General features: G+C 68.7%; 55 protein-coding genes and 1 pseudogene (2 of these 56 only partly in view). 31 read left to right on the forward strand and 25 right to left on the reverse strand.

The window, feature by feature from the left end; genetic code table 11:
• Positions 1-568, reverse strand: the beginning of a protein-coding gene (locus AVL48_RS04305; protein WP_061985021.1) for a DNA repair helicase XPB. 1,079 nt of this gene lie to the left of the window's left edge; only the first 568 of its 1,647 coding nucleotides appear in the window; the start codon lies at positions 566-568; the stop codon falls past the left edge of the window.
• A gap of 84 nt (positions 569-652) precedes the next feature.
• Here AVL48_RS04305 and AVL48_RS04310 point away from each other — a divergent pair, with 84 nt between their 5' ends.
• Entirely contained in the window at positions 653-1,291 is a 639-nt protein-coding gene (locus tag AVL48_RS04310; RefSeq protein ID WP_061985019.1) for an LppU/SCO3897 family protein, read from the forward strand.
• Positions 1,292-1,644: 353 nt separating this feature from the next.
• Here the strand turns inward: AVL48_RS04310 and AVL48_RS04315 are convergent, their stop codons facing one another.
• Entirely contained in the window at positions 1,645-2,592 is a 948-nt protein-coding gene (locus tag AVL48_RS04315) for an ABC transporter substrate-binding protein (RefSeq protein WP_061985222.1), read from the reverse strand.
• Between the two features lie 200 nt (positions 2,593-2,792).
• Between AVL48_RS04315 and AVL48_RS04320 the strand changes: the two genes are divergently transcribed.
• The 3 genes from AVL48_RS04320 (at position 2,793) to mdlC (ending at position 7,953) form a co-directional block, all read left to right on the forward strand.
• Positions 2,793-5,495, forward strand: a complete 2,703-nt coding sequence (locus tag AVL48_RS04320; protein ID WP_177242344.1) for a sensor histidine kinase — start codon at positions 2,793-2,795, stop codon at positions 5,493-5,495.
• Positions 5,496-5,602: 107 nt separating this feature from the next.
• The gene (locus AVL48_RS04325) at positions 5,603-6,280 is read left to right on the forward strand and encodes a copper homeostasis protein CutC (RefSeq protein ID WP_061985015.1); all 678 of its coding nucleotides are present in this window, start codon (positions 5,603-5,605) and stop codon (positions 6,278-6,280) included.
• Positions 6,281-6,369: 89 nt separating this feature from the next.
• Positions 6,370-7,953 carry a benzoylformate decarboxylase gene (mdlC, locus tag AVL48_RS04330; RefSeq protein ID WP_061985013.1) on the forward strand — a complete coding sequence of 528 codons (1,584 nt, stop codon included), beginning with the start codon at positions 6,370-6,372 and terminating at the stop codon, positions 7,951-7,953.
• Between the two features lie 149 nt (positions 7,954-8,102).
• On the opposite strand, the gene AVL48_RS04335 is transcribed toward mdlC, so the two are convergent.
• The 5 genes from AVL48_RS04335 to AVL48_RS04355 form a co-directional block, all read right to left on the reverse strand.
• Positions 8,103-8,972, reverse strand: coding sequence for an ABC transporter ATP-binding protein (locus tag AVL48_RS04335; protein WP_061985011.1), 870 nt, complete (start codon positions 8,970-8,972; stop codon positions 8,103-8,105).
• A gap of 21 nt (positions 8,973-8,993) precedes the next feature.
• A complete protein-coding gene (locus tag AVL48_RS04340; protein ID WP_061985009.1) occupies positions 8,994-9,827 on the reverse strand; it encodes an ABC transporter permease in 834 nt (277 codons plus the stop codon).
• Complete coding sequence (locus AVL48_RS04345) at positions 9,824-10,594, reverse strand: ABC transporter permease (protein WP_061985007.1); 771 nt, start codon at positions 10,592-10,594, stop codon at positions 9,824-9,826. Before AVL48_RS04345 ends, AVL48_RS04340 begins: the two co-directional genes overlap by 4 nt.
• Positions 10,595-10,602: 8 nt before the next feature.
• On the reverse strand, positions 10,603-11,547 hold the full coding sequence (locus tag AVL48_RS04350) for an ABC transporter substrate-binding protein (RefSeq protein WP_061985005.1): 945 nt from the start codon (positions 11,545-11,547) through the stop codon (positions 10,603-10,605).
• Between the two features lie 306 nt (positions 11,548-11,853).
• Entirely contained in the window at positions 11,854-12,810 is a 957-nt protein-coding gene (locus AVL48_RS04355) for an ABC transporter substrate-binding protein (protein ID WP_061985004.1), read from the reverse strand.
• A 707-nt stretch (positions 12,811-13,517) separates the two neighbouring features.
• On the opposite strand from AVL48_RS04355, the gene AVL48_RS04360 reads away from it, so the two are divergent.
• From AVL48_RS04360 to AVL48_RS04375, 4 genes are read left to right on the forward strand one after another with little or no spacing between them, the layout of a single operon-like run.
• Positions 13,518-16,634 carry a sensor histidine kinase gene (locus AVL48_RS04360; RefSeq protein ID WP_061985220.1) on the forward strand — a complete coding sequence of 1,039 codons (3,117 nt, stop codon included), beginning with the start codon at positions 13,518-13,520 and terminating at the stop codon, positions 16,632-16,634.
• 20 nt (positions 16,635-16,654) lie between these two features.
• Complete coding sequence (locus tag AVL48_RS04365) at positions 16,655-17,113, forward strand: roadblock/LC7 domain-containing protein (protein ID WP_085939650.1); 459 nt, start codon at positions 16,655-16,657, stop codon at positions 17,111-17,113.
• Positions 17,114-17,138: 25 nt separating this feature from the next.
• Positions 17,139-17,918, forward strand: a complete 780-nt coding sequence (locus AVL48_RS04370) for a DUF742 domain-containing protein (RefSeq protein WP_061985002.1) — start codon at positions 17,139-17,141, stop codon at positions 17,916-17,918.
• A complete protein-coding gene (locus AVL48_RS04375) occupies positions 17,899-18,507 on the forward strand; it encodes a GTP-binding protein (protein WP_061985000.1) in 609 nt (202 codons plus the stop codon). The genes AVL48_RS04370 and AVL48_RS04375 overlap by 20 nt, the downstream gene beginning before the upstream one ends.
• Here the strand turns inward: AVL48_RS04375 and AVL48_RS38885 are convergent.
• Entirely contained in the window at positions 18,480-18,965 is a 486-nt protein-coding gene (locus AVL48_RS38885; RefSeq protein ID WP_143104893.1) for a hypothetical protein, read from the reverse strand. The genes AVL48_RS04375 and AVL48_RS38885 overlap by 28 nt on opposite strands.
• Here AVL48_RS38885 and AVL48_RS04380 point away from each other — a divergent pair.
• Both AVL48_RS04380 and AVL48_RS04385 read left to right on the forward strand, forming a co-directional pair.
• On the forward strand, positions 18,956-19,378 hold the full coding sequence (locus tag AVL48_RS04380; protein ID WP_020631857.1) for a roadblock/LC7 domain-containing protein: 423 nt from the start codon (positions 18,956-18,958) through the stop codon (positions 19,376-19,378). The genes AVL48_RS38885 and AVL48_RS04380 overlap by 10 nt on opposite strands.
• A gap of 6 nt (positions 19,379-19,384) precedes the next feature.
• Positions 19,385-19,981, forward strand: a complete 597-nt coding sequence (locus AVL48_RS04385) for a DUF742 domain-containing protein (RefSeq protein WP_061984998.1) — start codon at positions 19,385-19,387, stop codon at positions 19,979-19,981.
• Between the two features lie 81 nt (positions 19,982-20,062).
• Here the strand turns inward: AVL48_RS04385 and AVL48_RS04390 are convergent, their stop codons facing one another.
• On the reverse strand, positions 20,063-22,306 hold the full coding sequence (locus tag AVL48_RS04390; RefSeq protein ID WP_061984996.1) for a helicase-associated domain-containing protein: 2,244 nt from the start codon (positions 22,304-22,306) through the stop codon (positions 20,063-20,065).
• 93 nt (positions 22,307-22,399) lie between these two features.
• Here AVL48_RS04390 and AVL48_RS04395 point away from each other — a divergent pair, with 93 nt between their 5' ends.
• The 5 genes and pseudogenes from AVL48_RS04395 to AVL48_RS40485 all read left to right on the forward strand — a co-directional run bounded on the left by AVL48_RS04395 (position 22,400) and on the right by AVL48_RS40485 (position 27,173).
• Entirely contained in the window at positions 22,400-22,582 is a 183-nt protein-coding gene (locus tag AVL48_RS04395) for a hypothetical protein (RefSeq protein ID WP_061984994.1), read from the forward strand.
• Positions 22,583-22,683: 101 nt separating this feature from the next.
• Positions 22,684-24,075: an NAD-dependent malic enzyme gene (locus AVL48_RS04400; protein ID WP_061984992.1), complete on the forward strand. Its 1,392-nt coding sequence runs from the start codon at positions 22,684-22,686 to the stop codon at positions 24,073-24,075.
• Positions 24,076-24,224: 149 nt separating this feature from the next.
• Positions 24,225-25,772: an alpha/beta hydrolase gene (locus tag AVL48_RS04405; RefSeq protein WP_061984990.1), complete on the forward strand. Its 1,548-nt coding sequence runs from the start codon at positions 24,225-24,227 to the stop codon at positions 25,770-25,772.
• Between the two features lie 17 nt (positions 25,773-25,789).
• Positions 25,790-26,260 (forward strand): cyclic pyranopterin monophosphate synthase MoaC, encoded by a 471-nt coding sequence (gene moaC, locus AVL48_RS04410; RefSeq protein WP_074038156.1) that lies wholly within the window; start codon positions 25,790-25,792, stop codon positions 26,258-26,260.
• Positions 26,257-27,173: pseudogene (locus AVL48_RS40485) on the forward strand (molybdenum cofactor biosynthesis protein MoaE). Before moaC ends, AVL48_RS40485 begins: the two are co-directional and overlap by 4 nt.
• 241 nt (positions 27,174-27,414) lie before the next feature.
• On the opposite strand, the gene AVL48_RS04425 reads toward AVL48_RS40485, so the two are convergent.
• The 4 genes from AVL48_RS04425 to moaA form a co-directional block, all read right to left on the reverse strand.
• A complete protein-coding gene (locus AVL48_RS04425; RefSeq protein WP_063054077.1) occupies positions 27,415-28,062 on the reverse strand; it encodes a LysM peptidoglycan-binding domain-containing protein in 648 nt (215 codons plus the stop codon).
• A 456-nt stretch (positions 28,063-28,518) separates the two neighbouring features.
• Positions 28,519-29,382, reverse strand: coding sequence for a phosphatidylinositol-specific phospholipase C/glycerophosphodiester phosphodiesterase family protein (locus AVL48_RS04430; protein ID WP_061984982.1), 864 nt, complete (start codon positions 29,380-29,382; stop codon positions 28,519-28,521).
• A gap of 125 nt (positions 29,383-29,507) precedes the next feature.
• Entirely contained in the window at positions 29,508-29,762 is a 255-nt protein-coding gene (locus tag AVL48_RS04435; RefSeq protein WP_061984980.1) for a MoaD/ThiS family protein, read from the reverse strand.
• A gap of 1 nt (position 29,763) precedes the next feature.
• Entirely contained in the window at positions 29,764-30,828 is a 1,065-nt protein-coding gene (moaA, locus tag AVL48_RS04440; protein WP_061984978.1) for a GTP 3',8-cyclase MoaA, read from the reverse strand.
• Positions 30,829-31,051: 223 nt separating this feature from the next.
• On the opposite strand from moaA, the gene AVL48_RS04445 reads away from it, so the two are divergent.
• From AVL48_RS04445 to AVL48_RS04470, 6 genes are all read left to right on the forward strand, one after another.
• Positions 31,052-31,456, forward strand: a complete 405-nt coding sequence (locus tag AVL48_RS04445) for a TOBE domain-containing protein (RefSeq protein WP_061984976.1) — start codon at positions 31,052-31,054, stop codon at positions 31,454-31,456.
• Positions 31,453-32,214, forward strand: coding sequence for a molybdate ABC transporter substrate-binding protein (gene modA / locus AVL48_RS04450; protein WP_061984974.1), 762 nt, complete (start codon positions 31,453-31,455; stop codon positions 32,212-32,214). Before AVL48_RS04445 ends, modA begins: the two co-directional genes overlap by 4 nt.
• A gap of 76 nt (positions 32,215-32,290) precedes the next feature.
• Positions 32,291-33,067 (forward strand): ABC transporter permease, encoded by a 777-nt coding sequence (locus AVL48_RS04455; protein ID WP_074038162.1) that lies wholly within the window; start codon positions 32,291-32,293, stop codon positions 33,065-33,067.
• Entirely contained in the window at positions 33,064-34,131 is a 1,068-nt protein-coding gene (locus tag AVL48_RS04460) for a sulfate/molybdate ABC transporter ATP-binding protein (protein WP_061984973.1), read from the forward strand. Before AVL48_RS04455 ends, AVL48_RS04460 begins: the two co-directional genes overlap by 4 nt.
• 9 nt (positions 34,132-34,140) lie before the next feature.
• Complete coding sequence (locus AVL48_RS04465) at positions 34,141-34,935, forward strand: HAD-IIA family hydrolase (protein WP_061984970.1); 795 nt, start codon at positions 34,141-34,143, stop codon at positions 34,933-34,935.
• A gap of 37 nt (positions 34,936-34,972) precedes the next feature.
• Complete coding sequence (locus tag AVL48_RS04470; protein WP_061984968.1) at positions 34,973-35,788, forward strand: metallophosphoesterase family protein; 816 nt, start codon at positions 34,973-34,975, stop codon at positions 35,786-35,788.
• Between the two features lie 4 nt (positions 35,789-35,792).
• Here the strand turns inward: AVL48_RS04470 and AVL48_RS04475 are convergent, their stop codons facing one another.
• On the reverse strand, positions 35,793-36,167 hold the full coding sequence (locus AVL48_RS04475) for a YccF domain-containing protein (protein ID WP_061984965.1): 375 nt from the start codon (positions 36,165-36,167) through the stop codon (positions 35,793-35,795).
• On the reverse strand, positions 36,167-36,928 hold the full coding sequence (locus AVL48_RS04480; RefSeq protein ID WP_061984963.1) for a PhzF family phenazine biosynthesis protein: 762 nt from the start codon (positions 36,926-36,928) through the stop codon (positions 36,167-36,169). Before AVL48_RS04480 ends, AVL48_RS04475 begins: the two co-directional genes overlap by 1 nt.
• A gap of 139 nt (positions 36,929-37,067) precedes the next feature.
• Here AVL48_RS04480 and AVL48_RS04485 point away from each other — a divergent pair, with 139 nt between their 5' ends.
• Complete coding sequence (locus tag AVL48_RS04485) at positions 37,068-38,726, forward strand: AMP-binding protein (RefSeq protein WP_061984961.1); 1,659 nt, start codon at positions 37,068-37,070, stop codon at positions 38,724-38,726.
• Between the two features lie 159 nt (positions 38,727-38,885).
• Positions 38,886-39,023, forward strand: a complete 138-nt coding sequence (locus AVL48_RS38890) for a hypothetical protein (RefSeq protein ID WP_156515757.1) — start codon at positions 38,886-38,888, stop codon at positions 39,021-39,023.
• A gap of 459 nt (positions 39,024-39,482) precedes the next feature.
• Here the strand turns inward: AVL48_RS38890 and AVL48_RS04490 are convergent, their stop codons facing one another.
• Together AVL48_RS04490 and AVL48_RS04495 are read right to left on the reverse strand one after the other, a co-directional pair.
• Positions 39,483-40,454 (reverse strand): R2-like ligand-binding oxidase, encoded by a 972-nt coding sequence (locus AVL48_RS04490; protein ID WP_061984959.1) that lies wholly within the window; start codon positions 40,452-40,454, stop codon positions 39,483-39,485.
• 16 nt (positions 40,455-40,470) lie between these two features.
• The gene (locus AVL48_RS04495; RefSeq protein ID WP_177242345.1) at positions 40,471-41,082 is read right to left on the reverse strand and encodes a TetR/AcrR family transcriptional regulator; all 612 of its coding nucleotides are present in this window, start codon (positions 41,080-41,082) and stop codon (positions 40,471-40,473) included.
• Positions 41,083-41,176: 94 nt separating this feature from the next.
• Between AVL48_RS04495 and AVL48_RS04500 the strand changes: the two genes are divergently transcribed.
• Complete coding sequence (locus AVL48_RS04500) at positions 41,177-41,830, forward strand: HAD family hydrolase (protein WP_061984957.1); 654 nt, start codon at positions 41,177-41,179, stop codon at positions 41,828-41,830.
• Here AVL48_RS04500 and AVL48_RS04505 read toward each other — a convergent pair.
• On the reverse strand, positions 41,766-42,011 hold the full coding sequence (locus AVL48_RS04505; RefSeq protein WP_063054078.1) for a hypothetical protein: 246 nt from the start codon (positions 42,009-42,011) through the stop codon (positions 41,766-41,768). The two genes, AVL48_RS04500 and AVL48_RS04505, sit on opposite strands and share 65 nt — an antisense overlap.
• Positions 42,012-42,143: 132 nt before the next feature.
• On the opposite strand from AVL48_RS04505, the gene AVL48_RS04510 reads away from it, so the two are divergent.
• Positions 42,144-42,530: a cold-shock protein gene (locus AVL48_RS04510; protein WP_016337551.1), complete on the forward strand. Its 387-nt coding sequence runs from the start codon at positions 42,144-42,146 to the stop codon at positions 42,528-42,530.
• A 173-nt stretch (positions 42,531-42,703) separates the two neighbouring features.
• Here the strand turns inward: AVL48_RS04510 and AVL48_RS04515 are convergent, their stop codons facing one another.
• The 3 genes from AVL48_RS04515 to AVL48_RS04525 are packed head-to-tail and all read right to left on the reverse strand — an operon-like array spanning position 42,704 to position 45,956.
• Positions 42,704-43,168 carry a DUF2771 family protein gene (locus AVL48_RS04515; protein ID WP_061985214.1) on the reverse strand — a complete coding sequence of 155 codons (465 nt, stop codon included), beginning with the start codon at positions 43,166-43,168 and terminating at the stop codon, positions 42,704-42,706.
• Positions 43,169-43,196: 28 nt separating this feature from the next.
• On the reverse strand, positions 43,197-45,134 hold the full coding sequence (locus tag AVL48_RS04520) for an MFS transporter (protein WP_061984953.1): 1,938 nt from the start codon (positions 45,132-45,134) through the stop codon (positions 43,197-43,199).
• Positions 45,135-45,185: 51 nt separating this feature from the next.
• Positions 45,186-45,956, reverse strand: coding sequence for a glutaminyl-peptide cyclotransferase (locus tag AVL48_RS04525; RefSeq protein WP_061984951.1), 771 nt, complete (start codon positions 45,954-45,956; stop codon positions 45,186-45,188).
• Between the two features lie 49 nt (positions 45,957-46,005).
• On the opposite strand from AVL48_RS04525, the gene AVL48_RS04530 reads away from it, so the two are divergent.
• Together AVL48_RS04530 and AVL48_RS04535 are read left to right on the forward strand one after the other, a co-directional pair.
• Complete coding sequence (locus AVL48_RS04530; protein ID WP_061984949.1) at positions 46,006-46,962, forward strand: DUF3027 domain-containing protein; 957 nt, start codon at positions 46,006-46,008, stop codon at positions 46,960-46,962.
• Positions 46,952-49,765, forward strand: a complete 2,814-nt coding sequence (locus AVL48_RS04535; RefSeq protein ID WP_061984947.1) for a sacsin N-terminal ATP-binding-like domain-containing protein — start codon at positions 46,952-46,954, stop codon at positions 49,763-49,765. The genes AVL48_RS04530 and AVL48_RS04535 overlap by 11 nt, the downstream gene beginning before the upstream one ends.
• 77 nt (positions 49,766-49,842) lie before the next feature.
• On the opposite strand, the gene AVL48_RS04540 is transcribed toward AVL48_RS04535, so the two are convergent.
• Positions 49,843-50,070, reverse strand: a complete 228-nt coding sequence (locus AVL48_RS04540; protein ID WP_061984945.1) for a DUF2530 domain-containing protein — start codon at positions 50,068-50,070, stop codon at positions 49,843-49,845.
• A gap of 80 nt (positions 50,071-50,150) precedes the next feature.
• Here AVL48_RS04540 and AVL48_RS04545 point away from each other — a divergent pair, with 80 nt between their 5' ends.
• The 4 genes from AVL48_RS04545 to AVL48_RS04560 all read left to right on the forward strand — a co-directional run bounded on the left by AVL48_RS04545 (position 50,151) and on the right by AVL48_RS04560 (position 53,911).
• Positions 50,151-51,608 carry an NCS2 family permease gene (locus tag AVL48_RS04545; RefSeq protein ID WP_061984943.1) on the forward strand — a complete coding sequence of 486 codons (1,458 nt, stop codon included), beginning with the start codon at positions 50,151-50,153 and terminating at the stop codon, positions 51,606-51,608.
• 67 nt (positions 51,609-51,675) lie between these two features.
• On the forward strand, positions 51,676-52,107 hold the full coding sequence (locus AVL48_RS04550; RefSeq protein ID WP_061984941.1) for a MarR family winged helix-turn-helix transcriptional regulator: 432 nt from the start codon (positions 51,676-51,678) through the stop codon (positions 52,105-52,107).
• Positions 52,108-52,217: 110 nt separating this feature from the next.
• Positions 52,218-53,477: an MFS transporter gene (locus AVL48_RS04555; RefSeq protein ID WP_061984939.1), complete on the forward strand. Its 1,260-nt coding sequence runs from the start codon at positions 52,218-52,220 to the stop codon at positions 53,475-53,477.
• Positions 53,474-53,911 carry a hypothetical protein gene (locus tag AVL48_RS04560; RefSeq protein ID WP_061984937.1) on the forward strand — a complete coding sequence of 146 codons (438 nt, stop codon included), beginning with the start codon at positions 53,474-53,476 and terminating at the stop codon, positions 53,909-53,911. The genes AVL48_RS04555 and AVL48_RS04560 overlap by 4 nt, the downstream gene beginning before the upstream one ends.
• Here the strand turns inward: AVL48_RS04560 and AVL48_RS04565 are convergent.
• The 3 genes from AVL48_RS04565 to AVL48_RS04575 form a co-directional block, all read right to left on the reverse strand.
• On the reverse strand, positions 53,908-54,921 hold the full coding sequence (locus AVL48_RS04565) for a hypothetical protein (RefSeq protein WP_061984936.1): 1,014 nt from the start codon (positions 54,919-54,921) through the stop codon (positions 53,908-53,910). The two genes, AVL48_RS04560 and AVL48_RS04565, sit on opposite strands and share 4 nt — an antisense overlap.
• Positions 54,922-55,099: 178 nt before the next feature.
• Positions 55,100-55,612 (reverse strand): hypothetical protein, encoded by a 513-nt coding sequence (locus tag AVL48_RS04570; RefSeq protein WP_244162405.1) that lies wholly within the window; start codon positions 55,610-55,612, stop codon positions 55,100-55,102.
• Positions 55,613-55,806: 194 nt separating this feature from the next.
• A protein-coding gene (locus AVL48_RS04575; protein WP_061984933.1) for an SDR family NAD(P)-dependent oxidoreductase crosses the window boundary here: on the reverse strand, positions 55,807-56,592 show its 3' portion. 54 nt of this gene lie beyond the right edge of the window; the window shows 786 of its 840 coding nt (coding positions 55-840); its start codon lies off the right edge, out of view; it ends in the stop codon at positions 55,807-55,809.

Raw genomic sequence — 56,592 nt, forward strand, 5'->3', positions numbered from 1 at the left:
CGGCCTTGCGCTGGTAGTCGCGCAGCTCCCAGTCGGCCTCGTCGAGTTCGATCGGGTGGGCCTCACCGTCGACGTAACCGGCGAGGTCCTCCGCGGGCCAGCCGACCTTCAGCAGTGCCTGCTTGAGCCGTCCGCGTTCGGACGGGTGGACGATGACGGTGTCCTCGTCGATCCGCGCGCCCAGCATCGGGCTGATCTTCTTGTGCCGGAGGATCTCCTCCAGCACCGCGCGGTCGATGGTCGACATGACCAGGCCGTGCGCCGGGTGGTTGGCGATCTGCAGCCGCCCGAACCGGCCCATCGTGTCCACGATGTCGATGAGCAGGGGCTGGGGCACGGGGAACCGCGAGTACGTCGTCAGCGCGTCGACGACCTGCTCGGCGTCGTGGCCGGCCGCACGGGCGTTCCACAACGCCAGCGGCGTGATCCGGTAGGTGTGGACGTGCTCGGGCGCGCGTTCCAGTTCGGCGAACGGCGCGATGGCGATCCGCGCGTCGTCGGCCTGGCTGTTGTCGACCTCGAGGAGCACGGTCTTGTCGGACTGGACGATCAGCGGGCCATCGGTCACCTTTCCTTTATACGTTCCGGCCACATTCGCCCCCGCCGCGGCACCGCTGGTGGAAGGATGCGGGACAGGTGACTGGAGGGGATCTTGACGAATACACCGACCGGCGGCGCGCCCGAATACGACCCGTTCACCGCGCCCGCCCTGCCGCAGGCGCCCTCGATGCCGGAGGTGGGGCCGCCGACGCCGTTCCCCAAGCCGCCACCGATCAGCGTCCTGGCGAAGGTCTCGATCGTGCTGGGCGTCGTCGCCGCGCTGGGCCTGGGGAGCCTGGCCGCATGGGGGATCTCACAGGCGGGCAGGTACTCCTCGGTGGAGGCGGGCAAATGCCTGTACCTGACCGACGAGGCCGGCGGCGCCCAGAGCTACACGACGGCCAGTTGCACATCGAGCCGTGCGACCTTCCGCATCGACGACGTCCGCACCGGCTCGTCCGAATGCCGCGGCTCGGACTATGTCCAGTTCGAGCTGTACGGCGGTTCTTCCAGCCGGAAGGCCGAAAAGACGCTCTGCCTGGCGCTGAACGTCGAGACCGGGGACTGCCTGCGCGACGTCGTGCACGAGACGCGGATCGCGAAGGTCCGCTGCACCGACATCACTGCCGAGGCGCGAGCGACCGTACTGAGTGGATCGTCGGCCGTCTGCATGTCGGAGGACACCGAGTTGCGCTACATCGGGCCGCCCGTGCGCACCGTTTGCCTGCGGCCGACCGGGGAGAACATCTAGCGCAGGGCCGCCTGCTGGTCGTGAGTGGCGATTCGGGTTAGAGCGAACCCTCTCTTAGGTACCTACTCGTCACCTGCGGTCTTGCTCGCGTGAAGTACATGGAGAAGTTCCGCTGGCGTCGCCGCCCATCTCACACCTTGATCAACGGAAGATCCGGGACACTCAACGTCCCTGATCTTCCGTTGATCAAGCTCATGCCGACCGGCAACCCGCACCAGCCCCGCACCAGCGGGTAACCAAAAACAAGTCTCCCAAAGAGTCCTCACGGCCAGGCGGCTACCGGGCTCACCCGCCGTAGGTACCTCGAACACCCTTGGTTAGATGCCGAATCGCCACTCACGACCACCAGGTCTCTAGCGCGGCACCATCGCCTGGACGTCGAGCCGCGCGCCGATCATCCCGGAGTTGTGCATCAGGTCGGCGACGCGTTGAAGCCGGATGCCGTTGAGGGAGACCGGGTACGTGCCGAGTGAGATCAGCGATGCCGTGGTCCGGTCGATGTCGGAGAACGTCGGCAGCGCGTCGCGGACGATGGCCGGGTCGGCCGCCCGAATCTGCGCTTCGCCGAGCACCTTTCGGAAGGCCGCGAGTGTGCGGGCGTTGGCCTGGCCGAAGCCGCCGGTCGAGACGTAGGACGACATCGGGAAGTCCAGTGTCGCGCCGCGCGCGCCGTCGGCGAGGATGCTCGCCCCGAGTTCCTTCTCGGCCCTGGTGATGTACGGCTCGACCATCCACGCGGCGTCCACGTCGCCGCTCTGCAGCGCCTGCGGCATCCGGTCGAACGCGTGCTGCTTGAACTGGATCCTGTTCACATCCACCCCCGCGGTGCCGAACACCGCGCGGGCGGCGAGCACGCCGACGTCGTCGAGCATGTTCACCGCGATTTTCGGCGACTTCTTTTGTGTCGGTTCGGTGTACTCGGAGCCGGGAAGTGTGACGAGCGCCATGGTGTTGCGGCCCGCGGTGTAGGCCTCGCCTTGCAATTGCAGTGCCGTCCCGGCCGCGGCGGCACGGAAGATGGAGACGTCGCTCGCGAACGCGATGTCGATCTCGCCCGCGGAAAGTTCGGTGATCGCCTGGTCGGCGGGGGTGTCGACGAGGGTCACGGAAAGACCGGCGGCGGTGAACTTCCCGCCGGCGACGGCGACCCTCAACGGTGCCGTGTCGATGGGGCTTCCGACGCCGACCCGCAGTTCGGTCCGTTCGAGCGGGGCGTCGGAAGTGCGGTCACCATGGGAAAACACTCCGCAACCGGCCAACGCCAGCAGAGCCCCTACCAGCGGAATCGCCAAGACGCGCATCATCGCCACCGCTCACCTACCGAGAGAATGTGCTCCTCCTTCTGGATCGTATGGTCCGGGCCCCATACGATCGCGTGCGGGAGACGCCGGACCGCGCGGCTTTCGATCGTTCTCGAACCTTGTTACTCTACAGTAGGTTCGGGCTCTCGTCCCCGATGTCAGCCATGGGAAAGGGTCCCGTGGTGGGAAAAGGAAACCAGGTGGCCCGTCGCGAAAAGCGTCCCCGTGGGGGCGACGCGGCGGAACGGCATCCCCGTGTCGGAGGACGCTGGCGGCTGCGGAACTGGCACCTGCGTACCAAACTCTTCGTGGTTCTGCTGATTCCCGCGCTCGCGGTGGTCGCCCTCGTCGGGCTCCGGGTCGATTCGGATCTGCGCGATGCCCGGCAGCTGGCCGAATTCGCCACCCGCGGCCGGGTCGACAGCACCGTCGCCGAAGCGGTGCATCAGCTTCAGCGCGAGCGTGACCTCACCGTCCGGTTCGTCGCGGGCGACCGCAAGGGCGACGTCTCCGAACTGACCGAGCAGCGCAAGCGTGTGGACGATGCCATCGGCACGTTCGATCGCACGCTCGGCGAGAGCAAGAGCAGGCTCGGCGACAAGGCCGCGACCAGTCTGCAACTCACCAGCGACCGGCTGCGGGTGCTCACCGGACTGCGGTTTTCCGCGGAACACTCCGCTTTTCCCGCCGACGCGGTCCTGCGCTCCTACAGCGAGCTGATCTCCGGCCTGCTCGACATCAGCGATTCCACCGCCGCCGACGTGTCCGATCCGGACCTCGGGAAGTTGCGCCTCGCGGGTAACGCGCTCGCGCGGATCAAAGACCAGATGTCGGTCAAACGCGCGATCATGGCGGCCGCGCTCGCCCAGGGCGGCCTCAACCGGGACCGGACGCGCGCCTTGCTCGGCGCGGAGGCCGAACTCGCCGCCGCGCGCAACGACTACCGCACTTTCGCCACCCCTGAGCAGCAACGGATGTACGACGACACGGTGATCGGCCTGATCGTCGACATCGGCAACGACATGGTGGAATCGGCGCTCATCCGCGCCGAGAACGACCAAGGGCTCGGCGGCCTGGACCCGAACCAGTGGGACACCGCCGCGACGTACACGGTCAATCTGGCTCACCAGGTGCAGCAGGCGGTGCTCGTCCAGTTGCAGGAACGCACGGACACCCTTGCGGCACAAGCGCGAACGTCCGCGATCTGGGACGGCGGCATCGTGCTCGCGGTGCTCGTCGTCGCCGGGGTGCTCTCGGTGATCATCGCGCGTTCGCTGTTGCGACCGCTGAGGATCCTGCGCCGCAGCGCGCTTCAGGTCGCCGAACATCAGTTGCCCGCGGCCGTCGAAGGCCTGCTCAGCGATCCCGAACCGCAGCCGGAGAACCTGCGGCGACGACTGGCCGTCGCACCGGTCCCGGTGTTCAGCCGCGAGGAACTCGGTCAGGTGGCGCGGGCGTTCGACGCGGTGCACGGCGAGGCCGTCCGGCTCGCCGGGGAACAGGCCATGCTGCGGGAGAACATCAACGCGATGTTCGTGAACCTGTCGCAACGGAGCCAGGATCTCGTCGAGCGGCAGCTTTCCGTGCTGGACCGCATGGAGGCCGACGAACAGGATCCCGACACCCTCGCCGGGCTCTTCGAACTCGACCACCTCGCGACGCGGATGCGGCGCAACAGCGAGAACCTGCTGGTGCTTTCCGGAACCGACGTCGTCCGTGAGGACAGCGGCGCGGTCGTCGCCGACGAGATCATCGGTGCCGCGCTGTCGGAGGTCGAGCACTACCAGCGCATCGAACTCGGTGCGGCACCGCGGATCGCGGTACGCGGCGAGGCCGTCAACGACCTCGTGCACGTGGTCTCCGAACTGCTGGAGAACGCGACCCGCTACTCGGATCAGAGCACGATGGTGCAGGTCGAGGGGCACATCACCGAACGTGGCGAATGGCAGATCGAGATCACCGACCACGGCGCCGGGATGCCGCAAGCGGAGATCGACCGGACCAACGCGCGGCTGGCGAATCCGCCGGACGTCGACGTCGAGGTTTCGCGGCGGATGGGCCTGTTCGTGGTCGCGACGCTGGCCGTCCGGCACCGCATCGACGTCCGGCTGCGGTCGGCCGACGGTGGCGGGATCACCGCGGTGGTCGTCGTTCCCGCCGGGCTCATCGTCGAAGCGCCGCAGCCCGCTCCGATGCCGGAACCACCGCCCGTCGCCGTGGTGCCCGAACCGGAAGCCGAACCACCGCTGGAAGTCCCGCCGCTGCCCGGGCCGGAGGAAAGCGCCGAGGAGTCGCGGTTCGCGCCCGTGCTGGACTCCGGGCCACCGCGGCGCGCGCCCGTCGTCGAACGCGAGAACACGCCGGAGTGGCCGTCGTCGGACGACGACGCGGGCAACCACCTCGAACTGGACTCGCCGACCGATCGGATGCCCAAGTACCAGAGCGTGCTTTCGCAGTGGTTCGACCACGGTGGTCCGCGCGAAGGGCCTTCGCCCGCCGAACCCGGCCCGCCGTCCGTGCCCTCGTTCGAGCCGGTGAAGGCGCCTGAAGAGGGCGCCGCCGTCGATGAACCCGCCCAGGATCCGGACGAGCCGACCGAGCCGACGCTGAAGCCGGTGACACCGAAGGAAAAGGCGCCCGAGCCTGCTCCGGAGCCCGAGCCTGAACCCGCTTGGCCGACGTCCGCCGAGCTGGAGCAGGAGGACGGTGCGGAGGACACCTGGCCGGTGCTGCCCACCGTCGTTCCCGAAGCGCGAACGCGGGACGACAGGCCGGAGAAGCCGCGAGGGGAGAGGCCGATACTCTCACTTTCCCCTGAAGCGGTCCGCGAACGGATGACCAGCCTGCAAGGCGGGTTCCGGCGCGGTCGCCACGCCCGGGGTGAAGACAACCCCTCGGCTTAAGCCCTGTTGGCGGAGCCGAGAGCTATCCGGAAAGTGACCACAAGTGTGAACCCGCCCTGGCCGGAGGCCCCGGGGTTCACCGGAGAACACAGCGAATTGGAAGGTCCATGAGTTCGAAAACCGGCCTGCTGGAAGTGATCGCGCTGACCGCGGCGGACGCGGAGCGCGCACAGGAGGGCGGGGCCGATCGCCTCGAGCTGGTCAGCGACATGGCCAGCGACGGACTTTCGCCGTCGGTCGAGACGCTGCGCGACGTGCTCGCCGCCACCGATCTCCCGGTGCGGGTCATGCTGCGCGACAACCTGTCCTTCGCCGCCGGCGACCTCGACGGGCTGCGCGCGGACACCGCACGGCTGATCGACGCGGGCGCGCGGGAGTTCGTCTTCGGTTTCCTGGACATGGACAGCGAGATCGACGTCGACGCCTGCGAGACGCTGGCCAAGGAGCTCGACGGTCTGCCGTGGACGTTCCACCGGGCCATCGACCGCGCACGGGATCCGTTGCGCGCCTACGACCAGCTGGTCGCGCTCGGCTGTGACACGGTGCTCGCGGCCGGGCATCCGCACGGGGTCGCGCACGGCCTTTCGGTACTGCAGCGGCTCGCCCGCCGGTCGGACGGCCCGCGGCTGCTGGTCGGTGGTGGTCTGCGGGCCCAGCAGGTGCATCTGCTGCGGGCGGGCGGGGTGCGTGAGTTCCACGTCGGCAGCGCGGTCCGGCCGGGCGGCTGGGAGTCCGATGTGGACGTCGTGGCGGTTCGCGAATGGGCGGCGCTGGTCAAGGACTGAACCGTGTGCACGCCGTCAGGTCCAGACCACATACGGTTACTTGAGGTTGCATCTTCAACTAATGGGATCGGACCGGCTAGCGTGGGGGCATGGCTATCCGCACCGTACGTGACGCGACCAGGGAACTGTTGCGTGAACTGGGCCTGACCACGGTCTTCGGCAATCCGGGGACGACAGAGATCGCCTTCCTCACGGATTGGCCGGACGACTTCACCTACGTCCTCGCGCTCCATGAGGCGTCCGTCGTCGCGATGGCCGACGGATACGCGCGCGCGTCACGACGACCGGTGCTGGTGAACCTGCATTCCGCGGGCGGGGTCGGCCACGCGCTGGGGCACGTCTTCACCGCCTACCGCAACAACGCCCCGCTGATCATCGTGGCGGGCCAGCAGACCCGGTCACTGCTGCCGGACGAACCGTTCCTCGGCGCCGTCGAGGCGACGAACTTCCCCAAGCCGTACGTCAAGTGGAGCTGCGAACCGGCCAGCGCCGAGGACGTCCCGGCGGCGCTGGCGCGGGCGTATCACCTGGCGACCCAGGCACCCATGGGTCCGGTGTTCGTCTCGGTGCCTGTCGACGACTGGGACGTCGAGACCACGAAGCCGATCATCTCGCGGCCGCGGATCCCCGGCTTCGCACCCGATCCGTCCGCTTTGGACGAACTGGTGTCCGCATTGGACGCCGCCGGGCGGCCGGCGATCGTGGTCGGCGCGGGTGTCGACGACGACGCCGCCGTACCGGACGTCGTCGAACTGGCCGAGAAGGTGGGCGCCGGGGTCTGGGCGTCGCCGATGGCCGCGCGCTGCTCCTTCCCTGAGGATCACCCGCAGTTCTTCGGTTTCCTGCAGCCGGAACGGAAAGCGGTCGCGAGCGCGCTGACCGAGCACGACCTCGTGGTCGTCATCGGCGCCCCGGCGTTCACCTATCACGTATACCGGGGCGAGTCGGAGATTTCGCTGCCGCCGCTGTTCCTGGTCAGCGACGACGATCAGATCCTGGCCAGGGCCGCGGTGGGCAACGGAATCCGCTCGACACCGAAGCTCGCGATCCGCGCGCTGCTGGACCGCGCCGCGCCGCGGGAAGCGCCGAAACCCCGTACCCGGCTGGAAAAGCCCGCCGCGGCCACGCCGATCGCGCCGGACTTCGCCTACGCCACGATCGCGGAAGTCCTGCCGGACAACGCGCTCGTCGTCGAAGAGACGCCGAGCCACCGCAACGAACTGCACGACCACCTGCCGATCACGGCCACCGACACGGGCTTCCTCACCGTCGCCAGCGGCACCCTGGGCTACGGTCTCCCGGCCGCGGTCGGCGCGGCGCTGGCCCGGCCGGACCGCAAGGTCGTCGCCATCCTCGGCGACGGGTCGAGCATGTACTGCGTCCAGGCACTGTGGACGGCGGCGCAGCACCACCTGCCGATCACGTTCGTGATCTTCGACAATTCGCAGTACGCCGCCGTGCGCATCCTCGGCGAGGCGGCAGGCGGGGAGAAGGTGCCGGGCGTCGACCTCGGCGGCATCGATTTCCCCGCGCTGGCGAAGAGCCTGGGCCTGCGGTCGTCGGTCGTCGAGCGCGCCGAGGACCTCAAGCCCACGCTGGAGGCCGCGCTGCCGGACGAGCGGCCGCATCTGGTGCACGTCCGCATCGACGCGAACCCGCGCAAGCTGTACTGACCCCCTCAAGCGCCATGAAGGACGCTTTCATTGCAAAATTTGCCATGAAAGCGTCCTTCATGGCAGCCGACAGGGCGAACACGTCGTGAAGGCCTCCTTCCCTACGCTCAAGGTAGGGAAGGAGGCCTTCACGGACTTCCGGGAACGCCTCAGCTCTTCGTGCGAGCCTCAGCCTCGGCCGAGTCGGCAGCGGCGTCCTGCTGCGCCAGTTCGTACTCGGCGGCGTCGGCCGCGGCCGTGACCGCCTCGGGAGCGCCACCGTGCAGCAGCCGCGCCACCTCACCGCGCAGGGTCACGAACTCGGCGGACTCGCGGGTGGTGATCTGGTTCCGCTCCGCGGGCAGCCCCACCGGCAGGTCCGCGACGATCGTGGCGGGCGACTTCGACAGCACCAGCACCCGGTCCGACAGGTAGACGCTCTCGTCGATGTCGTGCGTGACCACGAGAACCGTGCTCCCGTTCTCGCGCTGCACACGCCGGGTCAGGTCTTCGAGTTCGAACCGCGTCTGCGCGTCGACCGACGCGAACGGCTCGTCCATCAGCAGCAGGGCGGGCCGGCTCGCGAGTGCCCGGGCGATCGACACGCGCTGCTGCATACCGCCCGAGAGCTGCCACGGGAACTTCGAGCCGACGCCGGACAGGCCGACCGACTCCAGTGCCTCCTGCGCCCGCGTACGCCGCTCCGAGCGGCTCAAGTTACGCCACCGCAAGGGGAACTCGACGTTCTTCGCGACCGACAGCCAGGGGAACAGCGAGCGGCTGTAGTCCTGGAACACCACGGCCAGATCCTCCGGCACACCGGAGACGTCGTCGCCGTGCAGGCTGACCCGGCCGGACGTCGGCTTGACCAGCCCGGCGATGCAGCGCAGCAGCGTCGATTTGCCGCAGCCCGACGGGCCCACGATGCTCGCGAGCTGACCGGTTTCCACGGTGAAAGACAGGTCGTTGACCGCGACGTGCGCCTTTTCTCCCGCGCCGTACCGGTGGTTCAGCCCGGAGACTTCGAGCATGGTTGACATCTTGCTGACCCTTCGAAAGAGCTAGATACGGCCGTTGCGGGTGGGCTGCCAGCGAAGCACTCTCTGCTCCACCGCGAGGAAGGCCGCGTTGAACCCGAAGCCGAGCAGTCCCAGCAGGACCAGCCACGACCACATGAGCGGGAAGTCGAACGCCTGCTGGGCGTCCATCAGTGACCGGCCGATGCCGTTGTAGGAGCCGACCAGTTCCGAGATCACCATCAGCAGCAGGGAAATGGACAGGCTCAGCCGCAGACCCGCGAAGATCTTCGGCCCGGCGGCCGGCAGGACGACCGAGCGCACCCAGTACGACCGAGGGGTCCGGAACGACTTCGCGGTGTCGACCTTCACCTGGTCGACCGACCGCACGCCGTCCACGGTGTTGAGCAGCACCGGCCAGATCGCGCCGAAGATGATCGACCCGGTCTGCATCCCCGGCCCGAGTCCGAAAAGGACGATGAACACCGGGATCAACGCGGGCGGCGGCACCGAGCGGAAGAAGGCGAAAAGCGGGCCGACGTAGTCCATCCCGGTCTTGGAACGTCCTAACGCGACACCCAGTGCGACGCCGACGACGCCCGCGAGCAACCAGCCGCCGAGCGTCCGGCCGAGACTGGGCAGGACGTTGTCGAACACGGTGTCGGTCAGGAACAGCCGGGACGCCGGACCGCTGAACCACAGCTTCACCGAGGTGGCCACGATTTCGGACGGTGGCGGGAAGAACGGGCTCTCCGCGAGCCGGGTCGACAGCTCCCAGATCCCGAGCAGGGCGAAGAACAGCAGCCAGTTGCGGACCAGGATGCCGATGCCCCGGCCCACGCGCCTGCCGACGCGGCTGGACAGCGTGAGGGTCGTCACGAGACAGCCTCCCGATCGACCGTGCTCCAGCGGAAGACCCGCCTGCCGATCATTTCCAGCCCGCCGTTGATGAGGAAGCCGAGTACGCCGACCACCACGGTGCCGGCGAGCACGAGGTCGAACCTGGTCGAACCGGTACTGGCCTGCATGATGAAGTTGCCGATGCCGAGTTTGGCGCCCGCCAGGAACTCGGTGCTGACCACCGCGATCAGCGCGATGTTGGCGGACAGCCGGACACCGGTGAACACGAACGGCGCGGTATGCGGCAGCGCCACCGACGTCATTGTCCGGAACTTACCGGTACCGCAGGCTTTCGCGGTCTCCATCAGCACGGGGTCGATCTCGCCGAGCGCGTAGATCGTGTTGAACATGATCGGCCACAGCGAGGCGTACACGGCGAGCGTGATCTTCGCTTCGGGGCCGCCGCCGATCAGGAGGAGCACCAGCGGGATCAGCGCGACGGCGGGGATCGGCCGCAGGAACTCGATGATCACCGCGGTCGCGGTGCGCAGCCCGGGGACGCTGCCCAGCAGCAGCCCGGCGGGTACGGCGACGGCGACCGCGATGAGCAGGGCGATCGCCCACGCGAGGAACGTGGCGACCAGGTCGCGGATGAACTGCACCTCGCCGAACTGTTCGAAGATCGTCACGAGGACGACGGACGGCGGGGGGAGGAACTCTTTACGGACCAGGCCGGCCTGGACGATCACTTCCCAGATGAGGAAGAAACCGGCCAGACCGGCCAGGGCACGGAGAAGTCGTGGCACCTTTACCTTTATCCAGCTTGAGGGGCGAGCATCGGAGCGGCGTCGAGCTTGGCGGTGATCACGCCGGTCTGCAGCAGCAGGTCCGGCACGCGCTGCAGGCGACGGGGGTCCAGCGTGGCCCCGAACGTCGGCAGCGTGAGCAGGGACGCGGTTTCCGCGTCGACCTTGGCGTACTTGACGATCAGCGGCTCGATCTTGGAACGGTCGGCCGAATCACGCACGGCCTTGGCCAGCGCGCGCTGGAACGCCGCGAGGGTCTTCGGGTTCTTGTCCACGAAGGAGCCGAGGGCGCCGAAGCCCGCCAGGGGGAAGTCCTGGGTGGCCCCGGTCGCGATGTCGACGACCGGGGTCGCGCCGACGACCTTGGAGGCCTGGGTCAGGAACGGTTCGGGCAGGTAGCCCGCGTCGACCTGGCCCGCTCCGAGCGCGGCGGCGATGTTGGGCAGTGCCATCGGCACCCACTGGACCTTGCTGGTGTCGACGCCGTGGTCCTTCATCACCGACATGGTGAGCAGATGGGAGGCGGTGTTCTTGTCGGTGATCGCGATCTTCTTGCCCGCCAGGTCGTTGATCGTCTTGACCGGCGAGTTCGGGACGGTGACCACCGCGTTGCTTTTCGGGCTGGCCGACACGGAGTCGGCGACGAGCCGGATGTCGGCCGCGCCCTTGCTCTTCGCGACGAAGAACGGCATGTAGGTGGAGAAGGCGATGTCGACCTCGCCACCGATCATCTTGGTCATCGCCTGCTGGCCACTGGGCGCGTCGACCGCTTCGACCTCGAGACCCTCGGCCTTGAAGTAGCCGCCTTCCTGCGCCAGCCGCAGCGGCGCGAGGTCGACGACCGGCAGCAGGGCCACCTTGATCTTCGGCTTCTCCAGTGCGCCGTCGCCACCGGACGCTTTGGACGAATCATCGCCCCCGAGGGCACCGCAAGCGCCCAACGTGGCCAGCATGAGCGCGCTCAGGGCGACACCGATGGCACCCCGTCCTCCGCGTGCACCACTTCTGCTCATGGCGTTTCGAAACAAAGCCAGCTCCTCGGAAACAATGAATCACCGTTTGGGTTTTCATCCGTGTCTTGGCTTCGTTTCGCCAGGCACGCGGTCACCTTAGAGATTTGCCCACCCGCTCACAATGGGTGCCGTGAGCGGGTGATCATTTTAGGCCATTCGCCCTATTGCGTGATCACCCGCTTGGACATCGCTACTTTTAGTGATCGAATTCCGGGTGAAACGACAATTCGGAGTAACCGCGTGTCATCAACTGGTGGTCTGCGGCGCGATCATCGGCCCGACGTCGATCTTGGTCTGGATCGCGCCCATCTGCAGCAGCAGGTCCGGGACCCGCTGGATACGGCGGGGGTCCAAGGTGGACTGGAAGGTCAGCAGCGTGGTCAGCGCGGCGGTGTCCTGGTCGATCTTGGCGTACTTGACCAGCAGCGGCTCGATCTTCGAGCGGTCCGCCGCGTCGCGAGTGGCCTTCTGCATCGCGCGCTGGAAGGCGGCCACGGTCTTCGGGTTCTCCGACACGAACTTGCCGAGTGAGCCGTAGCCCGCGGTGGGGAAGTCCTGGGTGGCGCCGGTGGCGGTGTCCACCACCGGGACGGTGCCCGCCTGCTTCGCGGTCTGGGTGATGAACGGCTCGGTCAGGAAGCCGGCATCGATGTCACCGTTCTTGAGCGCGGTCCCGATGTTCGGCAGCGGGATCGGCACCCACTGGACCTTGCTGGCGTCGACGCCGTGGTCCTTCATGACCGATTTGGACAGCGTGTCGGACACGGTGTTCGGCGCGGTGATGCCGATCTTCTTGCCCGCCAGGTCGCTGACGCTCTTCACCGACGACGTCGGCAGCGTGACCAGCATCGTGCTCTTCGGACCCGCGGAAGAAGCGTCCGCGACCAGCTTGATGTCGGCGGTGCCCTTGCTCGCCGCGATGAAGAACGGCGTGTAGCTCGCGTACGCGATGTCGACCTCGCCGCCGATCAGCTTGGTCAGCGAGACCTGCCCCGTCGCGGCTTCGACGGCCTCCACATCGAGACCCTCGTTCTTGAAGTACCCGCCGTCCTGGGCGAGGCGCAGCGGGGCCAGGTCGATGGTCGACATCACGGCGACCTTGATCTTCGACTTCTCGAGGTTCCCCGAACCGCCGGAAGAGGAGGAATCGTCCCCACCGAGCAGGCCACAGCCGCTGATCGATACCGAAATGACGGCCGCCATCGCGAAGGCGAGTGTTCCACGCCTACCCCGGCTGACGCTCAAGGCGTTCTTCGAGCTTGCAGACCCAAGCAAGTGATGCTCCTGATCAAGGGAGGGACACGTGATGACGTGGCCAGATGCGGAATTCGGAAGGGACTCTTTGTCGAGTCACGGGCCCACTGTAGAGAACGGACACAGCGCTCACAATGGGTGGTCATCCGATGATCCCAAGTGGTAACGATCACCCGAACAGGTTCTTTGTCAGAAGTGAACACAACTGGGCGTGTTCGCTCAGTGGATCCTTTGCCAACTGAGTGGCTTTAGGTCAAGACCCGTACGGTGCTTCTCGCCGGTCTTGTCCGAAGGGTTACATCTGGGCCTGCCGTTCGCTACCCTCATGCACCGGTAGTGAGGTGTGGACCACTGATGTAGTGAAAGAGAGTGCCTTGGATGGCCGAACGCTCTGGACCTTTCCCGAGGTGCAAGGCACTCTGTGTCGAACACGGTGAACACGACCGTGCTTCACTGGTGCGTAGTCGCGCACTGGCGGGTTAGGCCGAAAAGACCAATGACGCCAGGCGGGATTTCGGCCAAGTGCACCTGACAGACTGCGTCAAAGACGACCCCCTCATTCGGAGGAACGAGCATCCCTGCCGGGCGGCAGGAGTGTGCGGGTAGTGGTTTCCGACAACCGACGCAGACAGCAGAACGGCCAGTTCGAGAACGGCATGTCCAAAATGGGCTTTCCCGGCCCGGATGAAGATGATGGTGGTGCGGCGGTGCCGAACGAAGACACCGCGGGGGTGGGAGGGGCCCCTGCGCGGGATACCGGAGACGGTCCTGGCGGGAAGGCCGGGTCGTTCCTGGGCCTGCGTAACTGGCGTCTGCGATCCAAGCTCGCGGCCGTCCTGATCATTCCGACGCTGACCGCGCTCGCGCTCGGCACGCTGCGCGTGATCGACGACAGCGGCGAGGCCACCCGGTTCCAGGACACGGCCGATCAGGTCGCGTTCGCCGACAAGATCACCCTCGTGGTGCACGAGCTGCAGAGCGAACGCGCGCTCGCCGTCGCCAAGATCGCCTCCGGCGAACCGTCGCGCCAGGCCGGTCTCGACGCGCAGATCGCCAAGGTCGACCGCGCCGTCGACGACCTGCGGGCTTCGGCGAACCAGATCAACCCGGACGATCAGGACACCAGGGATCGTTACGCGCGTGGTCTGCAGCGGCTCGACGCCCTGCGCCCGCTGCGCGGCGCGATGAGCACCTCGCTGCTGGGCGACACTCCGATCCTCATCGCCTACTCCGGCATCCTCGACTCGCTGGTCCAGCTCGGCCGTGAGGTGACCACCGCGGTGGCCAACCGCGACGTGCTCCGGCTCGGCACCACGGTGCAGGCCATCAGTGAGAGCAAGGAGTACATCGCCCGCGGTGACGCGGCGCTGCTGATCGCCTCCTTCCGCTCCGCGTTCCCCGGCGACCTGTTCGACCAGGCCCGTTCGGCGGTGGCCAGTGGTGACGCCTCGACCGCGGCCTTCCTCGCGAACGCCAGCCCCGAGCAGCGGCAGCTCTACTCGGACACCTTCTCCGGTCCCGAGGTCGACGACCGGCGCCGGATCACCACGATGGCGTTCGCGCTGCACCAGCAGAACGAGCCGCCCGCCATCGACAACGTGGCGCTCGGCAACGACAGTCGCGTCGCGCTCGACAAACTGCGCGCGGTCGAGACCAATCTGCTCGGCCAGCTGCGGGCACAGGCCGACGACCTGGCCTCCTCGGCGATCAACTCGGCCTGGATCGGCGGTGCGATCGTGCTGCTGGCCTTGATCGCGGCGCTCGCCCTGATGCTCGTCATCGCCCGCCTGATGCTGCGCCCGCTGCGGATCCTGCGGAAGACCGCGCTCGACGTCGCCTACACCCGATTGCCGGAAACCGTGCAAGCGATCCTGGACGACCCGGACCCGGTCAACGCCTCGAAGCGGTCGGTCGAACCGGTGCCGGTCACTTCGCGTGACGAGATCGGTGAAGTGGCGCGTTCGTTCGACGTCGTCCACGCGCAGGCCGTCAAGATGGCCGCCGAGCAGGCCCTCCTGCGCGAGAATGTCAACGGCATCTTCGTGAACCTGTCCCGCCGGTCGCAGCGCCTGGTGGAACGCCAGCTCGGCGTGATCGACCGGCTCGAAGCCGACGAGCAGGACCCGGACCACTTGGCCAGCCTGTTCGAACTCGACCACCTCGCCACGCGGCTGCGCCGCAACGGTGAAAGCCTCCTGGTGCTCTCGGGCGCCGGTCTCGCGAAGTCGGTGCCCAAGCCGGTGCCCGCCGCCGACGTCATCGGCGCCGCGGTTTCGGAGATCGAGCAGTACGCCCGGATCGAGATCGGCATCGTCCCCGACGTCGCCGTCCAGGGCCTGACGATCCACGACCTCGTGCACGTGCTCGCGGAACTGCTGGACAACGCCACCTACTTCTCCGAGCCGGAGACGAAGGTGACCGTCCGCGCGGTGATCACCCGCAAGAAGGCGCTCGCCATCCAGGTCACCGACCACGGTGTCGGCATGACCGAGGAGCGGCTCGCCGAGGTCAACCAGCGCCTCGCCGACCCGCCGGACCTGGACGTCTCGGTGACCAGGCGGATGGGCCTGTACGTGGTCGCGCGCCTGGCGCGCCGCCACGGCATCGAGGTCCGGCTCCGGGAGAACGAGGACATCGAAGGCGGCGTGATCGCGCGGGTCGTCGTGCCCGCCGAGCTGCTCACGCAGATGCGGCCCGGCTCCTCGCGGAACACCCCGCCGCCGTCGAACCGCTCGGAAACTTCGATGCCGTCGATGTCGGAGATGTCGACCTCGCTGCCCAGCATCCCGGCGTCCGACCGTGGTCTGGAGATGACTCCGCCACCGCCGTCGAAGCCGCCGGTCCACCAGCCGGTCGCGCAGCAGGGCGGGCTCGTCCCGCTCGACCAGCCGATCAGCCTCGACGACCTGGTCGCGGGCAAGAACGCGGCCGGACCGTTCCTCAGCCCCGCGATCCCCGCCGAGGACACCCCGGCGTGGCCGACGGCCGAGGACATTTCGCCGGCGAACGGCGACGGGGCCTCCAGTGGTACGGAGACCCAGTTCGCGTCGCTCGTGCTGCCCAAGCGGGAGCCGAGGTACGTGCCGGTGAACCCGGTCGAGTCGCCGCGGCAGCCGGAGGACCCTCCGGATTCGGGCAAGTCGGCGCTGGAGGACGACGTCCCCACCAGGCGGCTCCCGATCTACCAGTCGGTGCTCTCGCGCTGGTTCAGCGAAGGCGACGAAGCCGGGGAACCCGCGGGCTCGTCCCACGCCGAAGGCACCGAGACCGCCGAATCGGACGTGCCCGAGCAGGGCCGCCACGGCACCGACGAGGCCGCCGAGCCCGCCGCGGAGGCCGCCGGAGAGGCATTGCCCACTCGGACCCCGCAGAGTGTTCCGCCGGAGACGGTGCTCCAGGACAATGGCTGGCGGAGCGCGTCCGACGACGGCTGGCAGGCGGCGCAGGTCCTGTACGAAGACCGGAACGAGGAGATCACCCCGGCGGGCTTGCCGAAACGGGTGCCGAATCAGTACCTCGTCCCCGGCTCGATCGGCGGGGACGAGCCGAAGAAGGAAGACTCGTTCGCCGACAAGACCTCCGGAATGCCGGGAACGGGTGCGATCGCCCGCTCGGCGACGGCGGCCAGGAGCCGGATGGCAAGCTTCCAGAAGGGCTACACGTCGGGACGGCACGCGTTGAAGGAACGCCCGCTCGATGCGCTGGATGACAACGGCGTTCCGGTGACTGGCAGGGGTGCGGGTTCCCCTGCCGATGACAGCAGTAAGGAGTGAAAGTGACACGGGCGGGTGCGATGCAGCCGGGGGGACCGGCGCAGCCTGGCGGCCAGGCGCAGGGTAAAGGACACACGAGCAGCTTTGCCTGGCTGATCACGGATTTCGTGCACCGGGTCCCGGGCGCGGCGCATGCCGTGGTGGTGTCGGCGGACGGTTTGCTGCTGGCTTCTTCGAAGGGACTTCCCAAGGACAGGGCCGATCAACTCGCCGCTGTCGCGTCGGGGCTCACCAGCCTCGCGCGTGGCGCGGCCAAGGTGTTCGAAGGCGGCACGGTCGCGCAGACGGTGGTCGAGATGGCCAACGGCTTCCTCTTCCTGATGTCGGTGTCCGACGGTTCGTGTCTGGCGGTCCTCGGATCGCCGGAGAGTGACATCGGCCTGGTCGTCTACGAGATGACCCTGTTGGTGGAACGCGTGGGGCAACAGCTGACACCGGAGATGCGCGCGCAGCTGCAGGGCGCGTCGGTCCGCCGCTGAGCGACCGGGAACCGAGGAGAATGCCGTGGACGACGGGCGCTTGAGGGGCGATGGCCGGCTCGGTGACGACTTCTCCGGCGGGTGGTCGGAACGAGACGACGGCCGGGAGGACTGGACGTCCTTCCGGGACCGGGTCGATCGCGAATGGCGATCGCGGCGGGCACAGGGGTCGGACGAGGACCCCGTGTCCCCGGAGGAGGCCTCCCGCTGGCTGACCGATTCGAACGCGGGAGCCGGACCCGCCGATTTCAGTGTCACGGACTACCGGGAACGCCTGCTGGGCGGGCCCGGGGCCGAACTGTTCGGTGGTGGCAGCGGTCCGCTGTACGACTCGGGCGAGTTCGCCAAGTTCTCCTTCGACAAGGAGGAGGAGCGCCGGGCGGCGGCCGCCGACCCGCTTTCCGCGGCCTTGCCGCAGCAAGCGCAGAACGAGTACGTCGACGAGCCGTACACCACCGACGTCGAATCCTCCGGCCTGGTCCGGCCGTACTTCCGCACGCGGGGACGGACCAAGCCGACGTACGACCTTGCCATCGAGGCGTTGATCTCGACCAGTGAACAGGGACGCGTGCTCGACCGGGTGCGCGTACCCGAACACCGGTCGATCTGCGACCTTTGCCTGGACACCCGGTCCGTCGCCGAAGTCGCGGCGCTGTTGCGCCTGCCGCTCGGCGTGGTCCGGGTGCTGATCGGAGACGTGGCCGGCCTCGGCCTGGTCCTGGTGCACACCGCCAGCCAGAACGTGGGTGACCGGCCCAGTATCGAGTTCATGGAGAGGGTGCTCAGTGGGCTTCGGAGAATTTGACTCCGACGCGAATGCGCCGCAGGTGGCCGGGCCGACTTCGTCGGCCAAGATCGTGGTCGCTGGCGGATTCGGATCGGGGAAGACCACACTGGTCGGGGCGGTTTCGGAGATCGATCCGCTGACCACCGAGGCCATGATGACCGAGGCCAGTACCGGCGTCGACGACAATTCGGCCACCCCGAACAAGTCGACGACGACCGTGGCCATGGACTTCGGCCGGATTTCGCTGGACTCGGATCTGGTGCTGTACGTGTTCGGTACGCCGGGCCAGCACCGGTTCTGGTTCATGTGGGACGACCTGGCGGTCGGTGCCATCGGCGCCGTCGTGCTGGTCGACACGCGGAGGCTCGCCGACGCGTTCCCGTCGATCGACTTCTTCGAGAACCGGAAGCTGCCGTACGTCGTGGCGATCAACTGCTTCGACCGGCTGCTGCACCACCAGATCGAAGACGTCCGGCACGCGCTGACGATCTCGCCGTCCGTGCCGATCATGGCCTGTGACGCTCGGGAACGTGAGTCCGCCAAGCAGGTGTTGATCTCGGTCGTGCAGCACGCCATCGCTTACGATTCGGCGTTGCGCGCCGGATAGGCGGGACGAACAAGAGTGCGTGCGGGGTAGAAAACAGACGAAAGCCCGGAGCGGATGCGGCCGTTGGAGTGAACTCCGCAGGCTTCACCCGCTTCGGGGATCGACGCCACCCGCCGGATAGAACCCGGGGCGATCCCTCCGGCCGATCCGTTGGTGGCGCCACCCGGACGGGTGATGTGGACGTCGCTGACCTGCGTGGACACCGATTCACGCCCGGTCGCGCGACGCCACCACAGGGTGACCCACGAATGCGTGGTCGGCGATAGGTCGACGCGGTGAGCTGTCGGACGTATACGGTCGGTGAACGCCTGCGGCCGGGTGGCGGGCTCGACACGATCGACGGGACGAATACGCTGGGTGGAGGCGTCTTTCGACTTGTCGGTGCTGGTCAGCGAGAGACGTCCGGACCACGCCGCCCAGGTGGTCTTGACGCAGCGAGGAGGGACTTGTGACGGCATCCGGGCAGCAGCAGAGCTCGTTCGGCTGGCTCATCACGGATTTCGCGCGCCGGGTCCCCGGTGCCGCGCACGCCGTGCTGGTCTCCGCGGACGGCCTTCTCCTCGCGCCGTCGGAAGGGCTGCCGCAGGAGCGGGCCGAACAGCTGTCCGCGGTCGCCTCCGGATTGATCAGCCTCACCGCCGGTGCGGCACGCTGCTTCGACGCGGGCGGGGTCAACCAGACCGTCGTCGAGATGGAACGCGGGTACCTCTTCCTCATGTCGGTCGCCGACGGATCGTCGCTCGCCGTACTGGCCGCGCCGACCTGCGACATCGGCACCGTGGCCTACGAGATGACCCTCCTCGTCGAGCGGGTCGGCCAGCAGATCACCCCCGAGCTGCGGGCGCAGCTGCAGGGCGGCGTCCGTGGGTAGCCGCCGATGAAGATCACCGGCTTCACCGAACCGGAACCGTCCGGCTGGGACTCCCTTTACCAAGGCGCCGAGCGCGAGGCCTTCGACTCCCCGAGCCGGTTCGAGCTGAGCTCGATCAGCACGGTCATGCCGCGACGTCCGCCCGCGCCGCCGGAACCGGTCTCCACGGCCCCTTCGCCGATCCGCCAGTCGTCGCCGCGTCCTGCGGCCACAGGCGGCGGTGCGCATTCCGGCAGCGCGCCCGCTTCGGTGTACCTGCCGTCCTCTGGCTCTCGTGTCCGGCCCTACACGCGCACCGGCGGGCGCACCCGCACCGCGCACGACCTCGCGCTGGAGGCGCTGGTCTCGACCAGCGACGACGGTCGCCGGTATCGCGGCGTGCGGACCCCCGAGCACCGGCAGATCTGCGACATCTGCCTGGACACCCGCTCGATCGCGGAGATCGCCGCGCATCTGCGGCTGCCGCTGGGCGTGGTGAAGGTTCTCGTCGGAGACATGGCGGACGCGGGGCTGGTGCTGATCCACCAGACCGAGCTGATCCTCGGTGACTCGTCTTCGCGCGCTTTCATGGAACGCGTCCTTCAAGGCCTTCGCACCCTCTGACCCGCTCTGCCCGCATTTCGTCCTCTAAACGCGGTCTTTGCGTGTGCAACTACCGCATTCAGAGGACTAAATGCGGCGAAGTCAGTCTTCCACGAGGGCGGCCGAGGTGATCCGGTGCAATGGGTAGCGCTCGTTGTCGGTCCCTTCGAGGACTCCGCCACCGACGCGCATCGGCCGCACCACGCGCTGGCTCGACGTCCCGCGTGAGTCGACGAAGCCGATCCACACCTCGCGGCGCTCCATGGTCGCCTGGGACAGCAACGCCAGCGTCGCGGACGTGTCCCCGGCGCCACCGCCCTGCGGCGCGCGCACCGTCTCGCCGCGACGACGCGCCGAAGCGGCGTCACCGGCCCGGACGTGCGCGACGATCTTGCCGACCTGTTCGTCGGTGAGCCCGGCCTGCTCGCCAGGGGCGCGACGTGCGGCGCGCGCCTTCGCGGGCAGCCGACGGCCAGACGGCCTGATGTCCATGACGCGCCCATCGGGCCCTTCGGCGGCCGGAGCGAACCCGGCGGCCCGAAGAGCGTCGAGGACCTCGGCGAGCGGGTACGGGCTGATGAGCACCGTCGGCGCGATCATGCGCAGGCCGTACTCCGCCGCGACCGGGCTGCCCATGACCTCCGCGAGCAGCGAAGCGTCGTCGCAGCGCAGGAATGACTCCGCGGCGCCACCGCGCAGCCGCCCGTGCCGCCGGGCGACGTCGTCGATCAGGTAGCTCAGCGACTGGGGGACCGGCGTCGCCGACCGCGACGTGAACAACTGGTGCAGTTCGCCCGCGGTCCGCCCGGTGTCGAGCGCGCGCCGCACGGAGGTCTCGGTGATCCGGTAGACGGTCGCGTGCCCGGCCGATTCGATGTCGGCGACGGCGGTCATCTCGGCCGCGAGTTCGGCTTCCAGCGGTCCCGGCGCGACAACGGTCAAATCGGCCTGGACCAGGACGTGGTCCACCGGCCGCGGTAGCGCGTCGAGCATCGCCTCGACCGCGCCGGGCCGGTCCTCGGCCAGCAAGGCTCGCGTCGCCGTCGTGAGCCCGCCGAGCCCGATCAGGCCGAGGGCGGCCCCTTCGGCCATCGTCCAGCGCACGGTCTCGTCCCGCAGCCGCCCGCCCCGCCGCGGTGCGCGCCAGGCGAGCGCCGCGACCAGTTCGTCGGTGCTCTTCACCCCGGCGCCCTCGGGCAGCGCGGCCAAGGCGAGGAGGATCCGCCGCCGTGAGACCGGCGCCAGTGGCCGTCGCAGGTCCTCCGACAGCGGCGCGATCGGCTTGTCCTTCGCGTCCCGCCCGCCGGCGAGACCGGGCAGCCGGGGCAGTTCGAGCCAGGCCTGCGCGAGCGTCATCCAGCGTTGCGCCGTCGGTGACGCGAGCCACGTGTCGGTGAGCGTCGTCGGCACCCATTCCGGTGAGGTCGCCTCGCTGTCGGCGACCAGTCCGGCGCCGACCGCGATCTCCGCCAGCAGGGTCACGCGGGTCTCGTCGACGTCGAGATCCTTGGCGAGTTTCTTCAGTTCGCGGACGCCGAGGCCACCGGACTTCAGCACCGGCGGCGGTGTCGCCGACCACGCGCGAAGCATGTTTTCGGTCTGGCGCAAGAACTCCATCGCCTCGCCTGCCGCCGCTTCGTCCACTGTGGACCGATTGTGCGGGTGCACGGGGAGTTCCGGTTCGCGCAACGACGCCGGGTCGAACACCGAGCCGCCGCGCAGGGCGATCCCGAGTTCGCGCGGCAGTTCGACGGTCTGATCGTCCCGGCGAAGCAGCAGCCCGCGGGCGAGCAGCCGCTGGACCGGATTCTGCGCGCGCTCCAGCGGGACGTCGGCCGACGCGTCGCGGGTGCGGCCGATCGGCGGCCCGGCGGCCAGTGTCGTCAGCAGCGCACGTTCGTCCTCGCCGATCTCCGCGAGCGCGGCCTCGATGTCCGTTCCGGCGAGCGTGGGCGACGACGCGCCCAGCCCGGCTGGGAACGGCCCGAGCGCGTCGCGGGCCGACGGCGGGACACGCAGTCCGTCGTCCTCGCCCCAGACGAGCGCCCGCGTGCGCAGCAGGGTCAGCGCCTCACCGATCCCGGTGCCCACGAGCCGCGCGACCTCGGCCGAGGTGACCGGATCGGTGTCCGCTCCGGCCAGCAGCAGGGCGTCGAGCACGGCGAGGGTGAAGGTGTCGAGGTCTTCGCAGGCGCGCGCGACGGAGCCCGGCGTGCCGGCCCGGGTGGCGAGCACGATGGTGTCGGACGGTGGTGGCGTGGACAGGTCGCGACGCGTGCGCAGCAGTGCGGCGAGTGCGTCGTCGGACTCCTGGCGCAGCCAGTCCGCCAGGGAGGGCGCAGGCATAGAAGACCAGGATACCGGGCGGGTGGTGGACCGGCAGCCGCGTTCGGGCAGACTGTGCGTCGAGAACGGCTTGACCATGCTCGGGAGGACGTTGTGGCGAAGGGCGAGAACAAGAAGCGCGCGGGGATCGACCCGACGTGGCCCGGTGAAGACGGGGAGCACCCCGTCACCGAGCTGGCTTCCGACCGGCAGGGTGCGCTGTCCCCGTTCGGTGACGTGACCTTTCCCCTCGAAAGGGTGCCTTACGTGCACCCCGAGACCGAGATCAACCGGTAGAAAGCTACTGGCCGGTTACCCCCTGCGAGGGTTCGTGGCGGTCGTCACGGGAGTAGGTTTTCGATCGACCTATTCGAGCGTTCCTCAGCGGGGGTAGTGCCATGCCGGTTCCCGGTCCCGGATATTCGATCACCGTCCGGGTGGAGGCCCCCGCGTCGTCCACCGCGGCGGGTGACCTGACGACCGCCGTCGGCCGGGTCGGCGGCGTGCTGACCGCGTTCGACGTCGTCGAGTCGCACCCCGAGTCGATCGTCGTCGACATCAGTGCCAACGCCCTGTCGGAGAATCACGCGCAGGACATCACGCAGACCCTGGACTCGCTCCCGGGCGTGCGGGTCCGCAAGGTCTCCGACCGGACGTTCCTGATCCACCTCGGCGGCAAGATCGAGGTCACCCCGAAGGTCGCGCTCCGTAACCGTGACGACCTCTCCCGCGCGTACACGCCCGGTGTCGCCCGCGTGTGCCAGGCGATCGCCGCGAACCCCGAAGACGCGCGCCGCCTGACCATCAAGCGGAACACGGTCGCCGTCGTCACCGACGGTTCGGCCGTGCTGGGCCTTGGCAACATCGGCCCGGCCGCCGCGCTTCCGGTGATGGAGGGCAAGGCGGCGCTGTTCAAGAAGTTCGCCGACGTCGACGCGTGGCCGGTGTGCCTCGACACCCAGGACACCGAAGAGATCATCAAGATCGTCAAGGCGATCGCCCCGGTCTACGCGGGCATCAACCTCGAGGACATCGCGGCGCCGCGCTGCTTCGAGATCGAGAAGCGCCTGCGTGAGCAGCTCGACATCCCGGTGTTCCACGACGACCAGCACGGCACCGCGATCGTCGTGGTCGCCGCGCTGCGCAACGCGCTGCGCGTGGTCGGGAAGAACATCGAGGACTGCAAGATCGTGGTCAGCGGCGTCGGCGCGGCCGGTTCGGCGATCATCCGCCTGCTGCTGGGCAAGAACCCGGGCGACGTCGTGGCCGCCGACATCGATGGCATCGTGCACTCCGCGCGCGGCAACCTCGACGAAAACCTGACCTGGATCGCCGAGCACACCAACAAGGAGCAGCAGGCGGGCACCCTGCACGAAGCGCTCGTCGGCGCCGACGTGTTCATCGGGGTCTCCGCGCCGAACCTGTTCGGTGCCGAGCAGGTCGCGACCATGAAGTCCGACGCCGTCGTGTTCGCGCTGGCCAACCCGGACCCGGAGATCGACCCGCTGGAGGCGCAGAAGCACGCCGCCGTCGTCGCCACCGGCCGCAGCGACTTCCCGAACCAGATCAACAACGTGCTCGCGTTCCCCGGGGTGTTCCGCGGCCTGCTCGACGCGCACGCGCACCACATCGACGACTCGATGCTGCTCGCGGCGGCCGACGCCATCGCGGACGTGGTGGACAACGGCAAGCTCAACGCGTCGTTCATCGTGCCGAGCGTCTTCGACAACGCCGTCGCCCCCGCCGTCGCGGAAGCCGTGAAGAAGGCGGCCAAAGCGGCCGAGCGCTGACGAAGCGACAGCAAAGGTCCCTTGCTCCATTCGGTGTTCGTGTCATCACTGAGGCCGACCCGGGGGCCGACTTCAGAGTGACGACTCCGTATCTGGCCCGCTCATAGGCTCGATTTCGACCGAGAAGTCGATCTTGACGGAGGTTGGGCATGAAGCACTCTGTCCTGAGCAAAATCGGGACACTCACGGCCGCGGCGGTGACCGTGGCGGTACTCGTACCGGCCACGGCGTCCGCCGCGGTTTCGGCTTTGAATTGGGGGGCGTGTCCGGAGGACGTGGCCGCGCCGGGCGTCGAATGCGGCACCTTGAAGGTTCCGCTCGACTACCGGAATCCCGGCGGCGCCACCATCGACATCGCCGTTTCGAAGCTCTCCAGCACCAAACCGGCGAAGCGGCGCGGGATCATGCTGACGAATCCGGGTGGGCCCGGCGGTCCGGGGCTGACCATGCCTGCCGGGCTGCGGGCGGCGGGTATGCCGTCGAGTGTGCTCGACGCCTACGACGTCATCGGGTTCGACCCGCGCGGGATCGGGCGCAGCACGCCGGTCACCTGCGATCTCAAACCCGGCCAGCAGACCGGCAACGTCCCGCCGTACGCGCGTGACGAGGCGGCGGTGGCCGAGCGGGCGACGTACGTGGCCGGGATCGCGAAGCAGTGTGGTGAATCGAAGACCGCGGCGAACCTGCCGTACATCACCACGGCCAACACCGCCCGCGACATGGACCGCATCCGGGAAGCCCTCGGCGAGAAGAAGCTCTCGTACTACGGCGTCTCGTACGGCAGCTACCTCGGCGCCGTGTACTCGACGATGTTCCCGCAGCAGACCGATCGCGTCGTGATCGACAGCGTGACCAGCCCGGGCGGCCTCGATCCGGCCACCTCGCGTCGCCTGGCGGAGGGGTTCGAGGACCGCTTCCCGGACTTCGCGAAATGGGCGGCGGCGCGGCACGCCAGCTACGGCCTGGGCCGTACTCCGCGGCAGGTGACGGCGAAGTTCTACGAACTGGCCGCCAAACTCGACACCGGCGCGGTACCGGGCATCGACGGCGCGACGTTCCGGGCCAGCACCTTCGGCGCGCTGTACTCGACGAGGTCTTTCCCCATCCTCGCGCAGCAGTGGCAGGGGCTCGACGGCGAAGGCGTCTTGAAGCAGGCTGCCGAGACAACGCAGATCGACCTGGCGCAGCTGCTGTCCGGGCAACTGCACGTGGTCTGCAACGACACGAACTGGCCGGAGGACGTCGCGACCTATCAGCGCAATGTCGCGAAGGATCGGGTGAAGTACCCGATGTTCGGCGCGGCCGGGGCGAACATCTGGGCGTGCGCGTCCTGGCCTTCCGAGCCGATCGAACCGCCGGTGCGGATCGGTGACCGGGGACCGTCGAACATCCTGATGGTGCAGAACCTGCGGGACCCGGCGACTCCGCTGAGCGGAGCCAGGGACATGCGTCGCGCGCTCGGTGACCGGGCGCGGATCGTGACCGTGGACGAGGGCGGGCACGGGGTCTGGCTGAGCGACGAAAACGCTTGCGGCAACAACGCCGTCAACCGGTTCTTCGTGGAAGGCAAGCGCCCCGCGCACGACACGGCCTGCGGAGTGGACAAGGGCGGACTGTTCGACTCGATGTCACCGCAGCAGCGGCAGGACCGGGAGAAGGCACTCGACGAGGTTCGCTCGAAGCAGCGGGTGTTCTGAGGACTAACCTGCTGGGCGTGAGTGAACTCAGCCACGTCGACCATACGGGCGCCGCCCGTATGGTCGACGTTTCCGGCAAGACGCCCACCGCCCGCACCGCGCTGGCGGGCGGCACCGTGCACACCACGGCCGAGGTGCTCGGCCTGCTGGCGACGGACGGCCTGCCCAAGGGCGACGCCATCGCCACCGCGCGGATCGCGGGCATCATGGGCGCGAAGAAGGTGCCCGAGCTGATTCCGCTGTGCCACCAGATCGCGCTGTCGGGAGTCAAGGTCGAATTCACCCTCGGTGAGACGGCCGTGCACATCACCGCGACCGCGAAGACGAACGACCGCACCGGCGTCGAAATGGAGGCGCTGACCGCCGTCGCCGTCGCCGGGTTGACCCTGCACGACATGATCAAGGCCGTCGATCCCGCGGCGACCCTCGACGACGTCCGCCTCATCCGCAAGGACGGCGGCAAGACCGGGACCTGGGAGCGGCCGTGAGCCGGGCCGCGAGGGTGATCGTGGCGTCCAACCGCGCCGCGAAGGGCGTCTACGAGGACAAGACCGGTCCGGTCATTACGGCCTGGCTCGCCGAGCGGGGCTGGGACGTGCCGGACCCCGTCGTCGTCGAGGACGGGGATCCCGTCGGCGAGGCCCTGCGCGAGGCCGTCGCGGCCGGGGTCCAGGTGATCGTGACGACCGGCGGCACCGGCATCTCGCCGACCGACCGCACCCCGGACGTCACGCGTGCGATCCTCGACTACGAACTCCCCGGCGTCGCGGACGCGATCCGGGCCGCTGGATTGCCCGCTGTGCCGACGGCCGTGCTCTCGCGCGGAGTGGCAGGCGTGGCCGGTCGGACCCTGGTGGTGAATCTCCCAGGCTCACGCGGCGGCGTGAAGGACGGCCTGGGCGTACTGGACGGGATCCTCGACCACGCCGTCGACCAGCTGGCGGGCGGCGACCACCCACGGGAGGCACAACAGTGAGCGTTCGGGTCGCACGGGTCGCGGTGGTCGACGAGCCGCTTTCGGTCGAGGAGCACGCCCGGCTGGTGGACGACGCGGCCGCGGGCGCCGTCGTCACCTTCGGCGGGGTCGTGCGGGACCACGACGGCGGGCGGTCGGTGGAACGGCTCGCCTACGAGGGACACCCCACCGCTTCCGAGGTGCTCGCGGAGGTCGTCGCGGACCTCTCGGCGAAGTGGACCGGCGTGCGGGCCGTGGCGGTCAGCCACCGGCTGGGCGCGCTGGCCATCGGGGACGTCGCGCTGGCTTGCGCCGTGGCCGCCGAGCATCGCGGCCAGGCCTTCGCGGCGTGCTCGGAGCTGGTGGACGAGGTCAAGGCCCGGCTGCCGGTGTGGAAGCACCAGCACTTCACCGACGGCAGCGACGAGTGGGTCAACTCACCGTAGCGGGGTGATCGGTCGCCGGCGGTCGTGCGTGAACGCAATGAAGGGGCCTTTCATCGCAAATTTTGCGATGAAAGGCCCCTTCATTGCGCGCGAGCGGGCCTGAAGCGCCGCCTCTGGACGCGACGCCTCTGGACACGACAGAGCCCCACCGCCGGGGGAATGGCGCGGTGGGGCTCTGTCAGTCGCGACCTGGCCACGCGGGGAGTCCCGCGGGCATCACGACTTACTGGTGCTCATGAGCTCACTTGGTGGCGAGCTTCTGACCGACGACGATGAAGTCGGCGTTCGGCACGTATTCCTTGTTCAGCTGCTGCAGCTTCTGGAAGCCGCCCTGGACGTTGAACTTGGAAGCGATCTTGGACAGCGTGTCGCCGGCCACGACGGTGTAGTCACCCGCCGGGTTGGAGTTCGCGACATTGGTCACGGCCGCGACCCGGGCCGGAGCCGGGGCCTGCTGCTTGGTGACCGGGGCGGTCGACTTCTTCGGGGTCACCTTCTTGGTGGCCTTCGGGGCGGTCGACTTGGCCTTGGCGGGGCTGGCGGAGCCGCCCTTCTTGCCACAGTTCGGCCACGCGTTGATGCCCTGGCCCTGGAGGACCCGCTCGGCGACGGCGATCTGCTGCTCACGCGACGCGTTGTGGGCGCTGCCGGTGCCACCGTAGGCACGCCAGGTGCTCTGCGAGAACTGCAGACCACCGTAGTAGCCGTTACCGGTGTTGGTGTTCCAGTTGCCGCTGCTCTCGCACTGCGCGATGGCGTCCCAGTTGGTCGCCGACGCGGGGGTCGCGGCGATGGCGAGGGGGGCGCCGACCGCGACGCCCGCGATGGCGACGCGAGCGATGTGGCGGGTGGCGGCGGACATCTTGCGGTGCTTGCCTCGGTACGACATGTGAGTAAATCTCGCTCCCTGCGCCTACGAGTCTGTGCTGAGGGAAAGACCCGTGGGTCCTGGCCGGCCGTCTCAGGCCGGCTGACTTCGCCTGACGCACGCCGCGTCGGCTCGGTCCCCTCGTCCCTGTCCGGAAATGCTTTCGCTCGGGGTTGGGTCCGGGAATCCGTTGGACAGGGCTCGGCGCTACGGGTTCCCGGTGTTGCGTGGTCGGTCGGGGCCAACCGAAAAGCGACGGTACGTAACGAACGGCCTGAGCGGAAATTATTCGAGGTGTGACCTACGTCACAGTAACGGCACGCAACCCAGGACGATTCGGCTGTTTCCGCAGGTCAGCGGGCCGTTATCTGGCCGTTTCCTAGTCGAGATAATTCACGGATCGTGAGGCTTGCATCACGTGGATTAAGGGATGACTGGACCATTCGTGCGCCTTCGCGCGCTATTGGGCCGCGCACTTTAGCGAGCCCTCAAGAAGTTCGCCAGTCCAGCCAGGTCGTCCGTATTCAGGTGGTCGACCCCGGCGGCGACCAGCTCTTTCCACAACGTTTCCCGGGCGGGACCGGCACCGTCCGGCGTCGCCCAGAAGCGCACCCGCTGGCCCGCGGCGTGGGCCCGGTTAACCAGGTCGTGCAGTTTCGCGCGCTCTTCGGCGGGGAAGGGGCCGTCGCCCGTCCAGGTGAAGAGCCCGGTCCAGGAATCGGAGACCAGTGGGGTCAGCCGGGGGTCCGAGCCGATGTTCAGGTCGTTCTCGTCCTTGATCCGGCCGTCGTAGAAGGCGAGCCGGACCCGCTGCCCGAGCATGACGTCCTTGGGCCGTCCGCCGGAGATGACCGCGGTGACCGCCCGCTTCTGAACGTGTCCGAACGCGTACAGAGAGAAAAGGAAGGAGTAGCGCGGGTTGTACAGCCGCTTCTCCAAGGCCGCGTAGGTGCCTTTCGCGTCACCCTTGACGTCGATCAGCAGCTGAAACTCCGCACGCTGCCGATAGACGCCGACGCCGTGGTTGGCCAGGACACGCTCGCGCAGCGGCTCCAGGTAGAGCGACTCCAAAGTGCGCTCCGGGCGTGTGTCCGCGAGATCGTGTGCGACCAGCAACTGCCCGTCCACGAGGAAGATGTCGGCCTCGACGCTGGTGAAGCCCTGGTCGAGCGCGTCGCGCAGCGGACGGGCGTGCTCGTAGTCGTTGTGGCTGTGCGCACGCGTCAGTGGCCGGACGCCGGGTCCGTGTCCGTGTCCGTGGGCGGAAGCGGGGGTGGTCGCCAGGCTCGTGGCGGCGACGGCCGCGAGCAGTGCGGCGAGGACACGGCGGGGAGTGATCACTTGCGCATCCTCGGCGGCTTCGGCGTCCGGCCGGTGAATTCCGGACGGACCGCAGGTCAAAGGCCCTGGAACGACTCGCGGGGGAGCAAGGGACCTTTGCTCTCGCTTTCCCGCGTTCGCGCTGGTCAGCCGCCTGCGAACGGGGGCAGGACGTCCAGTTCGGCGCCCTCGGTCAGTGGCCGCGTGAGATCCCGCACGGCGACGCCGTCCAGCAGGTACGAGACGGCTTCGAGCAGCTTCGGCAGCGTCTCGGGGTGAAGTTCACGGAGACGGGTGACGGCGTCGGCGACGCGGGCGCCGTCCGGCAGGGTGACCTTCTCCTCGTCGATGCCGACGGCCGCGCGGGCCGAGGCGAAGTACCGCACCACGATGGTCACCATGTCAGCCACCGATCGCGCTCATCGGCCGGATCGGCTGCGCGAAGCCGGCCTCGTTGATCTCGTGCCCGGCGAGCTTGCCCCACATGGTCGCCCGCCACGCGTCCGCCACCTCTTCTTCGCGCGCGCCCGCGCGCACGAGGGCGCGCAGGTCGGTTTCGTCGTTGCTGAACAGGCACGAGCGCACCGCGCCGTCGGCGGTCAGCCTCGTCCGTTCGCAGGCGCCGCAGAACGGTCTCGTCACCGACGCGATCACGCCGACGTCGCCCGGGCCGCCGTCGACCAGCCAGCGTTCGGCGGGCGCCCCACCGCGGGCGGCGGGGTACGGCGACAGCGAGAACTCCTCGCCGAGCATGCCGAGGATCTCCTCGGCGGTGATCATGTCGCGCCGGTTCCAGCCGTGCTGCGCGTCCAGCGGCATCTGTTCGATGAACCGCAGGTGGTAGCCCTCGGCGAGGCAGAATCGCAGCAGCGGCACGGCCTGGTCCTCGTTCAGCCCGCGCATCAGCACCGCGTTGACCTTCACCGGCGCCAGCCCGGCCTCGCGGGCGGCGGCCATGCCGGCGAGTACGTGCGACAGCCTGTCGCGCCGGGTGATCGTCTCGAACAGCGCGCGATCGACGGTGTCCAGCGAGACGTTGATCCGGTCCAGCCCGGCGTCGGCGAGGGATTTCGCGCGCTTCGCGAGCCCGATCCCGTTGGTGGTCATGGAAAGCCGCGGCCGCGGTTCGAGTGCCGCGACCCGCTCGACGATGTGTTCCAGGCCCTGGCGCAGCAGCGGTTCACCGCCGGTGAGCCGGATGTCGGTGACGCCGAGCCGTTCGACGGCGATCCGCAGCAGGAACACGAGTTCGTCGTCGGAGAGCACGTCCGCGCTCGGCATCCACTCGAGCCCCTCGGCCGGCATGCAGTAGGTGCAGCGCAGATTGCACTTGTCGGTGAGCGACACCCGTAGATCGGTCGCCACCCGGCCGAAGGTGTCGATCAGGGCGGGGTTGTCCGGCCTGGGCACGGTGGGGCCGCCGCGTGTACCGGGGACACGGGGAAACCCGAGATCGACTGCTGTCATTGCCACCAGACTAACCCCGAAGCGGGAGAAAACGACTGTCCAGAATGTGTTTCGTACCGGATCGCCGCTTGGCCTGGTTTCTTCCTCGGGGGTTTTCCGGATGGCGAAATATCCGCTCTCGGCCGAGGAAACGGCCGGGTTCACGGACGAGCTTCGCAAGGGAGTGCCCGGCGATTTCTGACGTCCGTAGCTTTTCCGCATCTGCGGAAGTAACCTCCCAAGCATGCCGCAATTCCGGTTGTCCGAGGCTGCTCGTCTGCTCGGCGTCAGTGACGACACCGTCCGCCGCTGGGTCCGCGCCGGCCAGTTGACCGCCTTCGACGACTCGGCGGGCCGCAAGGTCGTCGACGGCGCCGAACTCGCCGCGTTCGCCAAGGCACAGGCCGAACAGCCCGAGGATCCCTCCGGCGTCGGCCGTTCCGCGCGCAACCGGTTCGTCGGCCTGGTCACCGAGGTCGTCACGGACAAGGTGATGGCACAGGTCGAGCTCCAGTGCGGCTCGCATCGCGTGGTCTCCCTGATGAGCGCCGAGGCCGTCCGCGAACTCGGGCTGCGGCCGGGGGTGCTCGCGGTCGCCGTCGTCAAGGCGACCACCGTCGTGGTCGAAACCCCGGAGGGAAGCCGATGAGGAGACTCGTCCCCGCCCTGCTCGCGCTGGCACTGGCCGCGACGGCCTGCGGTTCGGAGCGACCCGTCACCGCGACGATCGAGTCGAGGACGCTCACCGTGTTCGCGGCGGCGTCACTGACCGAGTCGTTCGGGACGCTGGGGAAGCGGTTCGAGGAGCGGAACTCCGGCGTGACCGTGAAGTTCAGCTTCGAGGGTTCCTCGGCGCTGGTCCAGAAGCTGACCCAAGGCGCGAAAGCCGACATCTTCGCGTCCGCCGATCAGGCCAATATGGACAAGGCCGCCAAAGGCGAGGTGCTCGACGGGCAGCCGTCGGTGTTCGCCACCAACCGGCTCGCCATCGTCGTCGGCAAAGGCAACCCCAAGGGCATCAAGGGCCTGGCGGACCTCGCGAAGGACGGGCTGACCGTGGTCGTCTGCGCGCCGCAGGTGCCGTGCGGGGCGGCGGCGAAGAAGGTCCAGCAGACCTCCGGGGTCACGCTCAAGCCCGCGAGCGAGGAGCAGGACGTCAAGTCAGTGCTCGCGAAGGTGCGGTCGGGCGACGCCGACGCCGGACTCGTCTACGTCACCGACGCGACGTCGGCCGCCAAACAGGTCGACAAGGTGGACTTCCCGGAGTCGGCGGGCGCGGTCAACAGCTATCCGATCGCGGTGGTGAAGGACGCTCCCCAGGCCGATCTCGCCAGGCGTTTCAGGGAGTTCGTCCTCAGCGCGGAGGGCAAGCAAGAACTGGCGAAGGCCGGTTTTGGCGCGCCCTGACCCCGCGTTTCGTCCTCTGAATGCGGTACATGCACGCGCAAGTACCGCATTCAGAGGACGAAATGCGGGAGCCGGGGTGCCGTGGGTGCTCTGGCCGCCGGCGATATGCGCGCTGGCGCTGGTGGTGCTGCCGGTCATCGGGCTGCTGGTGCGCTCGGACCTCGCGCGCTTCCCGAGTCTCATCGCCTCGCCGTCGTCGCTGAACGCGCTCAAGCTCTCGCTCACCACCGCCGGACTGTCCACTGTGGCCTGTGTGCTGTTCGGCGTCCCGCTCGCCGTGGTGCTCGCGCGTTCGGGGGCGCGCGGCGTCCGCGTGCTGCGCGCGGTGGTGCTGCTGCCGCTGGTCCTGCCGCCGGTGGTCGGCGGGCTCGCGCTGCTGTACCTGCTGGGCCGCAAGGGTTTCCTGGGCATTCTGGTGACCACCCTGACCGGCGAGCAGGTGCCGTTCACCACGGCCGCGGTGGTCATCGCGCAGACGTTCGTCGCCATGCCGTTCCTCGTGGTCAGTCTTGAAGGCGCGTTGCGTGGCGCCGGTGACCGCTACGAGCGGGTCGCCGCGACGCTCGGAGCGAAGCCATGGACGGTGTTCCGCCGGGTCACGCTGCCGTTGCTGATGCCCGCTCTGGGTTCGGGGATCGTGCTCAGCTTCGCCCGGGCCTTGGGCGAGTTCGGCGCCACGATCACCTTCGCCGGCAGCCTGGAAGGAGTCACCCGTACCCTCCCGCTGGAGGTCTACACCCAGGCCGAGGTCGACGTCGACAGCGCCGTCGCGCTGGCACTGCTGCTCATCCTGGTGGCCGTCGCGGTGATCGCGCTCGCCCGGCCGCGCGCCCTCGAAGGTGTCCGGTCGTGACCCTTTCGGCCGAGATCGCCCTCCGGCGCGGCGAGTTCGAACTGTCCGTCGAGTTCGAGGTACCCGACGGCGGGGTGCTCGCGCTGCTCGGGCCGAACGGTTCGGGGAAATCCAGTGTGCTCGGTTGCCTCGCCGGGCTGCTCCGGCCCGATCGGGCGCGGATCACCTTGGCGGGCCGTGGCCTGACGGGGCTGCCGCCGCACGCGCGCGGCATCGGCCTGCTCTCCCAGGACGCCCTGCTCTTCCCGCATCTGTCCGCTTTGGACAATGTCGCTTTCGCGCCCCGGTCCACCGGTGCGGGCCGCGCCGGGTCGAGAAGGCGCGCGCGGGAGTGGCTGACCGAAGTGGACGCGCTCGAACTCGCGGACCGCAAACCCGCGCAGCTCTCCGGCGGCCAGGCCCAGCGGGTCGCGATCGCACGGGCGCTGGCGGCCGAGCCGGGACTTCTGCTGCTCGACGAGCCCTTCGCCGCCCTCGACGTCGACGCGGCACCCGCCATCCGCGGCCTGCTCCGGCGGGTGCTGCGCGCCGGGCCACCGACCGTGCTGGTCACCCATGATCCGCTCGACGCGCTCGCGCTGGCCGAGCACGTCGCCGTCCTCGACGGCGGCCGGATCGTCGAACGCGGTGAGACCCGGAAGGTGCTGGCCGCGCCGCGGACGGCGTTCACCGCGCGGATCGCGGGGCTGAACCTGGTGCCCGGCGTCGCCGTCGAAGGCGGTTTGCGCACGTCAGACGGGTCGTCACTGGCCGGGATCCCGGCGGAGGACGTCGACGGCGGGCAACCGGCGGTCGCGGTGTTCCCGCCCAGCGCCGTCGCCGTGTACCTGAAGGACGGTGAGCACCGGGGCAGCCCGCGCAACACCGTCGAGGGAGTCGTCGACGCGCTCGAACCACACGGACCGGTGATCCGCGTTCGGACGCGCGGTGCCGGCTGGGCGGCGGGGCTGGCCGCCGATCTGACCCCCGCCGCGGTGGCCGAACTGGCGCTCGAACCAGGGACACCGGTCGATCTTTCGGTCAAGGCGGCGTCCGTGGCTGTTCACGCCGCTCCCGATCATTAGGGTGGGGGCATGAACGAGCGCCGTTGGACGTACCTCAGCGACATGGATGGCGTGCTGGTCAAGGAGGAGCACCTCGTGCCCGGCGCGGACGAGTTCCTCAAGGAGCTGCGCGCGAACGACATCGGGTTCCTGGTGCTGACCAACAACTCGATCTACACCCCGCGTGACCTGCGGGCGAGGCTCGAGCGGACCGGTCTGGACATCCCCGAGGAGGCCATCTGGACCTCCGCGCTGGCGACCGCGAAGTTCCTCGCGTCGCAGCGGCCGAACGGCTCGGCGTTCGTGATCGGCGAGGCCGGGCTCACCACGGCACTGCACGAAGTCGGCTACGTCCTGACCGAACGCGACCCGGACTACGTCGTCCTCGGTGAGACGCGCACGTACAGCTTCAGTGCGATCACCCGCGCGATCCGGCTGATCGAGAGCGGCGCGAAGTTCATCGCCACCAACCCGGACGCCACCGGCCCCAGCGTGGAGGGCTCCATGCCCGCCACCGGCTCGGTCGCCGCGCTGATCGAAAAGGCGACCGGCCGTTCGCCGTACTACGTCGGCAAGCCGAACCCGCTGATGATGCGCTCGGCGCTGCGGCGACTCGGCGCGCATTCGGAGTCGACGCTGATGATCGGCGACCGGATGGACACCGACGTCCACTCGGGAATCGAGGCCGGACTCCAGACGATCCTGGTGCTGACCGGCATCTCCAGCCGGGAGAGCGCCGAGCACTATCCGTACCGGCCGACCATGATCATCGACTCGATCGCCGATCTCGTCGGCCGTACCGGCGACCCGTTCGGCGAAGGCTGAGGGGCGCGGCGGGCAGCGGAGGGCTTATCGTCACAAGATGCACGCCGATCAGCCCGCGTCCCCGACCTACGTGGTCGGTGACGTGCACGGACACCGGGACGAGCTGGCCGAAGCGCTCCGGGAGAAGGGGCTGCTCGACGCCGACGACGATTGGGCCGGCGGTGAAGCCACCCTTTGGTTCCTCGGCGACTTCGTCGACCGGGGGCCGGACGGCGTCGGCGTCATCGATCTGGTGATGCGGCTGGAACGCCAGGCGGCCAAAGCGGGCGGGCACTGCGGGACGCTGCTGGGCAACCACGAGATCCTGCTGCTCGGGATGTACCACTTCGGTGACACGGAGGTGCCGTCCGACTTCGGGCCGCGCAGCTTCGCCCGAAGCTGGGAGATCAACGGCGGGCTGCTCGGCGACCAGGACAGACTCACGCCGCAACACATCGAATGGCTGACCTCGCGCCCGATGCTGACGCTGGCCGCGAACCACCTGCTGATGCACTCGGACACGCTCGAGTACCTCGGCTGGGGCGACGACATCGAAGAGATCAACACTCGCGGCCGCGAGATCCTCCAAGGCAGCGACATCCAGGCGTGGTGGGACGTGTGGCGGCGGATGACCACGCGGTACGCCTTCCGCGGTCCGGAAGGCGCCGAGGTCGCGCAGCAGCTGATGGACCGGCTCGGCGGCGAGCGGATCGTGCACGGGCACAGCGTGATCGCCGACCAGCTCGGCATCCACCCGGCGCAGATCGAGGGACCGTACCTCTACGCGGGCGGGAAGGCGCTGGGGATCGACGGCGGGTTGTTCGTCGGCGGCCCGTGTCTCATCGTTTCGCTGCCGTGGGAACCCGAGGACTGAGCCGTTATGGCAGCTCGACGATCTCCTTGCCGAGCGGCATCAGCGAGACCGGGATCATCTTGAAGTTCGCCACGCCCAGCGGGATCCCGATGATCGTGACGCACAGCGCGACCCCGGTCAGCACATGCCCGATCGCGAGCCACAGTCCGGCGAAGACGAACCAGATGACGTTGCCGATCGTCGACGCCGCGCCGGCGTCGCGCCGGTCGACCACCGTCCGGCCGAACGGCCACAGCGCGTAGGCCGCGATCCGGAACGACGCCAGTCCGAACGGGATGGTGACGATCAGGATGCAGCAGATGACGCCGGCGACGACGTAACCGAGTGCCATCCACAGGCCGCACAGCACGAGCCAGATGACGTTCAGGATCAGGCGCATCAGACGTGCAACTCTCCGCTGACCACGGTGACCGCCTGCCCCGAAAGCAGGACGCGGTCGCCGTCGAGGTTCATCCGGACGATGCCGCCGCGTGCCGAAGCCTGCTCGCCGACGAGCTTTTCCCGGCCGAGGCGAGCCGCCCAGTACGGCGCGAGGACGCAGTGCGCGGAGCCGGTGACCGGGTCTTCGTCGACGCCGACTCCCGGCGCGAAGAACCGGGTGACGAAGTCGATCCCGTCGACGTCGCCGGGCGCGGTGACCATCAGCCGTCCGGTCCAGTGCGCGCGCAGCGCGGCGAGATCCGGTTCGAGGGAGCGGACCACCGAAGCCTTGTCCACCACCGCGAACAGGTTCTGGTGACTCCGGCCCACGTACTCGAAGGAGACGCCCGGCAGGATCGACGACAGGTCGTCGTCGGATTCCCGGGGCGGGTCCGACGGGAAGTCCATCGACACCCAGCCGTCTTCGGCCCGGCAGCGCAGTTCGCCGCTTCTCGTCGTGAAGACCTGCTCGCCGCCGAGGACGTGCGTGGTCGCCAGCGTCGCGTGCCCGCACAGGTCGACCTCGGTCTCCGGGGTGAACCAGCGAAGCGACTTCGGGCCTTCGTCACCGACCTCGACGAAGGCCGTCTCGGCGTGCTTCAACTCGGCCGCGACAGACTGCATCCAGTCCGCGTCGCCCGGCGAGTCCAGCAGCACGACGCCGGCGGAGTTGCCGGCGAAGGCCTCGGAGGTGAAGGCGTCGACGATGTAGAGGCGCATGCCCCCGACGATATCCGTAGCGCGTGAACCCGGCCTCCGGGTTTTCCCTGAGGTGTCGCGGGTCTCCACTTGCAGGTGGCCGGCGTCACCCGCGCTTCCTAGACTCGACGCGTCGCTACCGCCGAACGCAGGAGTCCCCATGCCTGACGCCCCCGCCTCGCCAAGCTACGCATCGGGAATTTCGGACGCCCCACTGCTGGGGGACACCATCGGCGACAACTTCGACCGGACCGTCGCCGCCTTCGGTGATCGTGCCGCGCTCGTCGACCGCGCGGCGGGAAAGCGCTGGACCTACACCGAATTCGCCGCCGAAGTGAACGCGCTCGCACTCGGGCTGCTGGACCTCGGCATCGCCAAGGGCGACCGCGTCGGCATCTGGTCGCCGAACCGCTGGGAATGGACGTGTGTCCAGTACGCCACCGCGAAGATCGGCGCGATCCTGGTCAACATCAACCCGGCGTACCGCTCGCACGAACTCGAGTACGTGCTGAACCAGGCCGGGATCAAGCTCATCGTGGCCGCGAACTCGTTCAAGACCTCGGATTACGCCGGCATGATCGCCGAAGCGGGGCCGAAATGCCCGGCGCTGGAACACGTAGTGCTGCTCGACAGCCCGGCGTGGCCGTCGCTGCTGGAGATCGGCGGCAAAGCCGACCACGCGCCGCTGGCCAAGCGTCAGAGCGAGCTTTCCGCGGACGACCCCATCAACATCCAGTACACCTCCGGCACCACGGGCTTCCCCAAGGGCGCCACGCTGAGCCATCACAACATCCTCAACAACGGCTACTTCGTCGGTGAACTCTGCAACTACACCGAAGCCGACAAGATCTGCCTTCCCGTTCCCTTCTATCACTGCTTCGGCATGGTGATGGGCAATCTCGCGGCGACGAGCCACGGCGCGTGCATGGTGATCCCGGCGCCCGCGTTCGAGCCGAAGGCCACCCTCGAAGCCGTCGCGGCCGAGAAGTGCACGTCCCTGTACGGGGTTCCGACGATGTTCATCGCCGAACTGGCCGACCCGGACTTCGGCTCGTACGACCTTTCCTCACTGCGGACCGGGATCATGGCGGGTTCGCCCTGTCCGGTCGAGGTGATGAAGCAGGTCATCGACCGGATGGGCATGGCGGAGGTGTCGATCTGCTACGGCATGACCGAGACCTCGCCGGTGTCCACGCAGACCCGCGCCGACGATTCGGTGGAGCGGCGGGTGTCGACGGTCGGCCGGGTCGGGCCGCATCTGGAGATCAAGGTCGTCGACCCGGCGACCGGGCTGACCGTGCCGCGCGGTGAGCCGGGTGAACTCTGCACACGCGGCTATTCGGTGATGCTCGGTTACTGGGAACAGGCGGACAAGACGGCCGAGGCGATCGACGCGGCGCGGTGGATGCACACCGGCGACCTCGCGATCATGGACGCCGACGGGTACGTCAACATCACCGGCCGCATCAAGGACATGGTCATCCGCGGCGGGGAGAACCTGTACCCGCGGGAGATCGAAGAGTTCCTCTACACCCACCCGGACATCCTCGACGCGCAGGTCATCGGCGTGCCGGACGAGAAGTACGGCGAGGAACTGATGGCGTGGGTGCGCATGCGCGAGGGTGCGAAGCCGCTGACGGCCGAGGCGGTGCGCGAGTTCTGCGAAGGGAAGCTGGCGCGCTACAAGATCCCGCGCTACGTCCATGTCGTCGAGGAGTTCCCGATGACGGTGACCGGCAAGGTGCGCAAGGTCGAGATGCGGGAGCGGTCGATCAGCCTTCTCGGGCTGGAAGCCGCGGCTTCCGCCAAGCACGCCTGAGAAGTTGACACTTAGGAGCAACCTGTCACTTTTGCCAGGCGTGTCCCCTGTGGGCAGTAGGTCTCGCAGAGCGCTGCGCTGGGACGCGTCCGGGGCGGTGACCATGCTCGGTCCGGCGACCGAGGACAACTGGCCCCGAACGGATCCCTCCCCGCTCCGGTGCGCTGGGCCGCCGACGGCACACTGCCGGGCGGCGGATACAGCCGGGCGGAACTGATCGGTCTCGACGGGACGATCGCGGGCGGCGCGGTCGCCGCGGACGGCAACTGGCACGCCGTCTACTGGCCTGCCAGGTAGGTCCCGGGAACGCGCGTGAAGGTTGATGGTCCGTGAAAGGCCTCTTCGCTACCTGGCCGCAGCGAAGGACTCCCCGCTGAGACATGGCACACCCTTGACTGTCCACAAGGGACATCGGTACCCGACTCCGTGTCCGGTCGATGCCTACCTGCACGAGGGTGGTGGTTCCGCGGGAATCGTCGCGCAGCCTCACGCCTTCTTGATCAACGGAAGATCCAGGACGCTCAACGTCCCCGATCTTCCGTTGATCAAGCTCATGCCGATCACGACCCGTGGACCGGCAACCGGTCAAGCGCCACACCGTGGATGAACGAATACGACAAGGGGCCCTTCACAGCACGGCCCTCTCCTCATCGCAGCGTCCCGGGGCCCCAGTACGCTTTCGCCGACCTAACGTGAGTTCAACCTCCGCGAAAACCGACCTGCGCGGCTCAACCGAGGGAAGGGAGCCTCCACTCGTTAAGCCGTCACAGCGGCAGCGGCCTCGGCGATCGCCTTCGCGTCTTCCTCGCCGAAGGTCTCTTCGAGGTTTTCCGGCGAGTAGTCGAGGTCGATCTGTTCCACCGGCATCCCGCGCGCGGACTCGATCGCGCCGAGACGTCGCTGCGCGCGGTCGGCGGCGTACTGGATGATCTCCTGCGGATCGTTGTCGAACGGGATCTCCTCGAACTGGTCCTGCACCCACTGGATCATGTTGAGCGCGTGGGGAAGCAGCTCGCCCATCCGCTGCTGTACCGCGTCCCACAGCGAGTCGTCGGCGGCCACGTGGCGACGGCACGTGAAGGTTCCCCAAGCCATGTGACGGCGTTCGTCGTCGCCGATGCGGCGCACCAGTTCCTGCATGCCGGGCAGGATGTCGTGCTGGGTGCAGATCAGCTGCCACGAGTAGTACCCGGTCAGCGCGAGGCTGCCTTCGATGACGTGGTTGTAGGTGACGCTCGCGCGGATCTGGTTGAGCGGACTGGGATCGTCCTCCAGCGCGCGCAGCGACTGTGGCAGCTCTTCGTAGAAAAGCTTGCGGTAGTGCGGATTCTCCGCGACGTACGGATGCAGGTCTTCGGTCAGTCCGACCGCGTCCATCCAGCGACGGAACACCTCGGTGTGCTTGGCCTCTTCGAAACAGAACTGCGTCAGGTACATCTCGTCGCCGAAACGGCCGGTCGCGGACATCGCCCGCATGAACGGCTGGATGTCTTCGGTGACCGCCTCTTCGCCCGCGATGAACTGCGCCACCAGGTACGTCGTCGACCGCTGCTGTTCCGGGTTGAGAGTGTCCCAGCCTTCGCGTTCGCGGGAGAAGTCGATGTCGGCGGGGTTCCAGAACTTCTTGTTGCCCTTGGCGAACAGCCGCAGCGGGAACGAATCCCAGTTGAGGCCGCCCTTGCGCAAGGAGGAAAAACCGGTCCGCAACTCGGGAAGCGTATCGGTCATGACGTACCCCTTCGTGTCACTCCATTGTGGACGAATCGGTGGTCAGCGCCCGGATGGACGGCGCCAGCACGGCGACGACCGCGGCCGCCGCCTCGTCGGCCGGATGCGTCGGCATGACGAGATGGGACAGGGAGAGCCGCACGACGGTCTCCGCCAGCAGCGCGGCGGATTCCGGCGAGAGTGACGGTTCGAACTCGCGGTACTGCCCGGCCGCGACCTCGGTGGCCGCGGTCAGGATCGGTTCGCCCTTGGTGGTGAGAAACGGAAGAAGGTCCTCGCCCGCTTCGGTACCGAGGGTCGTGGCGACCAGGCGGTTCTCCCGGGCGTGCTCGATCGTGTAGACGACCGCCTCGCGGATCCCGGCGAGGAGGTCTTCCGCGTGCTCGACCCGCAGCCGGATACCGTCCAGGAACTCCGACGTCGTCCGGAGCACGACGGCCTGGGCGAGCGCGGCCTTGTTGCCGAACTCGTTGTAGACGGTCTGCCTGCTCACCCCGGCGTGCGTGGCGACGTCCGCCATGCGCAGCGCCGTGTAGCCGCGCTCCGGGAGCAGTTCGGTGGCGGCGTCGAGCAGCGCCTCCCGCAGAGAGGCCTTGGTGCGATCGGAGAAGCTCGTGATCTCGCCCACACTTCCAGCTTGACACACATCGCACCCATGTCAAAGGCGTTGACGGATTCCGATCCTGTGTAAATCAGTCGGTGGTGGCGGCTACCGTGGCGGCGTGGGCATCACCGTGGGGTTCGACCTCGACATGACACTGATCGATCCGCGACCGGGCATGGTCGCGGTGATGAACGCGCTCGGCGTGGAATCCGGCCTGCCGCTGGACGGCGAGTTCTTCGCGGCCAACCTCGGCCCGCCCCTCGACGACAGCCTGCGGGGGTTCGGGGCGCCGGAGGAGCGCATCCCGGAGCTGGTGACGCGGTTCCGCGCGATGTACCCGGAGGTCGTCGTGCCGGTGACGGTCGCGCTGCCCGGCGCGGCCGAAGCACTCCACGCCGTCCGCGCGGCCGGTGGCCGCACGGTCGTCGTCACCGGCAAGTTCGCCCCCAACGCGAAACTCCACCTCGACGCGCTCGGCCTCGAGGTCGACGTGCTGGTCGGGGAGCTGTGGTCGACGGAGAAGGCCGCCGCGCTCACCGAGCACGGCGCCCGGGTCTACGTGGGAGACCACCTCGGTGACGTCCGCGGCGCGCTGGCGGCGGGCGCCGTGCCCGTCGGGGTCACGACGGGCCCGTGCAGCAAGGCCGAACTGCTCGCGGAAGGCGCCGACGTGGTGCTCGACTCGCTGACCGAGTTCCCCGGCTGGTTCAGCTCTTTCGCCGAGCCTCGCGAACCAGGGCGATCAGACCGAGCGCCAGACCCAGCGGGGTGATCACGCCGGCCGCGGCGGACAGCCATACCGGCAGGTTCTCCAGCCCGGCGGCGAACAGGATGAACACGGCTGTGACGGCGATCATGCCGATCGCGAACAGGCCGATGCCCACGCGCATGAGGATCGGTTTACCGGGCTTTCCGGGGACGGCCACAGCGGCCTCCTTTACTGCGGTCTCCATGAAGCAAAGGGTAACCGCCGGTATCCGCTTCTCCACAGGGCATGTGGCGGGATAGGCTTATGGGACGCGCGCCCTGGGTACGCCCCCGGGCGCGTTCGTTGTGAGCGGGACAGCAAAGGACTGGTGAGGGAAGTGCCGACCGGCAAGGTCAAGTGGTACGACGCGGAGAAGGGTTTCGGTTTCGTCACCCAGGATGGGGGCGCCGACGTCTACATCCGCAAAGCCGCGCTGCCGCAGGGCGTCGAAGGACTCAAGGCGGGTCAGCGCCTCGAGTTCGGTGTCGCCGACGGTCGCCGGGGCCCGCAAGCGCTCTCCGTCCGGCTCTTGGACCCGCCGCCCTCGGTCGCCGAGGCGCGTCGTCGTCCCGCCGAGGAGCTGCACGGGCTCATCGAGGACATGATCAAGCTGCTCGAGCTCAAGGTGCAGCCGGACCTGCGGCGCAACCGCTACCCGGACCGCAAGAACACCAAGCAGATCGCCGAGATCATGCGCGCCGTCGCCCGGGACCTCGATCCCTGATCGGCGGCTCTCAAGCGCTCTCAAGTGCCATGAAAGGTCCTTTCCTTGCAAAATTTGCAAGGAAAGGACCTTTCATGGCGCGTCTTACGGCCATCGCGGTGTCTTGGGTACCTGGTGGACTCTGGCTGTGGTCGATCGCCGGGTGCCCGGTCCGTGAAGGCCTCCTTGCTCCCTCAGGCGGCCGGTGGCTCCACCTGCAGCGACCAGATCGCCGTCGTGACCGCTTCGGCGTCCTCCGGTCGACCGGTCTGGCTGATCACCGAAGCCTGCGCGACCTCGACGACGAGGATCTGGTCGTCGGGCTTCGGCGTCCTCACCGTGTAGGCGAACCGGTCCAGCGACGTGATGATGTCCTGCTTCAGTTCCTGCGGCTCGCCCTTGCCGTTCACGTACTGCACCGTGACCTTCCACGGCGTTTCCGCGATCCCGCTCGGCACCGAGATCTGCACCGGCTTCCCCGGCCGGACGCGCAGCTTGCCCGCGGCGTCGGGCCTGGTCGTGCACTGGGCGCTCTTGATGTCGCAGGACGCCAGCGGGGTGACGTTCACCGTCTTCCCGTCGGCGAAGAAGGTCACCTCTTCGGGGCCGGGGGCCGAGCAACCGGCCACCACGAAACCACCCGCCGCGAGCAGGGCCAAGATACGAAGTCGCCGCATACGGTGAAGATTACGAGCCCGGCCGCCACCGGGAGTCACCGGCCTCCGACGGGACCGGGGTTTCGCTGGTCGGCTGCGGGCGCAGCGGCCGGTCGCCGCCGAGCCCCGGGATCAGCGAAGTCCCGCGCCGGACCAGAAGGGTCTGGGTGAACCCGACGGCCAGCAGGATCGACAGCACGAGGAACCCGATCCAGTACGTCGGCGGCAGCAGCAGGCCGACGGCACCGCCGAAGCACCAGGACATCTGCAGCACCGTCTCCGACCGCCCGAACGCCGACGCCCGCGACTCTTCCGGCAGGTCTTCCTGGATGACGGCGTCGAGGCTGATCTTCGCCAGCGCGCTCGCGGTCGCGCCGACGAGCGCGACGATCGCCGCCGTCGCCAGCCCGGCCGCCACGGTGGCGATGATCGCGATGCCCAGACAGGCGCCGACACAGGCCAGGATCACCTGATCCGGTTTGCCGAAGTGCAGCCGCGAACCGAGCGCGTTCCCCAGGAAACCACCGGCACCGGCGGCGGCGCCGATGATGCCGAGCAGCAGCAACTGGTCGAAGGGGCTCTGCCCGCTGCCCTCGGCCTGCGCTTTCACCGCGAACGCGGAGAACATCATCAGGAATCCGGTCAGCACGCGGACGGTGCCGTTGCCCCACAACGAGACCACGATCTGCCGCCCCATCGGCTGCCGCTGCTTCTTGACCCGCCGTTCGGGGTGGGCGGACAGCGAGGCGGGCACCTCGCCCTCGGTCTTTTCGACCCACGACGGGATGCGCATCGACTGCACGGCGGCGGCGACGCAGATCAGCATGGTGAACCACAGCGCGCCCTGCGAACCCCAGATCGCGTTGACCCCGCTCGCCAGCGCGCCGAACGCGCCGGCGGCGACGAGGCCGAACACGGTGAGCCGGGCGTTCGTCTTCGAAAGGGTGATCTCGGGTGGCAGCACTCGCGGGGTCACCGCCGCTTTGAGCACGGTGAACGACTTCGAAAGCACCATCATGCCCAGCGCCGCCGGGTAGAGGAGCCAGTCGTCGAAGTGCAGTGCCATCACGATGGCCATCAGCGCCTGACCGGCCGAAGACACGCACATCGCGAGCCTGCGGCCGCGCTGGATCTTGTCCAGTGCCGGGCCGATCACCGGCGCGACCAGCGCGAACGGGGCGATCGTGATGAGCAGGTAGAGCGCGACCTTGCCCTTGCTCTCCCCGCTGGTGGCGGCGAAGAACAGCGTGTTGGCCAGCGCGATCGCCATCGCGGCGTCGCTGGCGTAGTTCAGCATCACCGCGTAAGTCAGCGAAGTCAGGCCCGATTTGTCGGCGCCGTCCGCCTTCGTCGCGCGCTGGAACGCGCCGACGGCCTGTCCGGTGAGCTGACGGCTGCGCATCGCCGCGACCCGGGTGACCGTGATCTTCTTCGGCATCTTCGGCAGGGAGCCCGCCCGCGGCGGGACCGCGGTCGTGGGGTGCTCCTGCGGGAATTCCTCGGCGACCCGCGGTTCACCGGCGTAGCCACCGGTGTCGTAGTGCTCGTATTCGCCGCTGCCGGGCGGGTGCTCGTCGTAGAACCCGCCCGGACGACGCCGGACGGGTTCGGTTTGCCGCTGCGAAGGATCGGGATACGGCCGCGCGCCGCGGGGCGGCGTCTGCGGGGGTGGCGGCGGGGTCCGAGGCGGTGGCTGGTGGTGCCCCATCGGGATCGCGCTGGTGCGTGCCTCGTCGGCGGTCGGCCCCGCCGGATGCGGCTGGTAGTGGGGCTGGGGCCGGGCCGCGCGTGGGGGAGCGGGCGGAACCGGCTGCTGCTCGACACGGGTCGGGGGCGGAGTCGACCAGTTGCGTGCATGGGCGGCGCCGGGCTCCGGCGTCCACTTGCGCTTGCTCTTGCGGCCACGCTCCTTGCCCGACCGGCCGGAACGCGTGCCGTCGGGTCCAGAGTTCGTGCCGAAGATTCCCACCCCTCAATCCTGCCCTACGCGGGGACCGCTTCGCGCGTTCATCACTGCTTTCTAGGGGACAGGGACGAACTTCACCCGGAACATCTTGGGCCAGAGCTTGCCGGTGATCAGGAACTCGTCGGTCCCCGGCACCGCCGCGATGCCGTTGAGGACGTCGGCGGAACTCCGCTCGCCCGCGTCGAGCAATCCCGACGCGTCGATTTCACCGGTGACGCGCCCGGACGCGGCGTCGATCCGCAGGATCTTCTCCGTCTGCCACACATTCGCGTAGACCGAGTCGCCGACGCACTCCAGTTCGTTCAGCTGGTCACGCCCGACCTCGACGTTTCCCGTCGGCGCGAAGGACACCGGATCGCGGAAAGTCAGTTTCGACGAGCCGTCGCTCATCACCAGTTGCCCGGTGCCCTCGCGGTGACAGAGGCCCCAGCCCTCGCCGGTGTAGGGCACGCGACGGCGTTCGGCCAGCGTCTTGGCGTCACGTTCGATCGCGACGCCGTCCTGCCAGGTGATCTGCCAGGCCGTCGGCCCGAGCACGGTGATGCCTTCGCCGAACAGCCCGGGAAGTTCCTGCCGGACCGCGGGCGCCGCACCCGCGGGCCCGGCCCGCATCGACGACTTCCCGACCAGCCCGGTCCCCTCGTACAGCGTCTCGCCGGAGAACTCGAGCCCCTGGGTGAAGGCGGCCGGGTCGTGCGGCAGTGCCGAGAGCACCCGCACCTTGAGCTTTTCGGGCGAGGGCGGGCGCGCCTCGCTCACCGGCGCGGCGGCGCAGCCACCGAGAACGGCGGCGAGGAGGAGCGATGTGGTCAGCAGCGTGCGCACGCGGACAGCCTGACATGGACGGCGAGACGGCGTGCGGCAGAATGGGGGTATGACCCTGCTGTTGACCCTGGACGACGGCTCTATCCAGCGCAAACTCGCCGAGGCGGTCGACCTCGCCCGCGACGCGGTGCTGGCGGACGCCGGTCCCGATCAGGTCGGCGCGCACGTCGGCGTCGAACGTGAGGACGCGGTTTCCGCCAGTCACCTGTTCGAAGCGACCGTGTCGGGTTATCGGGGTTGGCGCTGGTCGGTGACGGTCGCGCTGGCCGGCGCGGACCAGCCGATCACGATCAGCGAGGTCGTGCTCATCCCCGGTCCGGAGGCGCGGGTCGCCCCGGCGTGGGTGCCGTGGGACCGCCGGGTGCAGGCAGGCGATCTCGGCGTCGGTGACATCTTTCCGACGGAGAAGGACGACCCCCGGCTCGCTCCGGCGTATCTGGCGTCCGATGACCCCGCGGTCGAAGCGGTCGCCATGGAGACCGGGCTCGGCCGGGTCCACGTGCTTTCCCGGTACGGCAGGCTCGACGCCGCCGCCCGCTGGCACGGCGGCGAATTCGGCCCCCGGTCGGACATGGCGCGCAGCGCGCCGGACGTCTGCGGAAGCTGCGGGTTCTTCGTGCCGCTCGCGGGGTCGCTCAGCGCGGCCTTCGGCGCGTGCACCAATGACATCTCCCCGGCGGACGGCCACGTCGTCGACGTCGAGTACGGCTGCGGCGCGCATTCCGAGATCGAGGTCGAGGTGACCTCGTCGGTCCCGGTGGCGGAACTGGTCTACGACGACTCGCTGATCGACTACGAGGCCGCGCCGGAAGCCCCTGCCGAGGAAACCCCGGAGCCGGAGCCCGAGCCCGCCGAGGCGCCCGTGGTCGACGAGGCCGAGGCCCCGATCGCCGAGGTGCCCGAGACCGCCGAGGTCCAGCCCGAAGTCGAACCGGAGACCGCCGAGGACACCGAGACCACCGCCGACGAGGCACAGGTCGAAGCCGAAAGTGCCAGTGAGCACTGACCCGTTCGGCACCGAGCGGTTACGCACGGCCGTCCTGCGCGCGTGGGCGGATTCGCCGACGCGCTTCACCGAAGACACCAACACCGAGAACGATCTCCGCGTCGGCGGCTACCGTGACCGGCTGTTCGTCGAACTCGCGCAGAACGCCGCCGACGCCGCCTTGGCCGCCGGTGAGCGTGGCAGGCTTCGGGTGTCCGTTGTGGACGGTGAGCTGAGGTTCGCCAACACGGGTGCGCCACTGGACGCCCGGGGTGTCGAATCCCTTGCCTCGCTTCGTGCTTCCGGCAAGGGTGACGACACGGTCGGCCGCTTCGGCGTCGGTTTCGCCGCCGTGCTCACGGTTTCCGCCGAACCGCGGATCGTCTCGACGACCGGCGGTGTCGCGTTCTCCGCGACCCGCACGCGAACGGAGGCAGCCCGCACCGGCGACGTTCCCGTTCTTCGGCTGCCGTGGCCGGTCTCGGCCGACGAACCTCCCGTGCCGGACGGTTTCACCACCGAGGTCCGGCTGCCGGTGCGCGACGACGTCGATCTCCCCGCTCTGCTGGCGGAGCTGGCGAGCGACACCGGAGACCTGCTGCTCACCTTGTCCTGGCTGGAGAGCATCGAGATCGAAGGCGGTGTCTGGCGCCGGACCGAGCTTGGCGACGGCGTCGTCGAACTCTCGTCGCCGGATGGCTCCGCCGACCGCTGGCAGGTTCACCGCGGCGAGGTCGTCTGGGCGGTCCCGCTGGACGGATCCGGATCGCCGCGGCCGCTCGGTGACGACGTCCTGCACGCGCCGACCCCCACCGACGACGAACTCTCCCTGCCCGCGCGGCTGATCGCGACGCTGCCGATCGAGCCGTCGCGCCGCCGCGCGCTGCCCGGCCCGGAGCTGACGGCGGCTCTGAAGAGCGCCGCGCGGGAGTACGTCGAACTCGTCCGTTCCCTGCCTGCCGAGGAACGCCTGGCGCTCGTACCCGGCGGAGGCTTTCCGCGTTCCACTGTGGACGGAACACTGCGCGAAGCCATCTTGGAGAACCTCACCGATTCCCCTTGGCTCCCCGCGCAAGAGGGTGACGATCTGCCGGGTCGCCAGGCACGAGTCCTGTCGGTCGACATTCCGGGATTGGCGCCGCTGCTGGCCGATCTCGTGCCAGGACTGGTTTCGCTGTCCGGTGTGGACCTTCGCGCCGTCGGTGCGCGCTCGCTTTCGCCTGCCGAGGCCATCGAACTGCTGACCGGCATCCAGCGCGAGCCCTCGTGGTGGCACTCGCTCTACGACGTGCTGCTCCCGGCGCTCGAAGCACACGACCTCACCAAGGACGACCTCGGCGGCTTGCCGGTGCCGATGTCGGACGGCCGCACGTTGCCGGGGGTGCGTGACGCGCTGCTCGTCGGTGGTTCGGCGGAGCTGCTCGAACTGCTGTCCGATGTGGACATTCTCGGGCTTCGGCTCGTGCACCCGGTCGCCGCGCATCCGTTGCTGGAACGCTTGGGCGCCAAGCACGCCGAGGCGGGCGACCTGCTCGAAGCCGACGCGCTGAGCGCCGCCGTCGAGCGCAGTGTCGAGGATGTCCAGTCTGGTTTGGACGGTATGGCGCTCGCGGGTGCGGTGCTCCGCCTGATCGCCGAAGTCGGCGACGACGCGCCCGAATGGGCGAGTGCCTTGGCCTTGCCCGGCGAAGACGGTTGGCGGCGCGCGGACGAACTCGTCCTGCCGACTTCGCCGCTCGGTGACGTCTTCGACCCCGAGGTCTTCGAAGAAGACGGGCCACTGTCCATTCTGGACGAGGAGTTCGCCGAGGACTGGCCGGTGTCCACGCTGGTCGCGGTCGGTGTCCTCGATTCGTTCGCGATCGTTTCCGACGACGATCCGCTGGAACCCGAGCACGGCCTGCCCGACGAACACGACTGGTGGGACGCGCGGGAGAAACCGCCGTCACGGGTGCTCGCCGTACGCGATCTCGACCTCGTGGCCGACGACACCTGGCCCGAGGCGCTGCGGCTGCTCGCGGCCCGCCCGGATACCTGGCGTGCCCTGACCGAACCCGGTGGGCACACCGGCTGGTGGCTCGCGCGATACGCCCTTTTGGCCGGACACGCGCCGCTCGACTGGCGGATGCCCGAGGCGGCCGCGCTGGCCGGACTCTACGACGTCGTCCCGGATTCGGGGCTGAGCAAGGAGATCCTGCTCGCCGCCGGAGTGCGGACCGCCCTGACGGTCGACACCGCCGAAGACGTCGAAGAGCTACTGGAGCGGCTGGGAGATCCCGAGCGCACGGTGAGCCCCGGGCTCGCGTCCCGGGCGCACGCGGCGCTCGCCGAGTCCGAAGTGGACATCGACGCGCCGGATCGCGTCCGGGTCGCGGACGGTTCGGCCGTCGACGCCCGGAACGCCGTCGTACTCGACGTCCCGTGGTTCGCCGCCGTGCTGGCCCCGGACCGGATGGTCGTCACGGCGAGCGGGGCCGGGGCGCTGGCGGAGCTGCTGGATCTGCCGGTGGCGAGCGGCCTCGACGCCAAGGTCACCGACGACGGCGAATACGTGCCGTGGACCGAGCTTTCCGCGTTGCGGCTGGCCGCCGATCAGCTGGGCGTCGAACTGCCCGACGGCGGGGTGCTGCTGCACGAGACGCTGACGGTGTCCTTCGAGGACGCCGAACGCGACGTCGCCTGGTGGTCGGACGGCAGGCTGCACGCCGCCGACACCCCGGAAGGTCTCGCGCGGGCGTTCGCCTGGGCCACGGACCGGTGGGCCGACCGGCACGTCCTCACGGCCCTCCTCGACGACCCTTCACCCTCCGCCCTCCTGAACTAGCCCCCTCCACTGATGCATTTCGTCCTCTGAACGCGGTAGTTGCGTGTGCAAGTACCGCATTCAGAGGACGAAATGCGTCAGAAGCGTTGAGCGCTTTTCGAACCGCGGCGGGCCGCGGCGCGCTGCCAGGCGATGATCGCGAGACCGATGAAGCCGAGCACGACGCCGGCGAGCGACGTCTGCACCCAGATGCCGTCGGTCACAAAGAACAGGACCACGGTCGCGACGGCCCAGAGCGAGGTACCTACGATCACGACCGGCGTCAGGTCGGTCAGCCGCTTCGGCAGCTCCGGCGTATGCCGCAATGAACCGTTTACTTCCCCGGAATTGATCGATTCGCCCACGTGGGGAAGGGTACCCGGCAACGGGCGAAGGGTGGTACGCGATGGCGGAGCAGCGCACCCGGTCCACACTGGACCGGTACTTCAAGATCAGCGAGCGCGGCTCGACACCGGGGCGTGAGATCCGCGGCGGGATCGTCACCTTCTTCACGATGGCCTACATCGTGGTCCTCAACCCATTGATCATCGGCAGCTTCTCCGCTTCCGATGCGGGCGCGCACAAGGACGTCGTCGGCGACATCCTTCCCGTGCCGCAGGTCGCCGCGGTCACCGCGCTGGTCGCCGGGGTGCTGACCATCGTCATGGGGCTGGTCGCGAACTACCCGTTCGCCATCGCCACCGGCCTCGGCATCAACAGCCTGGTCGCGGTCAGCCTCGCCTCGCAGATGACCTGGCCCGAGGCGATGGGCCTGGTGGTGATCGAGGGGCTGGTCATCGTCCTGCTGGTCTTCGCCGGGATCCGCACGGCGGTGTTCAACGCCGTGCCCCCACAGCTCAAATCCGCGATCGCCGTCGGCATCGGCCTGTTCATCACGCTGATCGGCCTGGTCGACGCGGGCTTCGTCCGCCGCGTCCCGGACGACGCGAAGACGACCGTGCCGGTCGGGCTCGGCATCAACGGCTCGATCGCCTCGTGGCCGACGCTGGTGTTCGTCGTCGGCCTGCTGGTCACCGGCATCCTGGTCGCGAAGCGGGTCAAGGGCGCGATCCTGATCGGTGTGCTCGCCTCGACCGTGCTGGCGATCGTCGTCGAGTCGATCACGAAGGTCGGCCCGTCCAAGGGCGTCAACCCGCAGGGCTGGAACCTCGGCTACCCGGCGCTGCCCGAACAGGTCCTCGGTCTGCCGGATCTCTCGCTGGTCGGCGACATCTCCTTCGGCGCCTGGACGCGGCTGCCGATCATCACCGTCGTACTGCTGGTGTTCACCCTGGTGCTGGCGGACTTCTTCGACACCATGGGCTCGATGACGGGACTGGCCAAGGAGGCCGATCTCCTGCCGCCGGACGGCAAACTCCCGAACGTCGGCAAGGCCCTGTTCGTCGACGGCCTCGCGGGCGCGGCGGGCGGCTTCGCGTCGTCGAGCTCGAACACCGTCTACGTCGAGTCCGCGTCCGGTATCGCCGAAGGGGCCAGGACCGGCCTCGCGAACGTCGTCACCGGCGTGCTCTTCATCGCGGCGATGTTCCTGACCCCGCTCTACCAGGTCGTCCCGGTCGAGGCCGCGGCTCCGGCGCTGGTCGTCGTCGGCGCGCTGATGATGAGCCAGGTCAAGGAGATCGACTTCGCCGACTTCACCATCGCGCTGCCCGCCTTCCTGACCATCGTGGTCATGCCGTTCACCTACTCGATCGCGAACGGCATCGGCGCGGGCTTCGTCAGCTACGTCGTCATCCGCGCGGTCACCGGGAAGGCGAAGGGCGTGCACCCGCTGATGTGGGGCATCGCGGTGATGTTCATCGCCTACTTCGCCGTCGGCCCGATCCAGGCCGCGTTCAACTGACCTGGACTTTTGTCACCCGTGGTCGATCTCACGGGCCGGGAATCCGATCGTGAGGTAAGCTAACTATATGTCCGGAGACACGCACGAGCGCTCACTGGCGAGTCGCCTGCGTCTCGCGGTGGTACGGCTCAATCGCCGGCTACGGGCACAGCGCGCCGGTGACGGCATCTCGCTGACACAGGTGTCCGCACTGTCCACGCTGCACAAGTGTGGTGCGCTGACCCCCGGCCAGCTGGCCGCGAAGGAAGGCGTTCAGCCCCCATCGATGACGAGGGTGATCGCCGCGCTCGAAGAGATGGATTACGTCGAGCGCAGGCCGCATCCGACGGACGGCCGCCAGGCCATCGTCGAGTTGTCGGACCGCGGCCGGGCCTACGTGATCGAGCAGATCACCGCACGGGAGATCTGGCTGGACAAACAATTGGCGGAGTTGAGCGCGGGGGAACGCGAAGTGCTCTCTCGCGCCGCGGAGATCATCGACAGGATGGCGGGGAACTAACAGCGGTGACGACCACGGGTAGCGAAACACAGTGTCCTTCGAAGACCACCGCTACTCGCGAACCCGCTCCGCCGCCACCCTCCTCCGGCAAGGACAAGCCGCGCGGGAGCATGTTCTCCTCGCTGAAGGTGCGCAACTACCGGCTCTTCTTCACCGGCCAGGTCATCTCGAACATCGGCACCTGGATGCAGCGCATCGCGCAGGACTGGCTGGTGTTCACCCTCAGCGGCAACAACCCGATCGCGCTCGGCATCGCGGTCGCGCTGCAGTTCTTGCCCACGCTGTTCCTCTCGCTGTGGGCAGGCGTGCTGGCCGATCGCGTCGACAAGCGTCGGTTGCTGATCGGCATCCAGATCGCCGTGCTGACACAGGCCATCGTCCTCGGCGTACTCGACCTGAGCGGTATCGCGACGCTCTGGCAGGTGTACGTCCTCTGCTTCACCCTCGGTTGCACGGCGGCGCTGGAAGTGCCGGCGCGGCAGTCGTTCGTCGCCGAAATGGTCGGCAGGGACAAGGTCACCAACGCCGTCGCGCTCAACTCCTCGATCTTCAACATGGCCCGCATCGTCGGACCGGCCATCGCGGGCTTCGCGATCACCTGGGTCGGAACAGGCTGGCTGTTCATCGCGAACGCGCTGAGCACCGGCGCCGTCATCGCCGCGCTGGCGATGATGAACCCCGACAAGCTCTTCCGCGGCCCGGTCATCCCGCGCGAGAAGGGGCAACTCGTCGAAGGGCTGCGGTACGTCCGGCGGCGTAGCGACCTGATGACCGTGATGGTGCTGGTGTTCTTCGTGAGCACCTTCGGCATCACCTACTTCACCTCTCTGCCGATCGTCGCCGCGAACGTCTTCCACACCAACGCCGACGGCTACGGCCTCCTGTCGACGCTGGTCGCCGTCGGTACCTTCACCGGCGCGCTGATGTCCGCCCGCCGCAACAGCCGCGGTGGTCCGCGCGTGCGGCTGCTGCTGATCTCGGCGTTCCTGCTCGGCGCGTTCGAAGTGGTCACCGCGTTCATGCCGACCTACCTGACCTTCGGTCTCGCGCTGATCCCGCTGGGCTTCGCTACGATCACGTTCTTGAACACGGCGAACGCGCTGGTGCAGACCGCGGTCAGCCCGGAGATGCGCGGCCGCGTGATGGGCCTGTACGTCTTGGTACTGATCGGGGGCAACCCCGTTGGAGGGCCGATGACCGGCTGGATGGCCGACGCCTTCGGTGGGCGTTCGCCGTTCTACATCGGCGGCGCGATCTCGGCGCTCGCCGCGGTGGTGTGCGCCGTCGTGCTGATCCGGCGCGGCGGAGTGCGGCTGCCGGTGCGGCGGTTCGGCAACGGGCTGCGCGTGCTGAAGCGGGAGCGGATGTGAACACGCTCGGGGTCGTGCCCTCGGTGACGAGGTGGAACGACGGCGAGGCCCGGTTCCTGGACTGGACGATCGACGGCGTCGCCCTGCGTGAACTCGTTCCCATGCAGGAGCGGACACCGCTGTCCCTGGACGACGATCGATCGCGTGAGTGGGCCGTCGAGAACCTGTCGCGGTTGCTGGGCCGTCTGCCCGGTGACTTCGACGACGGGCGGGTCGCGCTGCTCTTCTGCCCGCTGTGCGGCGACCTCGGCTGCGGTGGGTACAGCGTCGAGCTCGTCTTCGGCGACGACGAGGTCGAGTGGCGGGCATTCGGCCGGCAGTACGACTACGAGCCGTTCCATCCTGATCAAGAGGTCCCGTTCACCGGGGCCAGGTTCGAGCGGAAGGCGTACGAGAAGCTGCTCGGCGACCTCCTGACGGACTATCGGGCCTAGCGCCCCAGCAGCGGCGGCATCATCTTCTCGGCGAGGGCGCTCAGATCGCCGGTGCCCTTGAACTTCAGCGTCTCCCCGGCCGGATCGGCGGTGAGTTGCACGACGACGCTCTTGTCGGTGACCTGCGCGGGCAGTCCCGCGATGGCGGTGGTCGGTTTGACGGTCGAGGACAGCGCGCTGTAGTCCGCCGTCACCCCGTTCAACTCGCAGCCGGCGAAAAAGGTGGGCTTCGCCGTGTCCGCCGGGGTGCCGAGCGCGCGGCCCAGCTCTCCGCACAGCAGCCAGGAGATCACCGGCAGGGGTTTGTCCTTGATCGGGCCGGGCTCGACCGCTTGCATCGGGATCTCGCCGTCCTCGCCGATTTTCGGCAACTTCGGCCCCGGCGGCATCGCGCCCGCGATCAAGGCCTCGGCGAGCGCCGTCGCCTTGTTCGCGGTCTCGGGGTGCCCGATGACCCTGGCGCGGACGGAAACGTTCAGCACCGGAGAGGCGCCGCTGTGCGGGGCGACCTCGACCAGTTCGACACTCAGGCTGGTGCCGTCCTTGTCGGTGGCGACGACCGCCGTCTTGCCGGCGACGGAGGTCTTCGTGGGCACCCCGCGGCTCGTGTCCTCGGGCAGCGCGGGGATCATCTGGGCGCTGACGTCGAGTTCCGCGGTCACCGCGTGACAGGCCGTGGAGACCTCACGCAGCGTGCGGCCGCCGAGGATCTCCTCCCAGCGCTGTTCCGGGATCGCCTGGCACAACACCTGCGCTCCCGTCTCGCCCGTCAGCGCCGCCACCATCTCGCCCGTCGGCATCGCGACCGGGCGAAGCGGGTCGCCGGACTTGGACGGCCATATCTCGGGAAGCGTGGCTTCGGGCTTGTCGTCTTTGTTCAGGACGCTGATCGCGACGAAGATCGCCATACCGAACGCCAAAAGGACACTCGTCAGCGCGCAGCCCGCCCAGATCCACATCGGACGGTCGGTCTTGCGCGCGATGGCGCGGTAGTCGTTCGGTGTGGCCACGGGGTGAAGCTAGCTCTTCGCGGCGCGCCTGTCCTGCGAAACGCCAACTCGGCAGGGCAGCTCCGGGAGTTGGGGCTTCGAGCCAGGTTGCGGTAGGCTTGAGTCAGCGCTGGTTACTAAATCGGCGAAGTGGACCCGGCAGCCTTCCGGACGGTGGGTGGGCCGGGTTTCGCGCATCTCAGACCGTGCGGACCTCGTCCACCATCTCTCGTACGCGGCTCTTCCAATGGCCGCCCCGTTGCCAGCACCAGGCGAGAGCGTCGGGGATGGCAAGAAGTGGTTCTTCGAAAGCTCGGAGATGCCGGTACTCGAGAACGTCCTCGCAGCCGTACCGTCGTACGGCTCGATAGAGCGTCTTCCGGTCGAGTGTCACGATGGATTCATCGGTTTCCAGGACAAGCATGCGCGTTCCGGTGGACGAGAGGTCTTCGATCAACACATTCAGGCAGGCTTCGCGTTGCCGTCGCCGATGGTGCGCCGATGCGTCGTAGATTTTCACCGTCGGCCGAAGTTCGGCGATGGTGTCCAGAATGCGCTTCCGGCGTCCGTCGTTCTCGTTGGTGAAATGCAGGCGGCGCTGTCCTGGCAGTACCAGACTTTTCAAGGCCTGGCGGGCGGACGTGAGGTCGCCCGAAAGCAGCGCGGCGGCCGTCACCAAGTAGCCGCCTTCTTTGCTCTCGTCGACGAACACGTGGCTGGTCATCCGGTCCTTGTTCCGGAGCACACCGGCAAGAAGATCATCGGACGCACTTGCGAGTCGGCAAAGGTTCTCGTGAGTGGGTTCGACGATGTGGCAATCGGGACGGTGAGTGTCCCGATTTCCGCATCGTCGTCCGGTCACGCGCGCACGCCCGCGGATCGGCGTCGGTCAGCGGCTCGAAACGGTCACTTCCACCTGGCCGGGGGAGGCGGCTCCAGCGCCGCCCGTAGATCGCCGTCGATGGCTTCCGCGATGTCTTCGACCGTCCAGGCTTCGCGTTCGAGGACGGGATCCTTGATCGCGGTCTGGCGCAGCACGCACAGGATGTCGCCGCGGAACCGCAGGATCTGCCCGGTGAGCCCCGCCGAAAGGTCGCTGAGCAGGTAGGTCACGAGCGGCGCCACCCGATCCGGGGAGTGCTGCGGGGTCTGGACGACGTTGGGGTCGTGCTGAGCCATCCGCGTCCAGGCCACCGGCGCGACGGCGTTGACCCGGATGCCGTGCGCGGTCAGGTCGGCCGCCCACGAGGCGGTCATGGAGGCGACGGCGCCCTTCGAAGCCGAGTATGCGGCCGCGCGTCGTTGGCCGATCATCGACCCGGAGCCCACGTTCACGATCACGCCACCGCCCTGATCGCGCATGACCTTCGCCGCCGCCGTGCCGCAGTACAGCGGGCCCAGCACGTTGACCTCGACCACCTCCCGCATCCGGACGGCGTCGTCGTCCCATGGGTCCGCGCGGTAGTTGACGCCGGCGTTGTTGACCAGGCCGTCGAGTGCGCCGAACTCGGCGACGCACTGGTCGATCAGCCCGGCGGCTTGCCCGGCATCGGCGACCGAGCCGCCGTGCGGCACGGCGCGCCCGCCCAGTGCGCGGATCTCGCCCGCGACTTCGTGGGCGAGGTCGGCGTCCACGTCGTTCACCACGACCGCGGCACCCTGTGCGGCGGCGTGGTGTGCGAAAGCCCTGCC

This window comes from Amycolatopsis regifaucium (assembly GCF_001613935.1).
GTDB classification, from domain to species: Bacteria; Actinomycetota; Actinomycetes; order Mycobacteriales; family Pseudonocardiaceae; genus Amycolatopsis; species Amycolatopsis regifaucium.

What these genes read in the sequence shown, in the direction of transcription:
- AVL48_RS04445 (WP_061984976.1), top strand. Translation starts at nt 31,052, where the DNA reads ATGCCGCAATTCCGGTTGTCCGAGGCTGCTCGTCTGCTCGGCGTCAGT.
- AVL48_RS04490 (WP_061984959.1), bottom strand. Translation starts at nt 40,454, where the DNA reads ATGACCGATACGCTTCCCGAGTTGCGGACCGGTTTTTCCTCCTTGCGC.
- AVL48_RS04505 (WP_063054078.1), bottom strand. Translation starts at nt 42,011, where the DNA reads ATGGAGACCGCAGTAAAGGAGGCCGCTGTGGCCGTCCCCGGAAAGCCC.
- moaA (WP_061984978.1), bottom strand. Translation starts at nt 30,828, where the DNA reads ATGACAGCAGTCGATCTCGGGTTTCCCCGTGTCCCCGGTACACGCGGC.
- AVL48_RS04485 (WP_061984961.1), top strand. Translation starts at nt 37,068, where the DNA reads ATGCCTGACGCCCCCGCCTCGCCAAGCTACGCATCGGGAATTTCGGAC.
- AVL48_RS04555 (WP_061984939.1), top strand. Translation starts at nt 52,218, where the DNA reads ATGTTCTCCTCGCTGAAGGTGCGCAACTACCGGCTCTTCTTCACCGGC.
- AVL48_RS04405 (WP_061984990.1), top strand. Translation starts at nt 24,225, where the DNA reads ATGAAGCACTCTGTCCTGAGCAAAATCGGGACACTCACGGCCGCGGCG.
- AVL48_RS04425 (WP_063054077.1), bottom strand. Translation starts at nt 28,062, where the DNA reads ATGTCGTACCGAGGCAAGCACCGCAAGATGTCCGCCGCCACCCGCCAC.
- AVL48_RS04365 (WP_085939650.1), top strand. Translation starts at nt 16,655, where the DNA reads ATGCAGCCGGGGGGACCGGCGCAGCCTGGCGGCCAGGCGCAGGGTAAA.
- AVL48_RS04545 (WP_061984943.1), top strand. Translation starts at nt 50,151, where the DNA reads ATGGCGGAGCAGCGCACCCGGTCCACACTGGACCGGTACTTCAAGATC.
- AVL48_RS04475 (WP_061984965.1), bottom strand. Translation starts at nt 36,167, where the DNA reads ATGCGCCTGATCCTGAACGTCATCTGGCTCGTGCTGTGCGGCCTGTGG.
- AVL48_RS04360 (WP_061985220.1), top strand. Translation starts at nt 13,518, where the DNA reads ATGTCCAAAATGGGCTTTCCCGGCCCGGATGAAGATGATGGTGGTGCG.
- mdlC (WP_061985013.1), top strand. Translation starts at nt 6,370, where the DNA reads ATGGCTATCCGCACCGTACGTGACGCGACCAGGGAACTGTTGCGTGAA.
- AVL48_RS04315 (WP_061985222.1), bottom strand. Translation starts at nt 2,592, where the DNA reads ATGCGCGTCTTGGCGATTCCGCTGGTAGGGGCTCTGCTGGCGTTGGCC.
- AVL48_RS04400 (WP_061984992.1), top strand. Translation starts at nt 22,684, where the DNA reads ATGCCGGTTCCCGGTCCCGGATATTCGATCACCGTCCGGGTGGAGGCC.
- AVL48_RS04385 (WP_061984998.1), top strand. Translation starts at nt 19,385, where the DNA reads ATGAAGATCACCGGCTTCACCGAACCGGAACCGTCCGGCTGGGACTCC.
- AVL48_RS04470 (WP_061984968.1), top strand. Translation starts at nt 34,973, where the DNA reads ATGCACGCCGATCAGCCCGCGTCCCCGACCTACGTGGTCGGTGACGTG.
- AVL48_RS04530 (WP_061984949.1), top strand. Translation starts at nt 46,006, where the DNA reads ATGACCCTGCTGTTGACCCTGGACGACGGCTCTATCCAGCGCAAACTC.
- AVL48_RS04325 (WP_061985015.1), top strand. Translation starts at nt 5,603, where the DNA reads ATGAGTTCGAAAACCGGCCTGCTGGAAGTGATCGCGCTGACCGCGGCG.
- AVL48_RS04355 (WP_061985004.1), bottom strand. Translation starts at nt 12,810, where the DNA reads ATGGCGGCCGTCATTTCGGTATCGATCAGCGGCTGTGGCCTGCTCGGT.
- AVL48_RS04480 (WP_061984963.1), bottom strand. Translation starts at nt 36,928, where the DNA reads ATGCGCCTCTACATCGTCGACGCCTTCACCTCCGAGGCCTTCGCCGGC.
- modA (WP_061984974.1), top strand. Translation starts at nt 31,453, where the DNA reads ATGAGGAGACTCGTCCCCGCCCTGCTCGCGCTGGCACTGGCCGCGACG.
- AVL48_RS04335 (WP_061985011.1), bottom strand. Translation starts at nt 8,972, where the DNA reads ATGTCAACCATGCTCGAAGTCTCCGGGCTGAACCACCGGTACGGCGCG.
- AVL48_RS04465 (WP_061984970.1), top strand. Translation starts at nt 34,141, where the DNA reads ATGAACGAGCGCCGTTGGACGTACCTCAGCGACATGGATGGCGTGCTG.
- AVL48_RS04350 (WP_061985005.1), bottom strand. Translation starts at nt 11,547, where the DNA reads ATGCTGGCCACGTTGGGCGCTTGCGGTGCCCTCGGGGGCGATGATTCG.
- AVL48_RS38885 (WP_143104893.1), bottom strand. Translation starts at nt 18,965, where the DNA reads ATGCCGTCACAAGTCCCTCCTCGCTGCGTCAAGACCACCTGGGCGGCG.
- AVL48_RS04390 (WP_061984996.1), bottom strand. Translation starts at nt 22,306, where the DNA reads ATGCCTGCGCCCTCCCTGGCGGACTGGCTGCGCCAGGAGTCCGACGAC.
- AVL48_RS04550 (WP_061984941.1), top strand. Translation starts at nt 51,676, where the DNA reads ATGTCCGGAGACACGCACGAGCGCTCACTGGCGAGTCGCCTGCGTCTC.
- AVL48_RS04435 (WP_061984980.1), bottom strand. Translation starts at nt 29,762, where the DNA reads ATGGTGACCATCGTGGTGCGGTACTTCGCCTCGGCCCGCGCGGCCGTC.